This is a genomic window from Streptomyces sp. MCA2, from assembly GCF_023544705.1.
Taxonomy (GTDB): domain Bacteria; phylum Actinomycetota; class Actinomycetes; order Streptomycetales; family Streptomycetaceae; genus Streptomyces; species Streptomyces decoyicus.
This window is the reverse complement of record NZ_JAMJFM010000059.1, coordinates 1-56,069: the sequence shown is the minus strand read 5'-3', so window position 1 is coordinate 56,069 and position 56,069 is coordinate 1. Positions and strand designations below refer to the sequence as shown.

The following is a 56,069-nucleotide window of genomic DNA, read 5'->3' as shown; positions in this document are numbered from 1 at the left end:
CTAGGGCCTGTCCGATGGGTCAGTCGTCAGGCCGTCCCGGTTGTCCGTGGCGCAGGGTCGTGTGCCGGAAGGCGTTCAGGTCGGCGGTGTCGGTCGGAGTGTCGGGGGCGGGGTGTCCGGCAGCGAGGACGTAGAGGGTGCTGTGGGTGGCACTGTCGAGCCCGAGGCGGCTCTCGACGGCGCTGTCGTCGAAGGCGGCGGTCTGGAAGGGGCCCAGGCCCAGCGTGGTGGCTGCCAGGGCGAAGGTCTGCCCGAGGTGTCCGGCGTTGAGGTGGCTGACCCGGTAGGCGCGGGGGTGTCGGTACTTCGCGCGCATGCGTTCCCAGGCGGCGGTCACGAAGATGATGAAGGCCGCTTGGTCGGTGCCCTCCTGGTGCGCGCACAGCGCTCCGGCTTCGGTGTGGGTGAAGCCTTCGCGCAGGAGCTCCAGGCTGTGTTCGCGGGCGTTGTAGTGGAACAGACCGGCGGGGATGCCGGTGACGTTGGGGGTGGCGAGGTAGGCGTCGAGTTCTTGCCGGGCTCCGCCGGAGGGACTGGTGCGCCGGATGAGGGCGCCGTACTCGAAGCCGTCGATGAACTCGGCAGGGCCGAAGACGGTACCGAGCAGGACCGCGAGATCGTGCAGGCTCACCGGCTGGGCGCTGAAGGAGCGGTGCGTGCGCCTGCGGTAGAGGCTCTGCTCCAGCGGGGCGGACAGGCGAGGGTCCGGTGTACGGGGCAGCAGGATGCGGTCGGCCTCGGGGTACTCGGTGAACAGTGCCGGACGCCCGTCGCGGGTGAGGTGCTGACGCAGCTCGGGGGTGGCTGTCTCGAAGGGGACATCGCGGGTGGCGTAGTGGAAGAAGGATGCTTCCGGTGACCAGGGTCCCCAGGTGTCCGCCAGGCGCTCGTCCTCTTCGGCCTCGGGGCTGCCTTCCTCGGCCAGCAGGCCGCATTCGAGCAGTGTTCGGGCTGCCTTCACCACCGTCTCGGGATGCAGGTGGTCCAGAGCTTCGGCTGCTTGGGCGGGGGTGGTCCAGGTGTCGAAGGCGCTGAGGATCTCAGCGGTCGAGGGGGGGCAGGGCGACCGGCGCGTGACCCCGGTAGGCATGGGCGACGAAGTCCCCCCGGTGCCAGTAGCACGTCAAGCCTCTCAGCCGCCGCAGCCGCACATCTGCTCCTCTCACTCACAGTACGCACCCCATCAGCACAGGGGCGGGGTCGGCACCGGCAGACGCCGCGCCGGCCCCGCCCCTCGGGTCACTTCTTGTTGAAGGCGCTGGTGCGGCGCTCTTCCCGCTTGACGGGCACAGGCTTGATCTCGATCTCGCGAATGATGGACGCCTCCCTCGGCTTCCTGTTCGTACGCAGCCCAAACGCACCCATCACTTCCCAGGAAACGAGGGGATAGCCCAACAGCCCGTCGGCGGACCGCAATTGCCCGAAACCCGCCGCCCGCAGGACAATCCAGCGATCTTGACTGAGAGGCACTGGGGGAGACACGCTCACGTCGCCATGTCACCTCCGTGCCCGTCAGGCCGCCCCGCCCGCCGGACGGAACGTTGAGCCGCCGGGGCTTTCACATGACCCATCGGACAGGCCCTAGCCGAGCCCACTGACAGGATTCATCTGCCGCGCAACGGATACAAGCACGGGTACGACGGTCCGGGGGACCTGGTCAGCAGAGAAAGCCTCCCGCCTGCTGCGCCCCGGACCGCCCCCCTGAACATCCTGTCGTTTCCCAGGGTTTCACCGGGGCACGAGAGCGGTCAGACCACCTACGAAAGGACCTCATGATGAGTGCCGACGAAAAGGCCAAGGCCAAGACCGAGCAGGTTGCCGGAAAGGCAGAGAAGGCTGCGGGCCGCGCCGTGGGAAATGAGCGCATGGAAGCCGAAGGCTCGGCCAAGGAGTCCAAGGGCGATCTGCGGGGCGCCAAGGAGAAGGCCAAGGACGCCTTCAAGGACTGACATCTGGGACTTACCTCTGTGGCTGATATCTGTGACTGATATCTGTCACTCGTGATGTGCGCGGATCCGCTATCCCCCGGTTGCGGTTCCGCGCACGTCACGTCTGACAGGAATCACCAGGAATGCCCAGCGCTTCTCTTGCCTCTCTTGCCTCGCTGGCTCCCTGGCTCCCTGACGCAGGGGCCCTGCATTCAGCACATTCGCCGACTCCGCTTCGCCCGCGACACCACCTTCGCCGAGGCCCCCCAACGCCCGCACCGGTCACGGCCCGGACGACATGGCCACACTCCCCAGCATCGCGATCAACCTGTTGCGACCGGCGGGGGCCATACGAACCTTGCGGCCGCCCTCCGCGAGATGCCCTACGAGCCCTCCAGCCGGCCGCTGGACCTCCCCGACCTCGCCTGACCCGGCCAGGCCTGCACCAGCCAATGGATCAAATGAATTCGCAACAGCCCGCCCCCCCCCAAGGTCGGATGACGTGCGAGGTTAATCAACGAGCTCAGCAATTGACAGGGGCGTGACGATATGCCCCTGGAGACCGCCATAGCCAGCAGTCAGTTCACGGGAGCTCAGAATTGACAGGGGTGTGAGGATATGCCCTCGGCGACGCATCAAAAGCACCAGTCAGTTCACGCGTAATCGGAATTGACAGAGGCGTGACGATTGCCTACGGTCCCATCGCATCAGGTTTTCACCGATCGCACCCAAGGGTATTCATGACCACGTCCCCGACGTTGCCGAAGTCCAGGCAGCAGTTAATCCTTGCCGTTCTCATGTTGTGCTCGCTGCTGATCTGGCTGGACAACACCGTCCTGAGCACCACTTTGGAGACCCTCGCAGACCCGGTCCGTGGACTGCATGCCGGCCCGGCCGAGCTTCAATGGGCCACAGGCTCGTACACCCTGGCCTTCGCCACCTTGATGTTCACCGCAGGCGCACTGGGTGATCGCTTCGGTCACCGGACTGTGCTCGCCACTGGATTGGTGGTCTTCGCCGGGTCCTCGGTGTGGGCGGCGTACGCAAGCGACGCAGGCCAACTGATTGCCGCTCGAGCCGCGATGGGAGTGGGCAGCGCGCTGATCATGCCCGCCAACTTGGCCATCCTGATGTGGACCTTCACCGGCCCCGCGCGGGCAACCGCGATCGCCGTTTCCTCGACATCCGCGGGTGCCGGAATGGCTGTAGGCCCGGTGTTGGCAGGGTTGCTTCTCGACCATTTCTGGTGGGGCTCGGTCTTTCTGGTCAATGTCCCGGTCGTGGCGCTGGCGTTGGTCGGGATCGCCCTGCTGGTCCCGAATTTCCGCAGCCCCATCCCGCGGCCGCTGGACCCGGCTGGGATGTTGCTGTCGATCAGCGGGCTCGCGGCGTTGGCCTACGGACTGATCCGTGCGGGGCAGGTGGCCGCCTGGAGTCGTACCGATGTCTGGGCGCCGATCGCGGTCGGACTGGTCCTCCTGGCCGCTTTCGTACTCGTCGAGCTGCGCATCAAGGTGCCCAGCTTTGATCCCCGTCTACTTGTGCAACGTACATTCGGTGGCGGCAACGCGGCGCTCGGATTGCTCCTCTTCGCGATAGCCGCCGTCACCTTCTATAACGCGTTCTACATGCAGGGAGCACGCGGCTTTTCGCCGATCGAGGCGGGCCTGGCCGGTCTCCCGACCGCGCTCGGTGCGATCCTGGGGGCGCCCCTCGGCGCGCGTCTGGTTCGCCGCTGGTCGCTACGCCCCATCGCCGCACCAGCGCTCACCGTGGCGGCGCTGACCATGGGCGCGTACGGGTTCCTCGGACTGCACACCCCACTCCTCTGGATCGAAATCCTGTTGTTGGTCCAGGGCCTCTCCATCGGCATGGTGTTGGGCCCGGTGACGGCAGCGTTGATCAACTCCCTGCCGTTGGAGCGGGCCGGCGCCGGGGCGGCCGTCACCAACACCGTGCGACAGACCGGCAGCGTGATCGGGATCGCAGTTGGCGGCACGATCATGTCGATCGTTTATCGGGGCACGATCGAATCCTCGCTGAGCGATATACCCGGGCCTGCGCAGGACCGGGCGCGGGTTTCCGCCGAACAGGCCCGGCATGTCGCCACCGCGCTCCACCGGCCCGCTCTTGCGCACGCTGCCGATGATGCATTCATTCACGCTCTGCACGTCGGCGCCGCCTTGATCATGCTCATCGCACTCTTCGGAGCAGCTGTGCTGGTGATTGCCTTGCGTCCTGCCGGAAAGCCTACGGGGCTGGTCCGGGGGTCGGACAACATTCGAGGAGGCGGCCGCTCCGTGACTGGGGCGACCCCCCATTCTGGGGCCGACAGTCAACCCGCTTATGAGGGCGATGACGTGGGCGGCCACTGACACCATGGAAATCGGGCAAAAAATTCCTGGCACCCTGCTTGATAGCCAAGCCACGTACCTACCCGACCGTCATATGTTTGCCTTGCGGACCTGCTCCGGCCGCACCGTGGGGGCTGCCCCGCCGATCGGTGATGTCGAGACCATTCCCTTGGTTGTCCCGACGTCAGACCTTGGCGGTTTTGAGGTATCTGACGTCGACTGCGCGCTGATCGAGCCGGACAGGCTCGCCGACGCGCCCCTCGACTCGCCGGGCCGGTCGGTGGATGTCTGGCGGGCGTGGATTGCGGGCGGCGATTCGGTCCTGCCGATCGCAGCACATGCCGTTCCCGATGCCACCGGTGTCGCCGTGACGTCGGCGCAGCACGCCGGGGCTGTCTTCCGTCACACCAATGCTGTGGCGACCGAACTCCGCACAGCGCTGACCGCCAAGCTGCGGCCCTATCAGGTTCGCGGTGTGAGCTGGCTGCGCGAGACCGTCGACGCACATGGCGGCGCGGTGCTGGCCGACGAAATGGGGCTCGGGAAGACGCTGCAAGCCATCGGTTATATCGCCGGGCGCGCCGAGGAGGGGCCACAGCTGGTGGTGTGCCCCACGTCGCTGGTCGGGAACTGGGCACACGAAATCGCGCGGTTCGCACCTGACCTGCGGACGATGATCTGGCACGGCGGGCCGCTGAAAGCGGTGGACAGCGGGACGGTGGTGCTCACCGGCTACCCGACGCTACGCCTGCACAGCCCGCTCATGATGGAGCAACATTGGGTGACTGCGGTTTTCGATGAGGCGCAGGTGCTGAAGAATCCCCGCACGCAGGTATCGAAGGCCGCGCGAACCATTGCGGCCGACGCGCGCATCGCCTTGACCGGAACTCCCATCGAGAATCATCTTGAGGAACTTTGGGCGCTGCTCAATCTGGTCGCACCGCAACTGTTCGGGCACAAGACGCAGTTCCGTCGTCGCTTTGTCCGGCCGATCGCGGAAGGCTCCCTCGCCGCCGCTGCCCGGCTGCGCGGGGCAATCGAGCCGATCGTGTTGATGCGGAAGAAGTCCCAGGTCGCAGGCTCGCTCCCACCCAAGATCCACGCCGACCTGGTCTGCGACCTCACCGAGGAACAGCAGCAGTTGTACGACCAGCTGCTGGAGCAGGTGATCGACGACGGCTTCGGCAGCGGCGCACAGCGCCAGACCAAGGTGTTGGCAGCCCTCACCGCGCTCAAACAGGTCTGCAACCACCCGGGCCTGATCACCGGTGACCTCGATGAGCTGTCAGGAAGGTCCGGAAAACTCGATCTCTGCACCGACATTGTGGCCAACAACCTCGAAATCGGCTCCCCAACCCTCATTTTCACCCAGTACCGGCAGACGGGTGAGCTGCTGGTGCGACACTGCGGCGAACAGTTCGGTGAGTATGTGCCGTTCTTCCATGGTGGCTTGAATCAGGAACAACGGGCCGACATCGTCCGCCGCTTCCAGGGCAGCAACGGCCCGAAAGTGCTGGTGCTCAGCCTCAAAGCTGGGGGTACCGGGCTCACTCTCACCCGGGCGGCCGACGTCATTCACTTCGACCGATGGTGGAATCCGGCCGTGGAGGCGCAGGCCTCCGATCGAGTCCATCGGATCGGTCAGACCCGCACCGTCACCGTCACCACTCTGACCACGGGGACCACCGTCGAGGAGCACATCGCGGCCATGCACTCGCGCAAATCCGCGCTCTCCGATATCGCTGACCTGTCCGGTGTCGCCGAATTGGCCCGCTTGGATGATGACCGCCTCATTGCGATCCTGCGCCGGAAACGAGACAGCTGACAAATGCCCGACAATGATTTCGGCTACACCATGTGGGGGAAGGACTGGGTTCGGCTCGCCGAGCCGTTGCGTCAGACCCGCCCCGATCCGCAGCTGCCGCGCGCCCGCAGAATCGCACGCGACGGGAGAGTGCAGATCACGATCGACGGCCGGATCGTGCGCGCCGTCGTACACCGCGGTCGCAACACTTCAGTGGCCAACATCGAGGTTGCGCCTATGTCGCGGGAGGCGATAGTCGGGATCTCCCGCCAGTTGTGCGGTGTTCGGCCCGTCCTCACCGACGAGCTGTATCGCGCGCTCACCGAAGCGGGCCACCGGCCCGCACCAACACTCGTCGGCGTCGACTGCTCCTGCTCCTGCTCAGCTGACACTCCACGATGTATCCACGTGCTGGCCGCCTACTACGAAGTGGCACGACTCGTCGATGACGATCCTCGAATTGCTCTCGATATCCAGGACTTCTTCCGCGCCTCATCGGACAGTACTGAAGTACCCACCGCAGTAACACCACAGCGGTGGATCGCACTCAATGCCCTTAATCCGGCCGACTACTTCATGGCGCCCAAGTAGTCGTGCTTTGCGGCGTATATCAACGACTCACGACTGTTGCGCGGGCAACCATCCGCATGTCGCTGCGGTGCCGGGGGATCAGAGCGCTGACCGTCTTGCCGCCGGCCTCGTCGGTGACGGCCACTGCATCGGCCATCTGGCAGACCATCGACCATCCGAAGCCGCCTCCCTCACCGAGGACATCGGGAGTACGCGGCTGGGGCAGCAGGTGGCTGGCGTCGCTCACGGCGACGGCGATCGCCTCGGGGCAGGCCGACAGATGCAGGGAGCAGGACGGTCCGCCCGCGTGACGCACCGCATTGGTGACGAGTTCCGAGACGACCAGGAGCACGGCATCGATGGCCTCTTGCTGTACGACCGGCTCCAGGCCCCGCAGAAACTCGTCGGCAAGATGCCGCGCGCGCCCGGCCGTCTCGGGGCAGCTCCCCAGGTCGACATGGAGGGCCGGTGGCACGGTGAGTGTCCGCGCGGCCTCGATGGTGGTCATGAAGCTCACCTCGTCATGCCTCGTCGGTTGTGTACGTGGCTCAAGAGCGTGCCCCAAGAACCAGCCGCGAATCCCACAGCCTTCGCCCCGTCGGCCCCGCTCCCCCTTCGGGTCAGGAAGCCGGCAGGTCACCGTGGGGGGACTGCGTGGATGGTCTTCCGCCACCGGGGCCCGCCATCGACCTCCTGGAGTCGCATCACGGCTGATTCCACTGATGGACCGGTGGGGCGACGGCCCCGGCATCGGTGCGTGACTCCCGGCATCCGACGCACCGTACGCCGGGCGAGGCATGGTCGGCGGTAGCCGGGACAGACGCAGGGCAACGGCACCAGAGACTGCGGTGCGCGCCCGGAGCACCCGTCCGGCGTCCACCGCTCCGCAGGAGGGAGCCCCCCCCCATGAAGGACAGCGCATCCCGCCAGGCCGACGATGGCGAGACCGGCCCTACGCCCTTCGTCGTCGACCCCGTGGACGAGAAGCTGGACGAAGGCGAGAGGGAGGGCATGGGGCTGCCTCACCCCGGTTACACCTCCCCGGACTTCAGCTCGCCCGGTTCCCTTCCCTCTTCCTCGTCCGCCGAGCAGGGAGGCGGACACGACGCGGCCGACTCGGCAGACACGGCCGACACCGCGGGCGGTGCGGGCGATACGGTTGGTGCCGCCGGTACGGGCAGCGCGAGCGGAACAGCCGGTTCGGGCGATACGGCTGGTGCGGCCGGTACGGGCGGCGCGAGCGGAACAGCCGGTGCGGCCGATACGGGCGATACGCGCGGGGAATCATCGTCCGCCGCCCCGGACCAGCAGGTACCCGCCAGTGACACTGCGGACGAGGACGCCGTCCCGGGCTTCTCCGCACCGGAGTTCACCAGCCCGAGCTTCGACAGCCCGGACATCCCCACGGGTCCGCAGCTCGGGGAGACGGAGACCGGTCGGAGGATGCGGGCGGAGCAGCAGGGCGAGGACGCCGTCACGCCCGTGCCGCTTCCGGAGGCGCACCGTCCGCCGCAGCCGCCCCCGCACCAGAGCTGAGGAGCGGGACGCAGGCGCCGCCGGTCAGGCGTCGAGGCCTCCGCGCTTGACGAGCTGGCTCGCGATGATGTTGCGCTGGATTTCGTTGGTACCTTCGCCGACGATCATCAGGGGAGCGTCGCGGAAGTAGCGCTCGACGTCGAATTCGGTGGAGTAGCCGTAACCACCGTGGATGCGGACGGCGTTGAGGGCAATGTTCATGGCGGTCTCGGAGGCGAAGAGCTTGGCCATACCGGCCTCCATGTCCACACGACGCCCGGCTTCGGCCTCCCGGGCCGCGTAGAGGGTGAGCTGACGGGCGGCCGTCAGCGACGTGGCCATGTCGGCGAGGTAGTTGCCGATCGACTGGTGCTTCCAGATCGGCTCGCCGAAGGACTCGCGTTCCTGGGCGTAGGCGAGGGCGTCCTCGAACGCGGCCCGGCCGACGCCCAGTGCGCGGGCGGCAACTTGGAGCCGTCCGGTCTCCAGGCCCTTCATCATTTGTGCGAAGCCCTTGCCCTCGACCCCACCGAGTACGGCGTCGGCCGGCGCCCGGTAGCCGTCGAACGACAACTCGCAGCTCTCCACGCCCTTGTAGCCGAGCTTGGGCAGGTCGCGGGAGACCGTCAAACCGGGTCCGTGCTCAACGAGCAGGATCGAGATGCCCTTGTGGGCGGGCTCGGCCTCCGGGTCGGTCTTGCACAGCAGGGCGATCAGCCCGGACCGCCGGGAGTTGGTGATCCAGGTCTTCGACCCGTTGACCACATATCCCCCGCCACGCTCGGCTTCGCTCGCGCCGGAAGTACCCCGGATGCCCTGAATATCCCGGATGCCCCCGGTATCCCCGACGCCTCCACCGTCCTTACGGGCAACGGTGCGGATGGCCTGTAGGTCCGAGCCGCCGCCCGGTTCGGTCAGGGCCATGGTCGCCCGGGTCTCGCCAGTGGCCATCCGGGGCAGGTAGCGCCGTTTCTGCTGCTCGGTGCCGAAGTGCAGCAGCAGCTTGGCGACCACGGTATGGCCGCCCATCGCGCCGGCCAGGCTCATCCAGCCGCGGGCGAGTTCCTCGGTGATCAGGACATAACAGGGGACGGAGACCGGAGTGCCGCCGTACTCCTCGGGGATGGCGAGGCCGAAGATGCCGAGCTGTTTCATCTGCTCGATCAGGGCCTCGGGGTAGGTGTTGGCGTGCTCCAGCTCCCGGACGACGGGCTTCACCTCCTGGTTGACGAAGTCGTGCACCGTCCTGACGACGAGCTGCTCGTCCTCGGACAGGATGTCGAGGGTGCTCATGTGGTGACGCTCCTAGAGGAAGGGGCGGGAAGTCTGGTGGGTGTGGCTGCTGCCGCTCTGGCGCGGGACGGCAGGTCAGATGACGTGGTCGGCCCTCATGCGGTCGATGTCGGCCGTGCTGTAGCCGAGCTCGGCCAGGATGTCCCCGGTGTGCTCCCCCGCTGCGGGGACGGCGTCCATGCGCGGGGCGGTGCCGGCCAGGTCGGCCGGCGGCAGCAGGGCGGACACGACCGCTCCCCCGGGAATCCGTACGTCGCGCCAGCGGTCCCGGGCGCTGAGCACGGGGTGGGCCAGGAACTCATCGATGTCATTGACCCCGGCATTGGCGATGCCTGCATCGTCCAGCAGCTTCATTGCTTCGCCGCTGTCGCACTCGCCGAACCGCCCGGCCACGATCGCGTTGAGTTCCTCGCGGTGGGCGACACGGGCGGAGCCGGTGGCGAAGCGCGGGTCCTCGACGAGCCCGGGCAGGCCCAGGAACTGCTCGCACAGGGCCACCCACTCGCGCTCGTTCTGGATGGAGAACAGCACCTCCTTGCCGTCGGCCGCGGTGTAGGCGCCGTACGGCGCGATGGTCGCGTGCTGAGTGCCGATGCGCGGGGGCTGGGTGCCGCCGTAACGGGTGTAGTAGGCGGGCTGATTCATCCACTCGGCCAGCGCCTCGAACAACGAGACCTCCACAGCACGGGCCACGCCGGTGGTCGCCCGCGTGAACAGCGCGGTGAGGATGCCCGAGTAGGCGTACATGCCGGCCGCGATGTCGGCGACCGACACACCCGCGCGGGCCGAGCCGTGTTCGTTCCCCGTCAGCGAGACCAGTCCGGTCTGGCACTGCACCAGCAGGTCGTACGCCTTGCGGCCGGCCCACGGCCCGCTGGACCCATAACCCGAGATGGAGCACGGGATCAGCGACGGGAAGCGTTCGGCGAGCGCCTCGGCGTCCAGGCCCATCCTGGCGGCCGCGCCCGGGGCCAGGTTCTGTACGAATACATCGGCCCCGCTCAGAAGTTGCTCCAGGACCTTCCGTCCGCGGTCCGACTTCAGGTCGAGCGTCACGGACTCCTTCGACCGGTTGAGCCACACGAAGTAGCTGGACTCGCCGTGCACCGTGGTGTCGTAGCAGCGGGCGAAGTCGCCCCCGCCCGGACGTTCCACCTTGATGACACGCGCGCCGAGATCGGCCAGCTGGCGGGTGGCGAAGGGGGCCGCCACCGCCTGCTCGACGCTGACGACGGTGATGCCGGAGAGCGGCAGTTCTTCGGGGAGCTCGGTCATGGGGTGACCTCCAGGAGCGTGCGGGTCCCACAGCGGGACTGCCATCATGAATGCTCATGACAGCGGTGACGACATAGCACTGTGCAATGTGCCCCTGCGCGCGTCGGAGGGCAGGGGAAGGAAGGCCCTGGGACGTCACACAGGTCAGGGCAATCGTCACCGGGGCCGAGGTGGGCGGTGCCACGCGTGCCGGGGGCTGTTCCTCTCCATGGCGCGGATCGGCCGGGTCACCGCGGACTGCGCGCATGCCCTCCGCGCCGAACAGCTCAACGCTCCGAGCACCCCACGGCACGCCAGGACCATACGTACCCGTACCGCGCACGAAGCCTCTCCCTGATTCAGCTGCCGGGTCGCTGCTCCCCCCTCCCCCCCGGAAGGGCATGCTCAGTCACTAACTCGTTGCATAACGTGACACCGGACGCGGCGTTCAGGCGGCTCGCCCACCCTCCTCCACGGAAACTCAAAAAAATACGGGCGGCGATGTCGAGAACCCGCATCTGGCTCCGTCCCCGTAGTGAACGCGACCACAATGGGTCGCACCAGCACAGAGGAGAACCACCATGGCCAAGTACCTGCTGCTCAAGCACTACCGTGGCGCCCCGGCGGCGGTCAACGACGTGCCCATGGACCAGTGGACGCCGGAGGAGATCTCGGCCCACATGCAGTACATGCAGGACTTCGCGACCCGGCTGGAGGGGACCGGCGAGTTCGTCGACGGTCAGGCGCTCGCCCCTGAGGGGAAGTGGGTCCGGTATGACGGCGAGGGTCGCCCGCCGGTCACCGACGGCCCGTTCGCCGAGACCAAGGACCTCATCGCCGGCTGGATGGTGATCGACGTCGACAGCTACGAGCGCGCCGTCGAGCTGGCCGGGGAGCTGTCGGCGGCCCCCGGGGCGGGCGGGAAGCCGATCCACGAGTGGCTCGAGGTGCGCCCGTTCCTGGCCGCGCCGCCCACCATCACGGAGTGAGCTCTCCGATGGACGAGGCCCTGCTCCGGAGCCTCATTCCGAGCGTGCTCGCCATCCTCGTCCGCCGCGGAGCCGACTTCGCGGCGGCCGAGGACGCCGTGCAGGACGCACTGGTCGAGGCGGTCCGTGTCTGGCCGGACGACCAGCCGCGGGACCCGAAGGGCTGGCTGGTCACCGTGGCCTGGCGCCGGTTCCTCGACGCGACGCGGGCGGACGCCGCCCGCCGCCGGCGTGAGGATCTGGTCGACGAGGAGCCGACGCCCGGACCCGCACCCGCGGTGGACGACACGCTCCAGCTCTACTTCCTGTGCGCCCACCCGTCGCTGACGCCGTCGTCCGCGGTCGCGCTCACGCTGCGCGCCGTCGGCGGGCTGACCACGCGGCAGATCGCGCAGGCCTACCTGGTGCCCGAGGCGACCATGGCGCAGCGCATCAGCCGGGCCAAGCGCACCGTCTCCGGCGTTGGGGTATCCCGGGGAAAGTTCGACCAGCCCGGCGACGTCGCCACCGTGCTGCGCGTCCTCTACTTGGTCTTCAACGAGGGCTACTCCGGCGACGTCGACCTCGCCGCCGAGGCCATCCGGCTCACCCGTCAGCTCGCGGCCGCGATCGACCACCCCGAGGTGGCGGGGCTGCTCGCCCTCATGCTGCTCCACCACGCCCGGCGCGCCGCCCGGACCGCGCCCGACGGCAGCCTGGTGCCGCTCGCCGAGCAGGACCGCGGCCGGTGGGACACGAAGTCGATCGCCGAGGGCGTCGGGATCCTCCAGGCGGCCCTCGCCCGCGACCGGCTGGGCGAGTTCCAGGCCCAGGCCGCCATCGCGGCACTCCACGCCGACGCGCCCACCGCCGAGGAGACCGACTGGGTGCAGATCGTCGAGTGGTACGACGAGCTCGCCCGCCTGACCGACAGCCCGGTCGTCCGGCTCAACCGCGCGGTGGCCGTCGGCGAGGCCGACGGACCGCGCGCCGGCCTGGCGGCGCTCGCGGCGCTGGACGACTTGCTGCCCCGCCACACCGCGGTGGCCGCGTACCTCCACGAGCGCGACGGCGACCTGGCGACGGCGGCACGGCTGTACGCCGAGGCGGCCCGAAAGGCACCCAACCTCGCCGAGCGGGACCACCTGACGCGCCAGGCCGCCCGGCTCAACGACCGCCGGGGGCGCTGACGGGTCGGGCTCGGACTTTCCCGCCGCGTGGCACTTGGCGCGCCTCCGTGGCCAGACCGGTCTCCTCACAGTGCGGAGGCCGGCCGAGACCGGCTGCGCGACGCGTTGCCGGCGGGGCCGCTCAGCGGCGACAGGCCTGGTGCCTCAGTAGACCGGCCTGCTGAAGTGCCCGGTGAAGGTGGCCCATTTGCGACGGTTCGGCAGCCCGAAACGCAACTCACCCAAACCTGTCCACGAAGAGCCGGATACGAGGCCCCGCTCTTGCTCTCCGTCGCATAATTGACGTCTATGCGAGACATAAGGCGGTCGGAGCAGCCAGAGCCGACCGAGCACTACATCTTCCAAGACAGTCAGCCGGTGGTGCTGGAGTGCGGATTCCCATGGAATTCCGTGCCCGACCGGGATCCGCTCGCGCTGGAGCGAATCACCGCGCATCGTGCTGTCCGAGCGCTGGCCGAGCTGTGCGAGGGACTCATCAGACCCACGACGTTCGGCGTGACCGGAAACTGGGTGGACGAGTACGGCTGGCCGACGGTCGGCAATCCACCGCGGTGGAACTGGTTTCTGAAGACACCGCAGTCGCCGCCTGACGCCCGCTCACCTTACGTGGATCCGCAGGTCATGGAGACCGCGACGCTGGACGAGCGGTCGATGCTCGCCGCCATCGGCTGCACGCCAACTACTGCGCACACAGATTGATGTCCGTCAGCTGTCACATTCCCGCGTCGCGGCGCGTCAGGGCAGTGAGGAACTCACGAGACCCGGTCGGAGCAGGTCCGCCCCGGTGTCCGCCCGATGGGAGCATTTCTGATGTCTACCGCCTACGTCGTCGTCACCGTCCTGGCCGCTGTCATGGCGGGCTTCTCGGCCGCTTCCGTCTTCTTCCGCGCCGAGTGGGTCGTGCAGCCGATGGCTGACTACGGCGTCCCCCGCTCCTGGTTGCCCTGGCTCGGTACGGCCAAGGCAGCGGGGGCCGTGGGCCTGCTGGCCGGTCTGTTCCTTCCGGTGGCCGGTGTCGTGGCCGGGATCGGGCTGGTGCTGTATTTCGCCGGTGCGGTCGTCGCCGTCGTCCGGGCGCGCTGGTACGCACACATCCCGTTCCCGCTGCTGTACGCGGCGCCGGTGGTCGGCGCCTTGGTGCTGGGATTCACCGCCTGAGCCCTGCCGTCCGAGGGCCGCTTGAACGCTGGGTCAGTCGGCCGCTGCGGCCCCGACGAGGGACCACAGCGGCCACTTGCTGAGCAGACCGGATCAGAGCCGGTCGAGGATCTTGTTCAGCTTCCCGACTTCGGCGGACTGATGCGTGACGACATCGCCGGCGAGCTTCTTCGCCGTGGCGTTCTTGCCCTTCTTCTGCTCGTCGTTCGCCATCTCGATCGCGCCGTTGTGGTGGCCGATCATCATCTGCGCGAACTTCCTGTCGAAGTCCCTGCCCTTGGCGGCCATCAGGTTCTTCATGTCCTTGCCGGACATCATTCCGGACATGCCCGAGCCGTCCTTGGAGCCGGATCCGTGATCCATGCCGGGCATGCTGTGGTCCATGCCGGGCGCAGAGCCGCCCGACACCGGCTTGCCCCAGCCCTTGAGCCAGGACGTCATCTTCTGGATCTCGGGGTCCTGGGCCTTCTCGATCGCCGCGGCGAGGGACTTGATCTCCGCGTCCTCGGCCCGGCCGTCGGCGAGCTCGGACATCTCCACGGCCTGCTGGTGGTGAGGGATCATCATCTGCGCGAACATGACGTCCGCGTCGTTGAAGGCACCCGGAGCGGGGTTGGCGCCGGCGTCCTTGGTGGCCGTCGTCGACGGCTTGGCCCCGTGTTCCGTGCCGCTCACACGGTCGTCGTCGCTGTGGCCGCAGGCGGTGAGCAGCAGACCGGCGGCGGCAGCGATGCCGGCAACGGCGATACGGCGAATCCGGCGGCGGCGCACGCCGTGCTTGATGGCTGTCATGTCAAAACCTCGTGCTGTCTGTTCTACGGAAAGGGTGGGCGAACGGGGTGGCGCGGGCAGCGCAAGGCGCCCGCGGCGGCGTTCGGCCTAAATCCGCAGGACTGACAGCTGAGCGAGGTCCGGTGGTCTGCGCGGCGGGGGGTTGGGGCGCAGGGTGGCCACGACGCCGGCGCGAAGTCGCACCAGCCAGTCCGTCCTCCGGCTGAGCGCTGCCCGGAGGAGGCTGATGAGGACCAGGGCCCCGAGCACGGCCACGCACAGGGTGGTCATGTCCATTCCGGTGCCCGGAGTATGGGAGGACGGCTTGGCGTCGTCGGAAGCACCAGGTGACGAGACCGAGGCGGCCGCTGGCTTCGAAGCGGTCATGCCGCGGTGCTCAAGAGCGCCGGCGGCGGGACCATGAACCGCGGGCCCCATCGTGGCGCCGGAGGAATCGTCGGGATGCCCCACCGAGTGCATCACGAACACGCCCAGCGCGAGCACGACGATGAGCAGTAGGTGCCCCCAGGCGCCTGCCGCTCGGCTCGTCCGGCTCGTACTCACAGCGATCCCCTCCGGCGTTGACCCTACCGAAGGGCGCTGAGCACTGCGACGTCCAGTCCCCGCCGAAGCCCGCGACCTCCTCGGCGGTTCTGCCGTGGGAGCCGCTGACCGCAGCCCGCTCGGAAGGCGGTGCCTCCGAGAGCAAAAGGAATGGTGCGCGGCACGAAGAGTGTGGAGCATGGACGTCATGAGCGATGAGATCCGACGGCAACTGACAGCGGCCGCCGAGAAGCACCAGTTCACGCGCATCGTGCGCGCGCTTCCGGACAGTGACGAGATCGAGGGGTTCGTGATCTCGGTGACGCCCTCCTGGACGCTGGTCACGGAGTGCAACTCCCTTACGCTGAACGGCTTTGTGGCACTCAGAACCCGCGACATCGTCAAGGTCAGACGCCGGGGATCCGGCGATCTGATGGTGCGCTGGCTCCGGCGGCACGGACCCTGGCCTCCCCCAGGGCCGTCCGGCGCGATCTCACAGGCGGACATCCGGTCGCTGATGGAGTCGGCCGGCAGGCAGTACCACCTGATTTCCGTCCTCCAAGAGGATCTGGACCCCGACGTGGTGTACATCGGGGCGCCGGTGCGCTTGGGAAAGAACCGGCTCAGGCTCCTCGAGGTCAATCCGAGAGCCTGTTGGGCCAATGCCCCGTCGTCGTTCCGCTACGACGACATCACCCGAGTCGACTTCGGTGACCGGTACAGCACCATCCTTGGCTCCTTGGCGGGTCCCCCGCCACAGTGAGCCGTGCTCGTCATCCCTCGTGCAAGTGCCGGTCGGCCTGGCCGACGAGCCGGCCAGCCATACATCAGCCCCAGGCCCTGGGCGGCCTGGGGCTGATGTATGGCGTTGGCGTCACAAAGCAGTTCCATTGGTGAAATTATTGTTTCTTCTGTGTTGAACATCTGTCAAAAGGCGTCAACTACTGGCACGCTCCCCCTCGATTCACTCCTAATGCTCCACCGGGCATCCCACCCCTCGGCTGCCCGGCCGCTTCTTGGGCTGCGACGCCGCGGCCCTCACAAGGGAGACCGAGTTGAGACGGATCTCGTCCACCCCCCGCAAGAACACCCTGCGCGCTGCCGCGCTGGTCGCCTCCGCCGCCATGGTCGCCGTCGGCGTCCAGGCCGGCTCGGCCAGCGCGCAGCCGGACCGCGCGACCGGCGCCTCGGCGGTCCAACTCTCCACCGCACAGCGGGCATCCGCGATCAAGGATGCCCGGAGCAGCGCTTCCGCCACCGCCGCGAAGATCGGCCTCGGCGCGCAGGAGAAGCTCGTCGTCCGGGACGTCATCAAGGACGCGGACGGCACGGTGCACACCCGGTACGAGCGCACCTACGCCGGACTGCCCGTCCTCGGCGGCGACCTGGTCGTACACCAGGCCAGGAGCGGCAAGCACAGCGTCACCAAGGCGACCAACGCCCCGATATCCGTGGCCAGTACGTCCGCCGCGCTCTCCCCCTCCGCCGCGAAGAAGAGCGCACTCAGCGCTGCCGCCGCGAAGAAGGACACCGGCACCAGCGCCTCCGCCCCGCCGCGCAAGGTGATCTGGGCCGCTACGGGCAAGCCGGTTCTCGCGTACGAGACGGTCGTCACCGGCGTCCAGAAGGACGGCACGCCCAGCAAGCTGCACGTCATCACCGACGCGGCCACCGGCAAGAAGCTGTTCCAGAACGAGGCCATCGAGACCGGCTCCGGTACCAGCACCTACAGCGGCAAGGTCGCGCTCACCACCACCAAGAGCGGCTCGACCTACCAGCTCAAGGACGGTGCCCGCGGCGGCCACAAGACGTACGACCTCAAGCAGGGGACCTCGGGCACCGGCACGCTCTTCACCGACGCGGACGACGTATGGGGCGGTGGTCGCCAGACCGCCGGCGTCGACGCGCACTACGGGGCGGCCGTCACCTGGGACTTCTACAAGAACACCCTCGGCCGCAACGGCATCCGCAACGACGGCAAGGGCGCCTACTCCCGCGTCCACTATGGCAACAGCTACGTCAACGCCTTCTGGGACGACAGCTGCTTCTGCATGACCTACGGCGATGGCAGCGGCAACTCCGCCCCGCTGACCTCCCTCGACGTGGCCGCCCACGAGATGAGCCACGGCGTCACCGCCGCCACCGCGGGACTCAACTACAGCGGTGAGTCCGGCGGCCTCAACGAGGCCACGTCCGACATCTTCGGCACGTCCGCCGAGTTCTACGCCAAGAACACCTCGGACGTGGGCGACTACCTCATCGGCGAGAAGATCGACATCAACGGCGACGGCACTCCGCTGCGCTACATGGACAAGCCCAGCAAGGACGGAGCCTCGGCCGACTACTGGTCCAGTGGCGTCGGCAACAAGGACGTCCACTACTCCTCCGGTGTCGCCAACCACTTCTTCTACCTGCTGTCCGAGGGCAGCGGCGCCAAGGTCATCAACGGCGTCAGCTACAACAGCCCCACCTCAGACGGCTCCAAGGTCACCGGCATCGGCCGGGCCAAGGCCGAGAAGATCTGGTACAAGGCCCTCAGCACGTACATGACCTCCACCACCAACTACAAGGCCGCACGCACCGCGACCCTGAAGGCGGCAGGCGACCTGTACGGCACAACGAGCGCCGCGTACAAGGCGGTTGGCGCCGCATGGACGGGCGTCAACGTGAAGTAGGCGGGTTCGCGTAGTGCGTCCCGGCACCGGTGCCGGAACCGGTGCCGGTGCCGGGACGTAGCGCCGTCTTGCTTCAGCCGACGCGTGCCGGCGGTCCGCTCCGGCGACCGCCGGGCCGCTCCCGAGCGCGCCGTGCGCCGCCCGTGCCGCGCACACCCCTGACCTGCGACAGCCTCCCCCTGCCCGGCGGGCTCGCGGAGCGAGGTTCCACCGCTGGAGAGGGCAGTCACCCCGTGTTAGCGTGAACATATCCGCACCAAACGGATGCTCACCTACCTTCCTCGACCCTCCGGAGGAGATGGTGACCATGGCGCGGGACTCCCTGTTCCACGCCCGCCGGGCCGGCAACCGGCCTCGGACAAGCGAACAGACCTCCTCCCGTACCGCCGCGCGAGCCGCCGGCGTCGAGGCCAACGTGGACTGGACCGGCCTTCGCCAGCGCATGCGCGGCGCGTTGCTGCGGCCGGGAGACCCCGGGTTCGAGGACGCCAGGAAGCTTTTCAACCCCCTCAATGACGACCATGTGCCCGCGGCGGTCGCGCAGTGCGAGTCGGTGGCAGATGTCCGCGAGGGGGTGCTGGCCGCCGCGAACCGTGTTCCGCTGGCTGCCCGCAGTGGCGGCCATTCCTATGTCGGTTACTCGGCGCCGCACGGGGGCCTCACCCTTGACCTGCGACGCATGTCGGCCGTGGAGGTCCAGCCGGACGGCACCGCGATCGTCGGCGCCGGTGCGAACCTGCGCGATGTCTACAGCGGACTCGGCCGGGCGAACCGCTGTATGCCCGGCGGATCCTGTTTCACCGTCGGCATCGCCGGGGTGGCCCTGGGCGGCGGGATCGGCGTACTGCAACGCAAGTTCGGGCTCACCTGCGACCACCTCCTGGCCGCTGAGCTCGTCACCGCTGACGGAAGAACACTGACGGTCTCCGCCGCGCGTACCCCGGACCTGTTCTGGGCCCTGCGCGGTGGCGGTGGCGGCAACTTCGGGGTCGTCACACAGTTCACGTTCTCGACCGACCCGGCTCCGGCACTGACGGTGTTCCTGATCGTCTTCCCCGCGGGGAAGGTGACCGAGGTCCTGAGCGCGTGGCAACCATGGATCGCCTCCGCGCCCCGGGAGCTGTGGGCCAACCTCAACGTGTCGGGCGGGGATGTGCCGGGCTGCCGGGTGGCGGGATGCTTCGTCGGACCGAGCAACACATGCACTCCCTTGCTGGATGATCTGGTCGCGCGCTCCGGTGTGCTGCCCAGCCGGCGAACGGTCCAGGACCGGGACTACTTCAATGCCATGCGCTTCTTCTCCGGCCGACCCGACCGGGAGTCGTTCGTGGCATCGTCACGGGTCCTCAACTCCCCCGCTGCCGACCCTGCTGCCGTGAACACACTGCTCACCGGCCGCACAGGCATGGCCCTCATCCTTGACCCTCTCGGTGGTGCGGTGGCCGACGTGGGCGCGCAGCAGACCGCCTTCCCGCACCGCAGCGCATTCGCCACGGCACAGATCTATGCGAGCGCTACGGCAGCATCCGAAGCCGAAGTGACGCGCAGCGTCGCGGAAGTCGTGGCAGGGCTTGCCCACCTGGGCATCGGGGGCGGCTACGTGAACTACATCGATCCGGACCTCCCCGACTGGCCGACGGCCTACTACGGCCCGAACCTGGAGCGCCTGCGTTCCATCGCTCACGACTACGACCCGGACCAGGTGTTCGGCTTCCCGCAAGCACTGACGCAGCAGGCCTGAGCGCCGGTCGAGAGCAGGCCTGAGTGCGGGTCGATCGCGGACGGTTGCCACAACCCCCGGTCGGCCGCGGCCAGTTGCTACGCTCTCCAGATGCTCGTGAGCACAAGGATTCCCACTGATTCCGCGATCCACGACCTCTCCGTCGTCCACCACGCGGGGAGTTCCCTGATCGCCTGCGCGGATGAGCGGGGCGGGGTGTGGACGTGGTCTCCCTCGACCGGGGAATGGATGGCCCGGCCCCTCCCCTACGCCCACGCCGGGGACCCGGTCGTGGCAGAGTTCCCCGATGCCGAGAACAGCATCGACATGGTCGCCGCGCTGTCCGTGAACGGCAAGCTCCTTCTCGCAGCCGGCGGGGACGAACAGGAACCCGCTCTATGGGACCTCGGGAGCAGCGAACTCCTGTGGCGGACACCGCTCAACGGCGCCTACCTCGCCGAGGTGATCGCGCTCGACGGCGCGTTCGTCACCGCGCAGCAGTACTCCGAGGAGGTACGGCTCTGGTCGCCGGACGGCACGGACACCGTACTGGGCGAAGCGGGCGAGGTGTCCTGCCTCGGCGGGGCACGGATCGGTGACCGCTCCCTGATCCTGGCGGGCGGTTCGGGAGTCGAAGTCTGGGACGCCGCGACCCTCACCACCATCGCCACCTTCGATCCGGACGAGGAGCGGGTGTGGGCCGTGACGGCCTGCGCACTCCCCGACCGCACGGCGATCGTCGCGGGCACCGAGAAGGGCGACCTGTACGCCTGGGACCTTGATGCCGGACCGGACGAGCTGCTGTACGAACCGGTCGCCACCTCGCAGGGGCCCCTGGAGACGGTGGCGGTCGTGACGGTCGACGGGCGGCCTCGGGTGGTGACTGCGGGCCAGGATTCGCTGCGACTGTGGGACGCTGCCGAGGGGTTCAAAGCCGGCCACGTCCTCACGAGCGGGCACGACATCACGGCGATGGAGTCGGCGGTCGTCGACGGCCGTCGGGCACTCGTCACCTCCGGGCGCGACGGCGTACTGCGAATCTGGGACGCGTCCGACCTGGCCGCCACCCGGTAGTCCGGCCACAGCTCGGGTAGATCGTGGTCCTCATGGCCGGGTGCCGCTTACCGCCGTTGACGGCTGCCTTGTTCGTCCGCACGGTTGCTGTCGGCTGGTTCCCAGACCGAGCAGTCGTGCGCGAACATCACACGTCGTGGGTCGAAGTCGGCGAGCCGCTCCAGGCAGTGCGGATAGGCAGGAAGCGGCGGCTCCACGCCTTGGAGCGCGGCCTGTCGGGCCAGGTGGTCCGACGCGAACTGGGACGCGAAGTCGTGTGCCTGGCCGGCGAGGACCACGGTGCCGTCGCCTCGCCGGAGGACCAGCGACTGATGCCCTTGAGTGTGGCCGGGCGTCGGAATGATCCGGACTCCCGGCCAGAGCTCGGTCTCACCGGCGAGCTCCTCGTAAACCGCTCCGGGGAAATCGACAAGCTCATCGATGGTGTAGTCGCCGCGGCGGGCGGTGGCCAGCTCCACATCCTGGACCAGGATGGGCTTGCCGGCCAGGAGAGGGTTTCCTCCGCAGTGATCGAAGTGAAGATGACAGTTCACGACGACGGAGATGTCGGCCGGAGTGACTCCGGCTGCTGACAACGCGCCTTGCAACGGGCGCCGTTGGGGGCGGTAGTGCGCTTCGGTTCCGGAGTCCGCGTTGCCGATGCCGGTGTCGAAGAGAAGCAGTCCCCGGTCGTGCCGCACCAGGTAGGCGAGCACGGGCTCGACCCTGGGTTGCGGGCCGCCCGTCTCCGAAGCCGGCCGGATGAAGTACCCCAGATCGAGCCGACGCACCGTCATCTCCATCCCCATACGACCATCCTCGCAGCCCGTGACGTGCCGTCCAGATGCTCTGCCGATACTCCGCCGAGAGCGGAATCACCCTTGCAGTGACTATGAGTTGGGCGTCGGGCAGGTCGCTGCTGGACGCCAGATGGCCGTGCAGGATCCCCGCCGGTCACGTCCATGCGCTGCGTGCCGAGGACCGACAGCAGCCGTAGCGCCACGTCATGTGCGCTCCGCCCGGGCGGACTCCGCCCAGGCGGAGGTGAACCACCGTGGGTAGGTAAAGTCCACCCCCGACATCAGAGATCATCATGCTCCACTACCAGGGGGACGGATTGAGCACCACGGTATGGCTCCATAACCCGAGCCGGAAAGCCGCGGGCCGGGAAGCGCCGGAGGACGGGCGTGTCCGGCGGGAGATACGCCTCACCTCCCCCGCGTCCCAGGAGGACGGCCCCACAGACGGGCCGACCCGTGCCTACCTCGAACGTGACCTCCCGGCCGGCGGTCACGACGCCTACCGTGCCGCCCGTAAGGAAGGCGCCCGCGCTTTTCTGCTGTGGAGCGACGCATATCGTCGGCAGTTGCTGGCTCGTGTCGTGACCAAGTCCGCCGCGAAGGGCGAGGCGCGCGTTTTCGAGGTGCTCGGCGCCGCTGGTGAATCGCTGGCACTCATCTCGCGCACCCCTGCCATGCACGGCGGTCGGGGCCGGTCGCACTGGACCGTCGAACAAGCCGGACGACCGGCGGTTGTCGGTGCCAAGGGCCACCTCTTCTGGTGGTGCGTATGGTGGCTGCTGCTCCCGCTGTGGCTGGCCATCGCGGTGGGCAGCATCGTGGGGGGCGGTGACATCGCTCGAATGCCCCGCACCATCCGCTGGAAGTCATCCGGCGAGGAGGTTCTGGTCTGGGGCTCCGATGGCAACGACTTCGCCCTGACCGTCCTGGCCGACTGGTGGGACCCGCGCGTGACCGCCTCACTCGCCGCCTTGGTCAACAGCCACGACGGGTGGCTCGGCAAGCCCTGGGATGAGGGCAAGTAGGCGCGTCAGCCTCGTTGGGCGCGTTGGACGCGAATCCGGTTCGCTTCCCTATCCCTTCGCTTCCCAGGCAGGGTTCGACACGGCGATGGTGCGGCTCAGGTCCCGGACGTGGAGCCGACGCCACGGATCGTGGCGTCGGCCCCTGACCGCCTGCGGGGGCGGGGCGGCCCGGCCGGTGAAGCTCCTCGCGATCGCCGGTGTCACGGGTGATCGCGAGGCCCGGTCACGCGACCAGGCGCAGCCAGGCCGCCGCGAGTGCGGCGTGACCCGCCGGCGTCGGGTGTACGCCGTCCGCGGCCCAGTACTCCGGCCCGGCCGTCGCGGCGAGCCCGGCGAACATGCCGTCGGCGGCGAGCAGATGCGCGCCGTACTTGCGGGCGAGCTTGCGCACGGCCTGGATCTTCGGGTCCAGGTCGATGCGCCATTCCTCTCGCTCCTTCTCTCCGATGAGCGCGACACCGGCACCGGCCTCGACGACGCCGTCGATCGGCAGGAGGAACGGCTCGATGAGGATCAGCTGTGTGCCCGCCTCGGCGAGGGGCGCGAGCAGGCGGTCATAACCCGCTTCGAACTCCTCCACGGGGATCACGTACCCCTTCGGGTCCAGCGTGTGCCAGCCCATGTCGTTGACCCCGACGAGGATCGACACCACGTCCGGGCGCGCGTCGAGTACGTCTGTCTGCCAGCGGGCTTCGAGGTCCCTCACCTTGTGGCCCGCGATCCCGGAGTTCAGCCAGGTCACGGGCCGGTCCGGGTGCCGGAGTCCCCACTCCCCCGCGACGCGCAGCGGGTAGCCGAACCCGAGACCGTCTTCGCTCTCCAGCCGTTGGCAGTCGGTGATCGAATCGCCGGTGAACATCACGGTGCTTCCCGGTCGGACAGTGATCGTCATGTGCGCTCCTTGAACTCGGGTGAGGAGAGGCAAATGGCTGAGAGCGTTGATACTCCGGCGATTGAATCCGCATCGGAATGATTCCCTGCGCGCCCTTTTGGCGCCGGAAGGAAAGAAAAGGGAACGCCGTGGCCGCTAGGCAGTGTTTCTCGGATCTCCGGACGTGGGTGGGGTGTTGGGGTCAGGCTGGTTCCATGGGTCGTGGGGATTTAACGAATGCAGAGTGGCATCGACTGGAGTCGTTCTTGCCTCGTGGTGGTGCGCGTGGGGGTCGGTGGAGTGATCATCGGCGGGTGATTACGGGGTGCTGTACCGAGTGCGGACGGGTGTGCAGTGGCGGGATCTTCCCGAGCGGTTCGGGCCGTGGGAGACGGTCTACAAACGTCATCGCCGCTGGTCAGCGGACAGAACGTGGCAGAGGCTGCTGTCCCGTGTCCAGGCCGCCGAGGATGCTGAGGGCCGAATCGACTGGGACGTGTCAGTGGACTCCACCGCGGTGCGGGCTCACCAGCACGCCGCCGGCGCGAGGAAGGTGCCCCCCGCCGCGGTTCCTCAAAAGGGGGCCGGGCAGGGGACAAACCGGGTCGGTCCGGTGCTGCGGAAACTGGCTGTCCGATTGGAGAAGGTGGTCAGATCGGCGAATGCCTGGGACGCTCCCGCGGCGGCTTCACCACCAAAATCCACCTCGCCGCCGAGGGACGATGCCGACCCCTCGCGCTCGTTCTGACACCCGGGCACTACGGTGACGGCCCCCAGCTCGACCGGGTGCTGGAGCAGGTTTCCGTGCCCCGCACCGGAGTCGGACGGCCACGCACCCGGCCCGACCACGTCCTGGCGGACAAGGCCTACACCTCCCGCAAGAACCGCTGTTACCTGCGACGACGCGGAATCCGGCACACCATCCCCGAACGCCTCGACCAGCAACGACACCGGCACAACCGCGGCTCCGACGGCGGCCGGCCCACCGGATTCGACAGCGAACGCTACAAGAAACGCAACACTGTCGAACGCGCCATCAACCGCCTCAAGGGCTTCCGGGCCGTCGCCACCCGCTACGAGAAACGCGCCTACGTCTTCCTCGGGACCGTCACGGTCGCGACCCTCATGATCTGGCTCCGAACATGATCCGAGAAACAGCGCCTAAGGAGAACGCGGTGGCTGCTTCAGATTTCCGGGCCACCGAACCAATGGCCGGCGGCACGCTCGAACGCTTCACGATCAGGGGTGCGATCGCCTGCCCAGGCGACTACGCCGTCGGGGCGGACAAGCACGGCACCCAATCCGAGGTCGTTTCTCGCCGGACCGGCCGCATACCGCATCCGACTCTCCCAGCCCATCGCTGAATCGCGCAGGCATTGGTCAGTGCTGAAATCGAGCGCGACGCCCCGTCCGTCCCGCATCAGGTCGCCGAGGCGAGTGCCGTCTTCGAGACGAAGGTCCGGGGCGCTGCGGCCGACCAGTGGATGCTCGCTGCCGAGGTCGTATCGGATCGAGGCTCCCGACAGCCTCTCGAACATGTAGGTCGTTCCGTCACGGGTCCCGATCAGGTCGCGAACCACCGCTTGGATCGCCTGACCATGCGGGTCCGGCCGCATGGCCGCCACCTGGGCGCGCGTCCAGTCGAGCACCGCTGCGCCGATCGGATGGCGCTCGCTGGTGTAGGTGTCGAGCAGCCCGTCCGGCGCGTACCCGTGCACGGTCGCCGCGAGCTTCCACCCCAGGTTCATGGCGTCGCCGATGCCGGTGTTGAGTCCCTGTCCGCCGAGGGGCGAGTGGATGTGAGCGGCGTCGCCCGCGAGCAGGACGCGTCCCCGCCGGTAGGTCGTCGTCTGCATCGCCCGATCGGTGAAGCTCGAGGCGAGATGCACCTCGCTCAGCGTCACGTCGGTGCCGGACACACGGCGCAGCACCGCCTGGAGATGGTCGCGAGTCGGCTGCTGCGAGCGATCGAACGCGCCGCCGTCGAAGTCCATCATGCCGATGTGCCCTTCCGAGGGCTGGAGGTACATGCCCGTCGGCGTCAGGTTGATCCCGGAGCGCAGCTCCTCTGCATCGGCCACGGTGACGTGCATGGAGTAGCCGGTCAACTGCGGCTCGGTGCCGACGAATTCGAAGCCCGCGAGCCCACGCACCGCGCTGCGTCCGCCGTCGCAGCCGACGACCCAGCGCGCCGCGTACTCGTGCTCGCCGGCTCGCGCGACCACGCTCTCCTCGTTCTGGACGATGGCTGAGACCGTGACGCCGTGCCTGATGTCCACGCCGAGCTGGGATGCCTGCTCGGACAGCAGCGTCTCGACCGATTCGAGGTGGGTCAGCAAGACCTCCATCGCCGGGCTGGGAAGCCGGTACGGCAGGGCGGCGACATCGACCAGGGCCGGATCGAGCACCATGCCGGCGAAATGGCCGCCACGAAGGGCCGACGGCTCGTGCGCGTCGGGATCCGCGCCGGGATCGTCGTGGACACCCGATGCCTTCAGCAACTGATGCAGCATCCCGCGGCGGTAGAACGCCTCGACCGACGCGACGGACAGGCCCCGCATCCCGAGCGGTTTCGCCTTGAACGGGGAGTGAGGCTCCGGGGCCCGCTCAAGCACCAGGACAGAGCAGCCCGCGAGGCCAAGCTCGCAGGCAAGGAACAAACCAACCGGGCCGGCGCCCACGATCACTACGTCATGCACGAGAATTCCCCTTCCCCAAACCACAGCCGGATGGACACCCGGCAGGACTTCTCCAAAGGTGCCGGACCTCACCGACATCGGACCGACAGTCCCCGATATGCCACCGACACCACAGCTCCGCCGCTCGATCACCCCTGATCAAAGCGCCCATCCGATCAGCCAGGAGGATGCTTCTCAGGTCTCCACCCCAGGGAGTGGGAGATGGGGTGACAGCTGGATGCACCGACGGCCTGACGCGGGGTGGTGACACCGCAGGCATCAGACCCCCCGAACGCCGGAGTACCACGCCGTCGCACACCCCCGGAGTACCACGCCGTCGCACACCCCGGAATGCAACGCCGTCGCGCACGCCCATGACACACGCCCATGACACACCGCCCGTGGGAAGATCCCTTCGCACCACGTGCACTGGTGCCGACCGTGGAAGGTGACGATGTACGCGATATCCCTGGGCGACGACGGCGCTGAGCTCCGCCCGCTCGAACCGTGGCAGGCCGAGGAGTTCCTGGCCCATGTGGACCGGGGGCGGGAGTTCATCGGGCAGCACAACGCGCTGCCCGACGTCGTCACGGACCTGGTGTCGAGCCGTGCGTTCCTCCAGGCGTACGCGGAGAAGGCGGCAGCCGACGCCGGGCGGCTCCACGGCATCTGGACGGACGGCGAGCTGGTCGGCGCGGTGCTCTTCCGGAGGATGGACGTCGAGCAGGGCATCGCCGAGGCGGGCTGCTGGCTGGAGCCGTCCGCGGTGGGCAAGGGGCTGGTGACCCGGGCGGCGCGCCTGATCATCGATTGGGCCGTCGAGGAGCGGGGCATCCACCGCGTGGAGTGGGTGGTCTCGGCAGCGAACGGACCCAGCATCGCCGTGGCCCGGCGGCTCGGGATGACGAAGGACGGCGTGCTGCGGGAGAGCTACCCGTACCGGGGGAAGCGGCACGACGAGGAGATCTGGTCGGTACTCGCACCGGAGTGGCGGGCGGGCAAGCAGGCTTCCTGAGGGCCTGCGTGGCCCAGCCCCGCTCGGTTCGTCACGTGGCTGCTATCCGGCCGCCCAGTGCGGATTGCGCACCCCCATGAACCATTGACCGACGTCGGCCCTTCTCGGCTCCGTCGTTCATGGCTCTTTCCTCACTTGCCGGCTGCCGACTGCCCCGTGACGACTCCCGTACTCCCGGGCGGCAGCCGTGAGTTGATCCACCTCCGGCGCTCCTTGAATCCGCCCTGCCCGAGCGCCGCAATACCCCGAAAGAGCGACCCGCACTGTTCGAGTGCCCGCAGGTGCGCGCAGACCAACTGCCCTGCGCGCTCCGCCGGCAACCGGAACATGCGTTCACCATCTGCCCCCGAAGTACCCGTTACGGGGCGCGATCCGGGCCAGTTCTTAGAGCACCTGTACTCATCGCTCCTCCTGGAGGAAACGTGATTCCCTTAGGCGCTCCTGAGCATGGCCCCGCCGCGTTCGAACATCACCCGGTCTCCCCCTGCCTGCCCCAGTGCTCCTCGGGGCTTGTGGTTGACGCTTCCGTGCCGGGCACTCGCGGCTCCTCACGACCGGTTACGGGGTGGTGGGTATGAGCAGGAAGACCGCGTCGGCCGATACCCCCGATCCGCGAAAACGGGTGCCCGCACCCCGCCGTGGATCCCTCGCTCTGCCGCCGGCGGCGGTGCCCGCAGGCCCGGCGAGTGACGACATCACCGAGGAGCTCGAAGAGGCGTACTGGTCGATCTACGACGGCGCCGCGGCCACGGCGACGGTGGGACAGCTCCTCGCCCGGCTCCCCCGTATCGTGCGCCAGATCGGCCAGTTGGCGTGGCAGGCCGACCGGCCGGCCACCGTGGCCGTCGTGGTGCTCCAGTTGGTGTCCGCGGCGATGTCCGCCTTCGGCCTGGCAGCGTCCGTGGCCGTCCTCCACCAGCTGTTCGCCCAGGGGCCGACCCCGGACAAGGTCCGCTCCGCCGTACCGCAGATCCTGCTCGTGGTGGCCTTCCTCTCCGCCCGGGCCCTGCTCGAAGCCGGGGTCGCCGTCGCGCAGGCCCGTGTCACTCCCAAGATCCGCACCGCGCTGGAGAGCGACTTCCTCCAACTGACCGCGCACGTCCGCCTGGAGGTGGTCGACGACTCCGACTGGCACGACGACGCCTACCGGGCCAATGACCGCGGGCTGTTCTACGCGCGGCAGATCGTCGGCCAAGTCGTCGCCATGGCCTCCGCCTTCCTGGGGCTGATCGGCACGGCAGGCGTCCTGACCGTCCTGCACCCCCTGTTGCTCCCCCTGCTCCCGCTGTCCGTCCTTCCCGTGGGAGCCGCGGCCGTGCGCACCGCGCGGGCCCGCTTCCACAGCTTCAAACGGTGGAATGCCCTACAGCGCCGGGTGCGGGTCTTCTCCTGGCTCCTGCTGGACCGCGACTCGGCCGCCGAACTGCGCGCGGACACCGCTCAACGGGCCCTGCTCGACGAGCATCACCGCCTCACGACCCGCATCGCCGAGGAGGACACCCGCCTGGGGGTGAGTGCCGCTCTGCTGACCCTGGCCGGGCGTGGCCTGGGAGGGGTCGGGGCCGGAATCACCTACACCGCACTGGGGGCCATGATGATCGCCGGGTGGCTGCCGCTGGCGGCCGGCGCGGGCGCGGTGATCGCCATCCAGGTCAGCCAGACCTCGCTGACCCGGTTCGTCGATGTCGCCCACCTGGTCTACGAGCACGCGATGTGGGTGACCGACCTCCTGGACTTTCAGGAGCGATGCCGCACCCTTCAGCCCCGCCGGCGCAAGCGGACGGCACCCGAATCCGTAAAAACGGTCAGCCTCCAGAACGTCAGCTACACCTACCCCGAAAAGGAGACCCCGGCGCTCAAGGACATCTCCATGACCCTGCGTGCCGGGGAGACCGTCGCCTTCGTCGGCCTCAACGGGTCCGGCAAGAGCACGTGTTCGCGGCTGATCGCCGGTCTCTACGACCCGCAGGAGGGGGTCGTCCTCTGGGACGGGGTGGATGCCGCGGACCTGGATACCGAGTCCCTCCAGAGGCGGGTGGCCACTGTGCTCCAGGACCCGGTGCATTTCCCCTTCAGCGCACTGGCGAACCTCACGGTCTCCCGTGGCACGCTCACCGAGGCGGACCCCCAGCGGGCGCTGGACGCCGCGCGGGCCTCCGGCGCCGAAGAGGTCATCGCAGGGCTGCCCGGCACCTGGCAGGCGCTGCTGTCCAAGCGGTTCCGCGGCGGCCAGGAGCTGTCGGCCGGCCAGTGGGCGAAAGTCGCCGTGGCCCGAGGCCTGTACAAGAACGCCCCCGTCCTGCTGCTGGACGAACCGACCGCGAGCATGGACCCGCGCGCCGAACACGACGTCTACCGGGCCGTGCTGCGCGACAAGCTCCGCGACGACCAGATCACCGTGCTGATCTCCCACCGCCTGGCCAGCGTCGTCGAATGCGACCGCATCTACGTATTCGACGACGGGCAGATCACCGAATCGGGCTCCCACCAGGAACTCATGGCTCTCGGGGGCGACTACGCCCAGATGTTCACCCTCCAGGCAGCCGGCTACCAAGCCGCGTCCGCGGCGCCCGGATCCGAAGCCGGGGCGGTGCACGAGTGAACGAGGAGGCCTCACAGCCCGACTCCGCCCTGCCGTAAGAACACCCGCAGGCGAACGCGGCGTAGGCGTCGTCGGCGATCAGCACGTCGGGTGGTGATCAGGACCTCGGGCAGTGATGCTGACACCGGCCATGTCTCCGGTATGGCCGGTGTCAGAGCCGTGACAGTCGTATGTCAGGTCCGTCGGCGATGGTGGCGCAACAGCCGCCACGAAAGGTACTCCGATGAGTCGAACGGTTCCCATTCCGCAGGGCCTCCCCATGGAGCGGGACGCAGGCCCCTTCGCCCCGCCGCGCGACATCTCCCGGCTGCGCGAGGCTCGCCCGGTCAGTCCCATGGTCTTCCCCGACGGTCACGAGGGCTGGCTCGTCACCGGCTACGACGCGGTCCGCCGGCTGATGGCCGACACCCGGTTCAGCTCCCGCCAGGACATCGGCATTCTCCACGTGCCGTACGAGACCCCGGGCATGCCCGCCCCCACCGAACCGTCCCCGCAGATTCCGGGCGTGTTCATCGCCATGGACCCGCCGGACCACACCCGGCTGCGGCGCAGGCTCACCGGCGCCTTCACCGTCAAACGCATGAAGCAGCTCGAAGAGCACATCAGCGACATCGCCGAGCGGCAACTGGACGAGCTGGCGCGCCTTGCCCCACCGGTCGACCTGGTCAAGGAGTTCGCGCTGCCGGTGCCCTCGCTGGTGATCTGCGCACTGCTCGGTGTCCCCTACGCGGACCGGGAGACCTTCCAGGTCAACTCCGCCAAGTTCTTGGAAAAGGACGTGTCGCTGGAGGAGAAGATGGCCGCGTACACCGGGCTGACCACGTACCTCTCCGAACTGGTCACACGCAAGCGCGCCGCCCCCGGCGAAGACATACTGTCCGACCTGGCCCGCCAGGACGACCTCACCATCGAGGAACTGACCGGCGCCGCCTTCCTCCTGCTGCTCGCGGGCCATGAGACCACCGCCAACATGCTGGCGCTGGGCACCTTCGCGCTCTTGGAGCACCCCGAGCAGCTGGCCGAACTGCGCGCCAATCCTGACCTGATGCCCGGCGCCGTCGAGGAACTCCTGCGCTTTCTGTCCATTGCCGACATCTTCTATCGCTACGCCACGGAGGACATCGAACTCGGCGGCGAAATCATCACCAAGGGATCGACCGTCGTTGTCTCGCTGCTGGCCGCCAACCACGACCCCCAGCGCTTCGACAACCCCGACACCCTGGACATCCACCGTACGGCCCGCGGTCACCTGTCCTTCGGCCACGGCATCCACCAATGCCTCGGACAGCAACTGGCCCGCATCGAGATGCGCGCCGGTTTCGAGGGACTGCTGCGTCGCTTCCCGACCCTCGAGCTCGCCATCCCCGCCGCCGAGGTGAAGCTCAAGACCGACATGAACATCTACGGCGTCCACGCACTGCCGGTCACCTGGACGGAAACGGCCCGGTAAGACCGCCCGCCGAGCGCGTCAGCACGACAACTGCCCGCAGTACGTCAACAATGGGGTGCCCGCCACCCGCCCATGACAAAATCAGCGGGTGCAGATCGGGATGCTGGGTCCGTTCGAGATACGCACGGACGACGGCGGCTCGGTCGACGTGCCGGGCGCGCGGCTGCGCGGACTGCTGATCGCCCTCGCGCTCAAACCGGGTCACGTGGTCCCGAAGGCGTCGCTCGTCGACTGGATCTGGGGGGAGCAGCTGCCCGCCGATGCGACGAATGCCCTCCAGCGCTTGGTTTCCCGGCTGCGGAAGGCACTGCCGGACGGGGTGGTCGAGAGCCGGACGGACGGCTACCGGTTGACGGTGCAGCCCGACGCCGTCGACGCCGTACGGTTCGAACGCCTCGTCCTCGCGGGCCAGGCCTGCACCGAGGACGCTTCCCGGCGGGCGCGGCTGCTGCGCGAGGCCCTCGATCTGTGGCGCGGTGCGGCCATGCAGGACATCGGTCTGACGGACAGCGCCGCGTTCGACGCCGCGGTCGACCGGCTCGAAGGGTTGCGCCTGACCGCCACGGAGGAGCGGTTCGACGCGGAGGTCACCCTCGGGCGCGGTGCGGACCTGGTCCCGGAGCTGACCGAGCTGGTGGCCGCGCACCCGCTGCGGGAACGGCTCGCCGCCGCGCTGATCCGCGCCCTCGCCGCGTCCGGTCGCGACAGCGAGGCGCTGTTGGCGTACGAGCGCGTGAGGGAGGCCCTGGCCGATGCGCTGGGCGTCGACCCCTCGCCGGAGCTGGCCGCGTTGCACGTCGCGCTGCTGCGGGGCGAGCTGGGGCACGGCCTGCGGCGAAGGGAAGCGAGCCGCAGGACCAACCTGCGCGCCGAGCTGGCCACCTTCGTCGGCAGGGGAGCCGATGTCGCCGCGGTCCGCGAGCTCCTCGCCGAGCACCGGCTCACCACCGTGATCGGGCCGGGCGGCGCGGGGAAGACCAGGCTGGCCACGGAGACGGCGCGCACGCTGCTCGGCGACCTGCCGGACGGGGCCTGGCTGGTGGAGCTCGCCGCGATCGGTGCGGACGGCGACATGGCGCAGTCGACGCTCACCGCGCTCGGCCTCCGGGACGCCCTGCTCGGTGAGGCCCCGAACGCGGAGCTGACGGACCGGCTCATCGCCGCGATCCGCGAGCGGGAGGCGCTGCTGATCCTGGACAACTGCGAGCACGTGATCGAGTCCGCGGCGGTGTTCGCCCACCGGGTGCTCGGGGAGTGCCGACGGCTGCGGATCCTGGCGACGAGCCGGGAACCGCTCGGCATCACCGGGGAGGCGCTGTGGCCGCTCGAGCCGCTGGCCCTGCCGGAGGGGGACGCGGGCCCGGGCGAGATGGAGTCCTCACCCGCCGTCCAGCTGTTGCGGGACCGGGCCGGGGCGGTGCGCCGGGATCTCGTGGCCGATGCCCCCACGCTGGCGACGATGGTGCGCGTCTGCCGGGCGCTGGACGGGATGCCGCTGGCGATCGAACTGGCCGCGGCCCGGTTGCGCACCATGTCCATCGACCAGCTCGCAGGCCGGCTCGATGACCGGTTCCGCCTGCTGACCAGCGGCAGCCGGACCGCGCTGCCACGGCACAAGACGCTGCGCGCGGCGGTCGACTGGAGTTGGGAGCTGCTCACCGACGCCGAGCGGAGGGTCCTGCGCAGGCTCTCGGTGTTCTCCGGCGGGGCAAGCCTGGAAGCGGCCGAACGGGTCTGCGCGGGCGACACGGTCGAGCAGGAGCAGGTGCTGGAGCTGCTCACCGCGCTGACCGAGAAGTCGCTGCTGCTGGCCGAGGAGGGCAGTGCCCCGCGCTACCGCATGATCGGCACGATCAAGGAGTACGCCGGGCACCGGCTAACGGAGGCGGGGGAATCGGAGCAGGCGCGCCACGCACATCTGGCCCACTTCACCGAGCTCACCGAGACCGCGGAGCCACACCTGCGCCGCGCCGAGCAACTGGTCTGGCTGGCCAGGCTCGACGCCGAGCACGACAACATCGGTGCGGCGATGCGCGGCGCGCTCGCGGCGGGCGAGGCGCAGGCGGCGATGCGGCTCGCGGCGGGCGCGGGCTGGTACTGGTGGCTCGGGGGACACAAGACCGAGGGCATGGAGCTGATCACCGCGGCCACCAGGACGCCCGGCGAGGTGACCGACGAGGACCGGGCCACGGTGTACGCCGTGGGCTCGATGTTCGTGACCTCGGGGCTGGGTGACGAACACCTGGCCGCGGAGTGGATCCACCAGGCGTACCGGTTCGGCCGGCGCAGTCGGCACAGCCGGCGCCGCCACCCGGCGATGGGGCTCGTCGCCCCGCTGGAACGCATGCTTCAGGCGCCCGACGCGTTCCTGCCCGCATGGGACCCGCTGCTCGACGACGAGGATCCCTGGGTACGCGCGCTGGCCCGGCTGCACCTGGGCAAGATGCGGATCGTGCTCGGCCATGACGGGCGGGACGCGGACGCCTACCTGGAGAAGGCGCTCGCCGAATTCCGGTCGCTCGGCGAGCGGTTCGGGATCTCGTTCGCCCTGACCGAGCTGGCGGACCGGATCGCCGTGCGCGGAGACTTCGCCGGTGCGTGCGAGCACTATGAGGAGGCGATCGCGGTCGTCACCGAGATCGGTGCCACCGAGGACGTCCTGCGCATGCGGTCGCGACAGGCGCAGCTGTACTGGCTGCTGGGCGACAAGGACGCCGGTGCGGCCGCCATCGCCGAGGCACAACGATGCGCGGAGCGGGTCACCTGGCCGGGCGCGCTCGCCTTCCTGGCCCTCTCGAAGGCCGAACTCGCCCGGTGGGACGGCAACGCCGCGGAGGCGCACAGGCAACTCGGCGTCGTGACGGCCGTGCTGGGCGACGAAGCGGAGCAGGCGAGCCTCCGCGCGGTGACGCACGACCTGCTCGGCTACCTCACCGACGACCCCGGCGAGGCGCGGGCGCACCGCGCGGCGGCCTGCGAGGCGGCGTCCGAGGCAGGACACGCGCCGCTGATCGCGCGGGTGCTCGTCGGGGTCGCGGACCTGGCACTGCGCCGCGACGCGCACGAGCAGGCCGCGCGGCTGCTCGGGGCGAGTACGGGCGTGCGCGGGCTGCCGGACCGCTCCCACCCGGATGCGGCTCGGATCGAGCAGACCGCGCGGCGCCACCTCGGCGACGAGCGGTTCGCCGAGGCAACTCGGGAGGGAATGCGGACCAGTTGGTCTCAGCTGGTCGAGGTCACGCTCACTTCTTGAACGTGAAGGCGGCCGCCCACGCATCACCCATGACTTGAGGCGTGCCTCCCGCCACACCACCACTGCAACGATCCCGTGATCGACAAGACCCATTCAAGCCCCCTCAGGGCGTCGGCGCGTTGAGCCGGGTGACGTCCACTGAATGTGCGCCGAGCTGTGGCCGCGGTATGAGTACCCACAGTGCGGCCGCGGCGAGCGTGCCGGCCGTAAGGACGACGAGCCCGGTCCGGCCGGTGGCCCATCGGGCACGGAAGCGGATGGGGTCCTCGACCGCCGTCTTGGACAACACGGCGGCCGCGAGGGAGAGGGTGATCAGTACCGCGGTACGTGGCCACCCGCCGAATCCGAGGACTTCCCGGGGCAGCAGCACGTAGAGGGGCCAGTGCCACAAGTAGATGCTGTAGGAGAGGTCGCCCAGCCGGCGGGGAACGGCGCTGCCCAGTACGCGGCCGATCCGTCCCCCCGGGGAGCCGGCCAGCAAGGCGATCAGCACAGCCGCCGCAAGGGAGTGCAGGAACAAGCCTCCGCTGAACAGGGACGGTGAACTCTCCCCCTCGATGAGGAACCAAGACGCCCCCAGTCCGCAAGCCAGCAGGCCGCACAGGACGTCCGCCGGCCGGCCGCTCAGCGGGGCGAGGGCCTTGCGGGCCGGTGCGGTGGCGGCGAGGGAGCCGAGCAGCAGGGAGAAGGCACGGGTGTCGGTGCCCTCGTACACGCGCGTGGAGTCGATGGCATGGGGCAGGACGACCATGCATGCCAGCGCGGCCAGCGCGCCGGCCGCGGCGACGGCTGTGAGGCGTCGGCTCCCGGACCGCCCCCGTGCCAGGACGGCGACCACGAGCGGCCACACCAGATAGAACTGCCATTCCACCGCGATGCTCCACAGGTGGCTGTAGACGCGGCTTCCTGCGGCGTTCCAGTAACCGATGTGCTCGCTGATGAAGTGCCAGTTCGTCGCCTGGGCAGCGACCCACGGTGCGTCGTCGAGTGCGAAGCCGAGCTGGGCCGGCGAGCCGAAGGCCCACGTCAGAAGCAGGGTGCCGACGCCCATGACGGTCAGTGCGGGCAGGAGGCGGCGGGCCCGCCGGCCCCAGAAGCCGATGAGGTTGATCTTGCCTGTGTGCGTGGCTTCCGTGAGCAGCAGGCCCGTGATGAGGAATCCGGAGAGGACGAAGAACAGGTCGACGCCGAGGAAGCCGCCGCCGAGGTGCCCGGCGTGAAAGAGCAGGACGGCCAGGACGGCGACGCCGCGCAGGCCGTCCAACGGTGCGATGTGTGCCCGGTCCTGCCCCGGGGTGCGGCGCGAGCGCCGGTGGCTGCGCGGCGCGAGCGTGGAAGTCGGCATGGTGGCGGGTCCTGTTCGGGTGATCGGTGCGTGTGGCGAGGCCCGGCGGTGCAGAGGGAGGTGCCGGCGGGCGCCGGGAGGGATGCGTTCTGCCGTGGGCACGGTCGTGGCGGACCAGGAGCGGCCTCTCCGGCCCAGGCGGGTGAAGTCGCCGGGGCCGGAGAGTGCGTGGGGTCACGGACGGGCCGGCGCCCTGCTTCGGCGACCTGCTTCGGGGCCCGCTTCGGGGCCCTGCTTCGGGGCCCTGCTTCGGGCCCGGCCCGCACCGGCGCGAGGCGGGTCAGCCGCAGTTGAGCTTTGCGAACCCCTCGTCCTTGGTCCACGAGCCGTTGGCCCACTGGCTCGGTGCGGACGGTGTGAAGCCGTGCAGCTTGCCGAGTTCGTCGGTGAACCACTTGGCGAAGGCGGCGGATCCCTGCTGGCAGGAGTGGATGCCGTCCGACGATCGCTGGGCCTTCGGGGCGGCGTTGTCGTTGCCCCACAGGGCGGATGCGTTGAGGAAGCGCACCTTGCCGCCGCTGTTGTCAGCGATCGCTTGTGCCACCTTCGGCGCGCTTTCGATGGCGCTCTTGTGCGGCTCGTAGAAGTTGTCGATCTTGAACGGCGGGGCGGAGACGATGATGAGTTGGGCGCCGGCCTCCTGCGCGGCCTTGGCCAGGCGCTCGTAGGAGCTGCGCTGCTGGTCCTGGTCGCCCCAGTCGTAGGTGGTGATCTGGTAGGCGATGACGTTCGGGTGGAAGGAGGCGACGTTTTCGGGGAAGTCCTTCCAGGTGCTCTTGGAGAGTTCAGCAGAGGGCCCGTCACCCTTGACGACGGTTCCGCCGCCGTCGGAGGCCGCGGACTTGAACTCCACACCGCTCGCCTTCAGCGCTGCCTGGAGGGGCGGAGCCTCGGCGTCGGCGATCGAGTCCCCCATCCACAACACCCGCTTGCCGGTGCTCTCCCGCGCCGGGGGCGAGCCGGCTCCGGCCGTGTCCTGGCCGCTGGATTCGGTCCTACCGCAGGCGGTCGTTGCGGCCAGCGCGGACCCGATGACCAGGAGGAGTCCGGCGGTCGCCGCCCTGCGCAGGGGCGAGTGGACGGAGGTGTCGGTGCGCCGGCCGCTGCGATGCGCAGTGTTCTTGAGGTGCATGCCGACGACGTAACCACCGCCAGGAGCGCCCCGGGCGGGGTGTCATCCCTTCATCACACACCGGGAGAATCGCTGTCACGCGGCGGTAGCAGCCGGGTCATGTGCCGTGCCGGCCGGCAGGCGTCTGAGAGCCGTCGGGCGCCTGTGGCCGACGGGCTCCTACGGCCACCGGAGCTTGCAACCGCCGAGCACTCGGTCTGCCGGAGCGTGGGTACTGCTCGCGTCACGGGTGCTTCGCCGCGGCCGGGTACGCGTTCCCGACGGAGTCGCAGCGCACATCCCAGGTGTCGTCGATCTGACTGCCACTCTGCCTGTCGGTCCGACCCTCGTGGACGCGCACCAGAACTTTGGTCTGATCCCGGTCGCGGGCTTTCGCCGCGGTGCAGACCAGCTGGCTGACGGCCGCATGATCCAGGCGTTCCACGGTGGTGGGCAACCGCAGGTCCACGACGCCGTTCCGGCCGGCTTCGGCGGTGACCCGCCCCTTCATGGCCGGCACCAAGGTGGTCAGACCGCGCTTGCGCTCCGCCTGCGAGGGGCCCTTCAGGAGCAGATCGATGGCTTCCTGGGGGCTGATCGACGAAGTGGAAGTGCGTGCCGCGTAGCGCAGACCGGTCGGGCCGACGAAGAGCAGCCGCGCGTCGTGTGCGCGTGCCCCCGGCTGGAGTGCGCCGCTTGCGGGCGCACCGGCAGTCGTGGGGGCGGTCGGTGAGATACCGCAGCCGGCCAGCAGCAGTGCGGGCAAAAACATCAGGAGCCGGCCGGGACGCGGGCCGGGCGCAGGGCGTTTCACGTGTGCTCCGCTGAGGGTGACGGGGGTTCTCGGAATGAGCCGCGGCAGGGGCCCATCGGCAATGTCACCGTGAACACCGCTCCGCCGTCAGATGAGTTGGCCGCCGTCAAAGTGCCCTGGTGCAACCGTACGTTTTCCAAGGTGATGGCCAGTCCCAGCCCGCTGCCCTCGGAGCGGGCGCGCGCCGCGTCGGCTTTGTAGAAGCGGTCGAAGACATGCGGCAGTACGTCCTCGGCAATGCCGGGTCCCTGGTCGGAGACCTCGATGACCAGTTGTTCGCCGCCGCCCGCCGTACGTGTGCGTACCCGAACCGGGGCGTCACCGTGCCGGAGGGCGTTGGCCACCAGGTTGGCGACGACCACGTCGATGCGCCGCGGGTCGAGGCGGGCTCGCAGCCCGTCCGGTACGTCGGCCACCACTTCGTCGGTCGTCCAGGCGCGCAGCTGGAGTGTTTTGCCGATGGCTTCGCCGAGATCGACCTCGTCGAGGTGGAGGGCGGCCGCGCCCGCGTCGAAGCGGGAGATTTCCATCAAGTCCGCTACCACGCGGGTGAGTTTGCGGGTTTCGTCGCTGATCAGCTGCACGGCTTCGGCGGTTTCCGCGTCGAGCCGGCCGGAGACGGCGTCCTCGTCGAGGACTTCGGTGACGGCGCTCATCGCGGCGAGCGGGGTGCGCAGTTCGTGAGAGACGTCGGCGGCGAAGCGGCGCGCACCTGCTTCCAGGCGCCGCAGTTCGCCGTGGTCCCGTTCCAGGGCGGCGGCCATGGTGTTGAACGTCCGGCTGAGGTCGCCGAGTTCGTCGTGCCCGGTGGCGTCCAGGCGGGTGTCCAGTGCCCCGTGGGTGATGCGTTCGGCGGCGGTGCGCAGTTGCCGTACCGGTTTGAGTCCCCGGCGGGCGGCCAGCAAGGCCGGGACGAGGGCCAGGGCGAGGGCCAGGGCGGCACCGGCCTGCGCGGCGGTGACCAGGGCGGCGATGTCCTTTTGCTCGGCGTTCAGGGAGAACGCCGCGTAGACGGTAAGGCCGGAAGGCTTGCCGCCGGGGCTGAAGAGGACCGGCACACCGATGGCCAGCCATGGCTCGCCCTGGTGGTCATAGCGCTGGTAGACGGCCTTCCCCCGCGCGGCGACGGCGCTGCGCAGCGCAGCGGGAACGTCGGACGCCTTCGGGCTTCCCGCCACCGGCTTGCCGTCCAGGTAGGCGGCCTGGGAATGCCAGTTGCGGGCCGCTCCCGCGCGGTCGAGCTGGAGGGTGAGGTTGCGCAGGTCCTGCGCGGTGGGTGGGAAGGGCACGTCCGGGGCAAGGGACTCGGCCTGGGCTCGGAGATCGCGGGTGGCGGAGTCCTGGGTCCGCTCCAGAGTGCCGCTCTGCGCCTGGTGGAAGGTGAGCGCGGCGGTGATCAGGGCGCTGAGGGCGGAGACGAAGAGAAAGGCGACGACCAGGCGGGCCCGCAGCCCCCCGAGAAGGCCCGGCCGGCGGCGCCCAGGAGGTCTCACAGCGGGCCGAACCGGTAGCCGAAGCCACGGACCGTCTGGACGTACACGGGGCTGCGCGGAGTGTCCTCGATCTTGGCGCGCAGCCGCATCACACAGGCGTCCACGAGGCGGGCGTCGCCGTAGAAGCTGTGCTCCCAGACCTGCTCGAGCAGCTGCTGGCGGCTGAAGACCCGGCCGGGGGCCGAGCTGAGGAACAGCAGGAGCTTGAGCTCGGACGGGGCGAAGACGAGCTCGGTGCCGTTCTTGAAGACCAGCAGTCCGCCGCGGTCCATGGTGAGAGCGCCGTGCGTCTCATACTGCGCCGCGGGGCCCGCACCGTCTGCCGGGGTGTCCGCCTGCGCCTGCTGGGAGGGCGCCACACGGCGCAGCACAGCCCGCATCCGGGCCTCCAGCACCTCGCCGCTGGCCGGTTTGACGACGTAGTCATCCGCTCCGGCCTCCAGGCCGACCACCATGTCGATGTCGTCACCGCGCGCGGAGAGGATGATGATCGGGATCTGCCGGGCCTCCCGGATACGGCGGCACACTTCGAGTCCGCTCATGCCCGGCAGCATCAGATCGAGCAGGACCAGCTCGGGCCGGTACCGTTCGAGCGCGAGCAGCCCGGTCTCCCCGCTCGCAGCAACCTCGATGTCGTGGCCGCGCCGACGAAGCGCGAGGGTGACCCCCTTCTGCACCGCGGGATCGTCCTCGATCAGCAGAATTCTTGTCATGGCGTGCTTGTCATCTCCGGCCGGCGAGCTGAGCGAAAGAATCGGGCATGAACCACCTCAAAGGGCATGTTCGAGTCGCTCATGGCCATATTGACCGGACCGTGTGACGTGAGGTTCCCCGTTCAGTGACGATTCGATGACGGTGCAGCTTGCCCGGCCCGGACAGGATCCGGCCGGTGGGCGGGTGGGACCGTGGAGCGTCGCCCCCGGACGGACGGGGGCCACCGGCGGCAGGATTCGCAGGTGGATGCGGGAGGTGGATGCGCAGGTGGATGGATTCGGCAGGTGATCGACAAGCCCGGCCCGCGACCGGAGCAACGATCCGGTGATCGGAAGACGATGCCCGGTGGCTACGCTGAGCTCATGCCGAACTTCGAGGTCGTGACACCCGTGGCAGCGCCCCCGGACCAGGTGTTCGCGGTGTGCCTGGATGTGCAGGCGCACACCCGCTCGATGGCCTCTTCCTCGGAGCGAGCAGTCGACGGCAGGACCCGGGGCGAGCTGTCGCTCGGTGACACCGTGACGTTCCAGGCTCGCCATTTCGGCCTGACCTGGCGACTCAAGGCCCGCATCACCTCGTACGACCGGCCCCGCCGCTTCGTGGACGAGCAGGAGTCCGGGCCCTTCAAGCGATGGCATCACGCCCACCACTTCGAGCCGGACGGCGCCGGCGGCACCGTGATGAGAGACGTCATCGACTTCGCTTCACCGCTGGGGCCCCTCGGGCGCGCCGTCGACCGCATCCTCCTCAGCCGGTACATGCCCCACCTCATCAGAAGCCGCAACGCCTACCTGGCCGGCACGTTCGGAGGTCGACGAGCGGGAACGGGAGCGGGAGCGGGAGCGGCTGACGACGAAGCCGGATCGTGAGCCGGACCTGGTCGCAGACCGAGCACACCACAAGGGCACGTAGGTACTGAAGTCCGTGCGACAGCCAACCGGCACCTCGCCCGGGGCTCGCCGACCGCACTCGATCACTGAACACCTCTGAACCACTCGACCGCGTGCGAGCGGCGCCCCCGGTGTCAGTGCCGTGGGCTATAAGTGGTGAACATGACCTCAACGCCTCTGCACTGGAAACTCGTCGTCGACTCCCACGACCCGCACGCCCAAGCCGACTTCTGGGGGGCCGCACTCCGCTACGAGATCGAGGACCACAGTGCCCTCATCGGCAAGCTCCTCGACCTCGGCACCATCCCGCCCGAGATCCTCATCGATCACCACGACCGCCGCGCCTGGCGGGACGCAGCAGCGGTACGCCACCCCGACGACCCGTACGACGCGGAGAGCGGCACGGGGCTGGGACGCCGGCTGCTCTTCAATCGCGTCCCGTCGGCGGAGAAGAAGGCGACCAAGAATCGCCTGCACATCGACCTGCACGGCCCCGCCGGCGGGCGGGACACAGAGGTTGAGCGCCTCCGCGCCCTCGGCGCCCGGGTCCAGAGCCACGTCAAGGAACCGGGCGGCGAGTGGGTGGTCATGACGGACCCGGAGGGCAACGAGTTCTGCGTGCACTAGGGCAGGGGCCGTACTCGCCCATCGGCGAGTACGGCTCGATGAGGTTCCACTGGTCATCGCTGAGCCGTCGGCGCGTCACACCGGCGCTCTACGGCGATCCACCCTGGTGCGGCAGTGCAAATCGAATATTGATCACGCCTTCCCACGGGGCGTCCTAACTGGCCTGACCGGTCGGCATGATGGTGACCTGCTGTAGGTTGGCGCGCGGCGGCAGGCTCGCGAGGAAGCCGACGGTCCGCGCGATGTCCTGCGGCGTGAGCCACTCCATCGTCTCCTTGGAGCCTTCGAGCCACTGAAGCGCGCCCTCATCAGTGACGTGGCTCTGTAGTTCGGTGCCGACGATGCCGGGCTCGATCGCCGCCACGCGTACCTTCTTGGCACCCAGTTCGACCCGCAGGTGCCGGGACAGGTGGGTGACGTACGCCTTGGTCGCGGAGTAGACGGCGAAGTTCGGGAAGATGTTCTGCGCCGCGATCGACGAGGTGTTGATCAGGTCGGCCACACCGCGCTCGGCAGCTGCCTTCACCAGCTGCGGGGTGAACGCGGCGATGGTGTTCATCAGGCCGGTGACGTTGAGGCCGATCTGGCGCTGCCACTGGTCGGTGGCCAGCTCCTCCACCGGGGCGGGAAGCATGACGCCCGCGTTGTTGAAGAGCAGGTCGGCGCCGCCCAGTTCGGCCGCCACTCGGTCCGCGGCCGTCTGGAGCGCTGCCGTGTCGGTCACGTCGACGGCCAGAGCCAGCGCCCGGCCGCCGTGCTTCTTGACCCGGGCGACCAGCTCGTCGAGTCGCTCCGCGCGCCGGGCCAGGACGACGACGTGGGCGCCGAGCGCGGCCAGGTGCTCGGCGGACGCCTCACCGATGCCGCTGGAGGCGCCGGTGACGACCGCGACGCGGCCGGTGAGGGGAGGGACGGAAGACTGCGTGGCCATGGTGCACACCTTTCAAGGTGGTGGGTGAGGGGTTCGAAGCGATGACGGCCGTTTGCCGCCGCGCCCCTGATCCAGAACACCACCCACATCGCTCTCGCAGGCCGCCGAAGCGGGCCCTGCCCAGGCAGGTATCCGTGAGGCAGGTATCCGCAGGGCCACCCAGGCGCGGGCACGCCCTGCCCCGCACGACCACAATGGAGACATGGACCGCAGCCACGAGATCGCCGACTTCCTACGCATCCGGCGTGCCGGGCTCACCCCGGACAAGGCCGGCCTGCCCGACGACGGACGCACCCGCCGCGTCCCCGGGCTGCGCCGCGACGAGGTGGCCCGCCTCGCCGGGGTCAGTACCGAGTACTACACCCGCCTCGAGCAGGGCCGCGTCGGCAATCCCTCCCCCGAGGTCCTCGAAGCCCTCGCCCGCGCCCTGCACCTCGACGACTCAGAGCGCGAGCACCTCACCGACCTGCTGGCCCGCTCCACCGCACCGCGCCGTGGCCCGACCAGCCCCCAGCGCGTACGCGCCGGCCTGCACCTGATGTTGCAGACCCTCGGCCACGTGCCCGCCTTCATCCTCGGCCGCCGCACCGACGTCCTGGCCTCCAACCACCTCGCCCGCGAGGTCCTCACCGACTTCGACGCCCTGCCCGCGCCCCGCCGCAACTTGGCCCGCTACTACCTCCTGGACCCCGCCGCCCGCGAACGTGTCCTCGACTGGGACCGGATCGCCGCGGAAACCGTCGCCGTCCTCCGCCTGGAAGCCGGCCGCCACCCCCGCGACAAGCAGCTCGCCGACCTCGTCGGCGAACTCACCCTGAAGTCACCGGAGTTCTCCACCTGGTGGAACGACCACCGCGTGCTGCGCCGTACCCACGGCGCCAAGGGCTACCACCACCCCCTCGTCGGCGACCTGCACTTCTCCTACGAGTCCTTCCAGGTGCCCGGCGACAACGAGCAGACCCTGTGCGTCTACAACGTCGAACCGGGCTCCGAATCCGCTCGCTCCCTCCAGCTCCTCGTCAGCTGGACGACACCGCAACCGCCCGCATTCTCCCCGCCCGAGCCCACTGCTCCCCCCGCATCAACGTCGTAGTCGGGCAACGCGCAGACATGTCGCTCCAACTGCCCAGAGAAAGTTGCCCGCGACGTGCAGTCCGGCCAGGGAGATGGCCGCTACAGCATCCGGACGATCTCGTCGGCGAGAGCCGTCGGGGCGGTCACCGGCGTCATGTGGTCCGCCTGGGGGATGACGACGTGGCGGCCCCGTGGTGACTCCTGAGCCCGGTGCAGGTGCGAGGCGGTGGCCTGTTCGCGGACCTGGCGGGGCATACCGACGGAGGTGCGCCCGGCCGAGATCAGAGTGAGCGGAATGTCCCCGAGTTCCGGATCCGAAGCGTGCCAGCAGACCGAGCCGCGGTGGTGGGGTGTCAGTGCCCGAGGGGGAACCGGTGCAGGAGGTCCTGGCCCTCGGGGCCGGAACCCGACTTGACGGCCACGAACGCCGCGCCGTGAGCCACGTGGACGTGGTTGGTGTTGGCGCCGGTGGCCAGGCTGTCGACGACGGTGCCCTTGCGGGGGTCGACGACCGTGACGGTGGCCGTGGTGCGATTGGCGACCAGGACCCGGCCCGAACGCGGATCGGTGGCCACGGACTTCGCGCCCGCACCGGTCGGCACGGTCCTGGTGACGGCACCCTTACGAAGGTTGATCACTGAGACAGTGCCGGCCGCCTGGTCGGCGGAGTAGGCGGTGCGGCCGTCCTTGGACAGGGCGATCGAGAGAGGGCTGTCCCCGGTCGGGATCAGGCGCGGGCTCTTGGCGCGCGGGGCGATCTCGATGATCCGGTCGTTGGCGAAGTCGGTGGCGTAGGCGGTTCCGGTCCGTTCGTCGACCGCCATGCCGGCGGGGCTCGATCCCGCGAGCGTGACCCGCTTCTTCTCCGTGTAGGTGCGGGTGTCGAAGGCGATGACGCTGCCGTCGGCGAAGCTGCTGGCCCAGGCAAGGTTGTGCTTCTCGTCGACGACGACCTCGCGGGCATGGTTCACGCCGGGCAGGGTGGCCAGGCGCTTCCCGGTGCGCTGGCTGTAGACGCCCACGGAATTGTCGCGGGTGTTCGTCGTCCAGACGGTGTTGTGCTCGTCGTCGACGGCTATGCCGTACACGGCCTCGACGGCGCCGGTCTCCGGGTCGGTGACCGGCGGTCTGTACATCGCCTCGACCTTGAGGGTGTGCGGATCGAGCTTGACCAGGCTGGAGTTGGTGACCGGCGGTTCGCCCACGGAGGAGGTGGCCCAGAGCACGTGGTTCCGCTCGGAGTACACGGTCTGGTACAGGCCCTTGGCAACCGGCGCGGAACTGGCCACCGAGCCGCACGGGTTCCCTGAGTGCGCGGTCGCGGTTCCGGCCAGGGCGAGAGTACTGCCGGCGGCGAGGCTCACGGCGATCGCGGTAGTACGGCGCATGCGGTGGGCGAGTGCGGTCATATGGCGTCAATCTCCTTCACAGAGGCGCCCCACTGCGAGGCCATGAGCCATTAACTTAGCTTAGGCTTGCCTAAGATTTTACTGTCCGGCATGTGGTGGCCGCCATAACCGGGCCGCCCGTCGTACGGGACGCCACCGGGGCGGCGCGGGCGCAACGTCCGGCGCGCCCTGCGGTGGTGGCGGGGCGAGGGCCTTTGCGGGCGGGAGCGTGGAGAGGCTGGTGCAGGGGTGGGGCGTGGGCACGCCACAGACACCACGAGGCGCGGACGCGTTCGGTTAAGCCCCTGTAGTTCCCTGACGGCTGACGGCTTGACGGCTGACGGCTGACCGACGATCCGCACACCACGCCGTGTCAGGTGTCCCGGCGGGTGTGCGACGTGCCGGACACCTGGTCCGCGCGACCGCCGGCACCGAGGAGGCCCGTCTGTTCGAAGCCGGCCTCTTCGGCCAGCCGGGGCAACTCGCGCCGGGAGATCCAGGTGACCAGCGGTGGCAGCACGGGGCGGACCGGCTGTGCGAGGCGCAGCCATGAAGGCATGTAGACAGCGGAGGCACGGCGCTCGATCGCCGCGACCATACGTGCGGCGACCGTCTCGACGGGGTAGACACGTCTGGCCGGTGACGGCATGTGGGCGCGTAGCTCCCGGAGTACGCCGTACTGATCCGCGTCGCGGATCATGTCGGTATCGGTCCAGTTCAGGTAGGCGATGCCGACTCCGATCCCTTGGTGGGCGAGTTCGGCACGAAGGCACTGGGCGAAGGACTCCGCGCCGGCTTTGGAGGCGCAGTACGCGCTCATCATGGGCGCCGGCCCGAACGCGGCCGTAGAGGCGATTTGCAGGAAGTATCCGCGCGTGGCCAGCAGGCCGGGCAGGAAAGTCCGGGCGGTGATGGCGCTGCCGATGAGGTTCACCTCGATGACCCGCCGCCAGGTGGCCGGATCCGAGCTGCCGAAGGGGCCGCCCTCGGCCACACCGGCGTTGGCGACGACCACCGACGGCCGGCCGATGCGTTCGTGGATCTGCGCGGACACACGCTCCATCGCCTCGTCATGGGTGACGTCGACCTCGAAGCAGTGCGTTTCGACGGGCAGCGAGTCCGCCACCCGCGCGAGCGCTTCCTCCTCCCGCCCCAGGAGGATGACCCGCGCACCGCGGCGCGCAAGTTCCCGCACCATGCCCGCGCCGAGACCACGCGCGGCGCCCGTCACGACCGCGAGACGGCCCGTCAGAGGAGTCTTGTTCCGCACGTCATGCTCCGAGGCAGGAGGGATGGCGGGAAGGCCGGAGATTGCCTGCCGTGGGAAGGCCGGAGGTTGCCTGCCGTCGGCCCGCTCCAGAGCAGGGGAGACATGTGATCACCATAGGCACGGCCCGGCGTGGGCGGGCGGCATGGCAGGCAGATGGCTTACGTCCTCCCGTCCGGCATCCGGATGACGGGACGCTCGGGCAGTCAGGTACCGGCACCGGCATGCGCGGCGTGCGCGGCGTGCGCCGTTGGAGTGGTGCGGGGGTGTCGGTCCGCCAGTAGTGGCGCCGACGCCGACCGGACTGCCTCCCCCGTACCGCGACGCATTCCGGAAACCGACGCGGTCCCCTCCGGGTGATGCCCGGAGGGGACCGCTCGGAGAGGACCGCTCGCAGGGAACCGGCTTCAGCGGGATTCGTTGAGCACCATGGCCGAACCGCCGCCACGGCGCCTGGGTTCGGCCACCGCCGTGACCTTGCCGTGTGTCAGGAACTCCAGGGCGGCCACCGCCCCGATCTCCGGGGACGGAGTGAAGGCCTTCGGGGCCAGGACGAACCGGTGGCCCATGCCTTCCAGCGTCTTGCGTTCGGAAGAGCTGAGGAACGCCGGTTCGGCTTCGGTCGCCGTCTGGTTCCGCTGCGAGAGGCGCGGTGCGGCGACTGCCGCCGGCAGCGACATGCCGAGGTCCAGACGGTTGACCAGAGTCTGCAACACCGTCGTGATGATCGTGGCACCGCCCGGCGAACCGACAGCGATCATCGGCTTGCCGTCCCGCAGGACGATCGTCGGCGACATGCTGCTGCGCGGACGCTTGCCGGGCCCCGGGAGGTTCGGATCCGGCGTCCCCTTGGTGAGCGGAGCGAAGTCGAAGTCGGTGAGTTCGTTGTTGAGGAGGAATCCGCGGCCGGGGACGGTGATGGCCGAGCCACCGGTCTGCTCGATCGTCAGGGTGTAGGAGACGACGTTGCCCCAGCGGTCCGAGGCCACCAGATGTGTGGTCGAGGGCCCTTCGTGCGGTTGCTTGTTGCCGGTCTTCCGGTCACAGCCCGAGCCCGGGTGGCGCGGGTCGGCGGGGGCCAGCGGGCTGGTCAGCGCCTTGTCGGAACGGATCAGGCAGGCCCGGTCCTTGGCGAACTCCTTGGAGAGCAGCTGCTTGGTGGGCACATCCGAGAATGCCGGGTCGCCCACCCAGCGGTTGCGGTCGGCGAAGGAGATCCGGCTGGCCTCCAGGTAGTGGTGAAGGGCCTGGCTCTTGTCGGCCTTCGAGAGACGGAAGTTGTCCAGGATGTTCAGCGCCTCGCCCACCGTGGTGCCGCCGGCCGAGGACGGACCCATGGAGTAGACATCCAGTCCGTGGTACTTGGTACGGGTCGGTTCCCTGCGTTCGACCTGGTAGTCGGCGAGGTCGGCCGTCTTCATGAGACCGGGGCGGGCCTTGTGCCGTGAGTCGGGAGCCATCGGCGGCTTCTGGACGGTCCGCACCACATCGCGTCCGACGGCACCGCGGTAGAGGGCGTCGACGCCCTCACGGGCGAGCTGCCGATAGGTCCGGGCGAGATCGGGGTTGCGGAAGCGCGAGCCGACCACCGGGAGCTTGCCCTGGGGCAGGAACAGGTCGGTGGTGGACTTGAAGTCGCGGAACCGCTTCTCGTTCATGGCCGTCTGGGCCCGGAACTCGTCGTTGACCACGAAGCCGTCGTCGGCGATCCGGGTGGCCGGGCGCAGGGCCTTCGCCAGGGAGATCGTGCCCCAGTCCTTGAGGGCCTTGTTCCACGTCGCCGGGGTGCCGGGCACACCGACCGACAGGCCCGAGTTGATCACGTCCTCGGTGGGGAGGGGCTTGCCGGTCGAACGGTCGAGGAAGGAGTCCGAGCGCATGCTGCGCGGCGCGGTCTCCCGGCCGTCGAGGGTGCGCACCTTCTTGGCCTTGGCGTCGTAGAAGACCATGTAGCCGCCACCCCCCACGCCTGCGGAGTAGGGCTCGACCACGCCGAGCGCGGAGGCGGTTGCCACGGCCGCGTCCACCGCGTTGCCTCCCTTGCGCAGCACCTCGAGCCCCGCCCGGGAGGCGTACGGGTTGACGCTGGAGACCGCGCCGCCGCTGCCGGTGGCCACGGCCTTCTTGGCGGGCGGCTGCTCCTTGGCGTCGGTGGCCGACGCGGCGCCGTTGACCTGGCAGGAGGTGGTGAGCAGGGAAAGACTGAGCGCAGCCGCTGACACGGCGACGACAGCGGCACGACGGACAGCCATAGGGCCTCCACGATTTCACTGTGATGCGGGCGAGAGGAATTCCCGAAACCCTGGCATCGCTCGTACAGAGGATCAACGCTGAGCTGCAAGGTTTGCGCGAGATCTGAGGTTTCCCGCCAGTAACCCGTCCGCATGCCGGAGCCGAAGGCGGTTCCCCGGGCACAGCGGTGCCCTTGCCCGCCATGGCACCGCCCTCGGCGAACGGCCACGCTTCGCGGGGGGACATCAACTCCATCGGGCGCCCCGAAGACAACAGTCCCCGGCTGGACGGGGGAGACCAGCCGGGGACTACAAGGCGTGTGCCCCGCGCACCTCAGCCGAAACACAGAAGTTCCGTCGAGTTCGCGCCCCACGGCCAACTGGGTGCACGACGAGCCTGCACGCCACCTGGGTGGGCTTCAGGTGGCGTGCCAACCTGACCACCGAGCCACCGCGATTTCCACCACGGGCCCTTCCGGTGGGCGGTCCGCGTACTGCCGCGGGTACTTCCGCGCCAGCAGGCCCGCATACCGCGCCGACACGGCCGACCCCTCGGCCGGCGGCAGCACAGCGGCCGTGCCATCCGCCCGCGCCCACCACAAACGGTCCCAGTCCTCGTCGTAGTCGTCCACGAGCAGGCAGACCGCAGGATGGACGCGGATATTGGCCAGCCGTTTCAGATGGACCGACCGCTTCGGCTTGTGGTCCACGGCGAAGACCACGGTGTCACCGGTGAGGGCGAAGACCGCGGGGACCAGGTGGGGGCGGCCGGAGGCGTCCACGGTCGCGAGCCGGGCGATCCGGGCCCGCGCGAAGTGCTCCCGGGCCTGGCCGCTCATCATCCTCGGCACTGCGGCACCCGACGGCTCACCGGAAGCGCCGCGCGACGTCGGCGAGCTCGTCCAGGTACGGCAGCGTCTCAGCCGCCGGCATCGTCGGCAGGTAGAACAGCAGCCGCTCGACATCGAGCTGTGTGTACTGCTCGATGATCCCGGGGTCCTTGTCCACCGCGTAGACCGTCACCGGCACGTCCCGGCCCGCGATGCTCCTCATCCGGTCGATCTTCGGTCCCAGTTCCCGGGGCGGCAGGCTATTGGCCAGCCAGGCGTCGCCGAAGGCAGCCACCCGCTCGAAGGCGGCCTCTCCGCCACCGACGTAGAGGGGAGGGTGCGGGCGCTGAACCGGCTTCGGCCAGGAGTAGACGGGATCGAAGTCGACGAACTCCCCGTGGAATTCGGCCTTCTCCTTGGCCCACAGCTCGCGCATGGCCTGGAGCCGCTCGTCGACGAGACGGCCTCTGGTGCGCGGATCGGTCCCGTGGTTCTCCATCTCCTCCCTGTTCCAGCCGACGCCGATCCCGAAGACGGCTCGGCCACCGGAGACCAGGTCCAGGGAGGCCACCTCCTTGGCCGTGATGATCGGGTCCCGCTGGGCCACCAGCGCGATGCCGGTGCCCAGCAGGATCCGCTCGGTCACCGCGGCGGCCGCGCTGAGCGCGACGAACGGGTCGAGGGTGCGGTAGTAGATCTCCGGCAGCTCACCGCCGGCCGGGTACGGCGAGCGGCGGTCCACCGGGATGTGGGTGTGCTCGGCGATGAACAAGGAGTCGAGCCCTCGCTCCTCGACAGCGCGCCCGAGGGCGGCGGGCGCGATGCCCTGGTCGGTGATGAAGGTGGACACACCAAACTTCACAGCGGCTCCCTCGGATTCCAGATGCTCGGACATGCACGGTTCACGAATACGCGAGCCCGAAAGCCCGCGGTTCCTAGGGGGTACCCCGATCGTCTCCGGCACAACAAACCGTGCAGCCGACCGAGCGACCACCGGGCGGACCGGTGAGCGTTCCGAGCGAGCGCCGTACGCAGATGACGCCGGGCCGGGCGCGCATCGTCCGATGCGCGTGAGCGATGCCAGGGGGCGGCACGCGACCGGCTCCGCTCGGCTCGCAGGTGTCGGTCGGCTGTCGGTGGCGGACATCGATCTGTCGGCGGGGTGTCGGTGGCCGCCGGGACCGTGAGACCTGGGCGGCATCGGTAACGAAGGAGAACCCAAGGGGACCAAGGGGAACTCAAGGGGGACTCAAGGGGGACCGAGGGGTCCCCCTGACCGCCGCCAGATCACTCCGATGCATCCCCCCACAGAACGCGCCCACAGATCACTCCGAGCACAAGGAACTGCAATGACCTCCGTACTCAAGACCCAGCCGTGGGACGTGCACCGGCTGCCGCGCGCCGAAGGCAAGAGCTTCCTGGTCACCGGAGGCAACGCGGGCGTGGGGTATTTCGTCGCCGAGCAGCTCGCCGGCACCGGAGCCACGGTCGTTCTCAGCAGCCGCAACGCGGCGAAGGCCGAAGCCGCGATCGCTTCCATCAGTGCCCGCGCCCCTGGTGCCGAGCTGCGGCATCTGCATCTCGACCTGGCCGATCTGGCCTCGCTCAAGACGTCCGTGGACGCGCTCGGGCTGGACCGCCTCGACGCGGTCGTCCACAACGCCGGCGTGGCGCTCGACCATCCACCGCGCCGGAAAACCAACGACGGCCACGAGCTGATGTTCGCCACCAACCACCTCGGTCACTTCGCACTGACCAGCTGGCTCGCCCCGCTGCTCATGGCCGCACCGGGAAGCCGGATCATCACGACGGGCAGCTTCGCGGCCAAGTCCGAACGCATGGACCTCGACGACCTCCAGAGCACACACGACTACCGGCCCAAGCGCACCTACGGGCGGTCGAAGCTGGCCCAGATGCTCTTCGGCTTCGAACTCGACCGCCGCCTGCGCGCCGCGGGCAGTACGACGCTGAGTGTGGTCGTCCATCCCGGCGGCGCGCTCGACTCCCTCACCCCCTCGCGCCCGCCGGTTCATGTCCGGACCACCGGCGAGCGACTGCGCGGCCTACCACTGGGCGCTCTCGTCCAGGGCAAGGAAGCAGGCGCGTGGCCCGCCGTCCGGGCCGTGCTCGACCCGGACGTACGCGGTGGCCAGATGTGGGGACCCCGGGTGTTCGGGCTACGCGGGAGGCCCAGGCCCGAACCCGCCTGGGACCACCTGACCGACGCCACGACCGCGGCACACCTATGGGCCGCCAGCTGCGACCTGACCGGCACCGATCCGACGTTCGGTCCCACGTAGCAGAGTTCGCCCGCGGCCCGCCTCCACGAGGCCGGTTCCCGTCGATCGGCCGCCTTGAGCACGGCAGTTGACCGCACTGACCGCAACTGACCACATTGACCAACGGATGTGCTCACAGGCCGGCACGGCGTCGACTCGGCCACACCACTGCCACACCACTCTCCCAGAATTGGCCATGCAGTCGGATCCGATCACCGTTGCAGACTCGGCGCCAGTGCCATGGAGGCACGAACACACCGGAGGCGACTGACATGGCGCAGGAGATTGTGGATCGCTACGACCACGCACATAAGCACCGTCACGAGGAGCGCACCGCAGTTGCTCCGGCACCGGTCCATGGTGGCCGGGTGAAGATCGCGCTCATGGACGCCGGAGTGGGACTCCTCGCGGCGGCCGCCGCGGTACGCCGCCTGCGCCCCGACGCCGATCTCGTTCTCTCCTCGGACCCCGACGGCATGCCGTGGGGACCGCGCACCCCCGACGACATCACGGCGCATGCGCTCGCCACCGCCGAAGCGGCCGCCGCGCACCGCCCGGACGCGCTGATCGTGGCCTGCAACACCGCCTCCGTGCACGCCCTGCCCGCCCTGCGCGCCCGGCTGGAGCCGGACCTGCCGGTCATCGGCACGGTCCCGGCGATCAAGCCGGCCGCTTCGGGCGGCGGGCCCGTCGCCATCTGGGCCACCCCCGCCACCACCGGAAGCCCCTACCAGCGCGGCCTCATCGAGGAGTTCGCCCATGGCGTCGCGGTCACCGAGGTGCCGTGCCCCGGACTCTCCGACGCCGTCGAGAACGCGGACGAGGCAGCCATCGCCCACGCGGTCGTCGCCGCAGCGGAGCGCACCCCGAACGACGTAAGGGCCATCGTCCTGGGCTGCACGCACTACGAACTCGTCGCCGAGCGCATCCGCGCCGCCGTCCAACGTCCCCGCATGCCGCCGCTCGTCCTGCACGGCTCGGCCGGTGCGGTCGCCGCCCAAACGCTGCGCCGGATCGGCGAGCCGCCCGCACCCGGCGCACCCTCAGAGGGCACGGTGACCGTGCTCCTCAGCGGGCGTGCGGCGCCGCTTCCCGCGCCGGCCCTGGCATACGCCGAGGGCCGACTGCTACAAGCCGTCAGCCCCACACGCTGAAGTCGACTCAGGGCCGTACCAGGAATCAGCAGCGGGGACCGACAATGGCCCAGCCGCAGCGGTCGCCTTCCACTACGGCCTCGCCCCCTCCCTTCTCCAGGACGGAGCCGGGTCGGCGGCCGAGGGCATGGTGGCAGTGGGTGAGAAGATCAAGAGCTGGCAGCGACGGCCCGCGGAGAGCGCGGCGACGCGACCGGATCGACGAGCCCGCCATACCGCCTCCCTACCGGGCTTCAGGCGTCCGGCAGTTCACTGACGAAGGGAAGCAACATGCCTGTCGGCGACTTCGAGGAATGGCGCACCGAGCTGCTGGCGATGGGCCGGATCGTCCTGGCCGGCGAGGGCGGAGTCACGGAGGAGGAAGCCGTGCGCCGATTCCATCGCTATCTGGAACTCGCGGACATGGTCGACGGCTCGGAAGGACCGGCAGCCGTCCGGGCGCTGATCGCCTCGCTTCAGGTCGACCAGGACTACGGGGCCTACCAAGCCGGCTTCGGCGCCCTGGAGCGCTTCCCATCGATGGACCTGGCGCGGGGCGTGGCCTTGGCGGCGGCGGAAGTCGTCAGCATCCCGTCGGGGAACAGCGGCCAGGTCCTGCTGCTGCTCGCCGACAGCGATGCTGAGGCGGTGCGCGAGTTCAACGCAGCCACCAATCAGATGGAACCGTCCGTCAAGGACCAGCTGTCGGCGCTCATCGCGGAGCACGAGCGGGACGAATGGCTTGACGGCGAGCCTTGCGGCCGGCTGCGCGTCGGCTGAGCCCGCTGGCAGGGGACACGCTCTGTACGGTGGCGGGCTTGCCGAAGCCCGGCAGTTAGTCGACGCCCTCACCACGACCTTCGACGACTCACCGCCTGACGTGACGTCACAACGGGCCGGTCGGGCGGAGGCCGGGCGAACGGGCAGATCAGCAAAGACCAACGGACGGGCCGCCGGACGGGCCGACGGGCGACCGGGCGGACCGTCCGGAAACATGGCAGTGCGCCGCAGGCGCAGGAACCTGCGGCGCACCGTGTGGCCGGTGAGGCGGCCCTCAGATCTCCGTTCTCACCGGCCAGTTGTGGGTGTGATCAGCCTGGCCTCAGTGACCGTGGTGACCGTGGCGACCCCAGCTTTCGGAGTCGACGATCCGGCGGTGGTCGTTCCGCAGGTCCGCAGTGCCCCTGTGGTTGTCCCAGACGTAGTCGCGGCGGTCCTGGAAGACATCCCAGCGGTTGTCACGGCCGATGCCCGTGTGGACACGGACCTGGGAGTGGCCACCGAGGCGGACATTGCCGAAACGGTAGGTGTGGCCGGCGCGGTCCGACAGGCTCCAGCCGCGCAGGTTGACCGGCATCCGGCCGGTGTTCTTCACCGTCACATATTCGGCGTTCAGGCTGCGGTTGGAGCGGTCGTCCCGCCCGGGGCTGTCGTACTGGATCGCACCGAGTACCACCGCCGACCGGTGGTGCGGGGCCGGAGCACGCCCATGGCCGGCCGCGGCCGCCGGAAGGACTGCGGTGGCCGCCAGAGCCACCGAACCGAGGACGGCGGCGGCGATACGCGAAGTGTTTTGGAGCACGAAAACCCCCTGGATACGGCACCCATTACCAGGTGCCGGAAACCGGATACCCGGCCGGTTTGACCGGGCTCCCACACAGTGACGCCCGGTCACACCTTGGCGGAAGAAATCCGGTTTGGTGTTACAAAACACAGACATATGCACAACCACACCACGCCAGGCGCACACTCCCCCGCGCCCACCAGCACAAACGCGACACCCCATACACGCACCCAGATCCCCCAAGGGGTTACCGCCGGTGCACAGCTCGCGGCCGTCGGGCGGCGTCACCGGCTCCGGTGCCCGCGACGAGCTCGCGGCGCCTACGACATGACTGCGCCGGCGCCCCACAAAGCCGGTGGCATGGCGGACTCATCGCCCGTACGGTGCCTGCCATGACCACCAATCCGCCCATCGGACTCACGCGCCCCGTACGGGGAGTGAAGGTGCACTCCCGACAGACGCTCGGCGCCTGCGCCCCGACGTACGGGAGGGTGGAGCTGGACTTCGAGCCGCTGCCCGCGGGAGTCGACTCGTCCATCACGTTCGCCTGCACTGCCTCGCCCGAACGGGCGCCGGAGTACGAAGAGTCGCTCGCCGTTGGCGTGATGCGGGAACTGGCTGCCACGGACGCCGCCGAGGACCCCGAAGCCCGCCGAGGCGCCCCGGTGAAGGCGCGGGCGCGGGTCATCGTGCGCGCCATGTCCTGGCACTGGGTCGACACCTGCGAGATGGTGTTCGTCCGCCTGGGCGCCCTCGCCGTACGCGAGGCACTGTGCTGCGTGGCAGAGGACCGCGAACCGCACCTCGTCGAAACCCGGGTCAGCCTGTCCTCCTGACCCCGCTCTCGGCCCAACGCCCGCGCTGCGCTTGCCCCGCAGCCCCAGCGCAAAGCCGCCGGTCGTGCAACGCAGGCGCCCCTTACGGCCATCAGGGCAGTGGTGGGCATCTAGCGGCGGGCGAAGCTCTTGGCCGCTCCCGCGGTGGACTGGCCAAGAAGCTGAACTTGGCGGCGGAGGGGAAGTGCCGCCCGCTGTCGCTGATCATCACGCCAGGACAGCGGGCGGACTGCACCCGGGTCGAGGCGGTGATGATCAAGATTCGTGTCCCTCGGCTGGGCCTGGGGCGACCCCGCCGCACTCCCGTCGGCGTGGGCGCGGACAAGCCGTATCGCAACCGAAGAACCCGCGCCTTTCTGCGTCAGCGCGGAATCCGGCATGTGATCCCGGAGAGGCGGGACCGGGAGGCGCGGGCCGGTCGGCGCCGAGCGGCCGCCTGCGCCGACGTGCACGCGGCGGACGGCCCCCGGGTTTCGATAAAGAGCGGTAGAAGAAGCCCAACGCTGTCGAGCGGGCGATCAACAAACTCAAACAGTTCAGAGCCGTCGCCACCCGCTATGACTATGACAAGCGCGGATACGTCTTCCTGGGCACCGTCACCGCCGCCGCACCCCTTATCTGGCTGCGATCACGGCCGGAGCAACAGGCGCTGTCTGATCAGGTACGTCGACTGACTAGGACGCCCTGCAACCTCTCCAGGCACCGGCCAGGCAGCGCGAGTTCGCTGCGCCTGCCTGCCCGGATGCGCGATCGTCGTCATTGGTTTGCGGCTCGTGCTCAGACCAGGGTGGAGATGCAGAACGGGTGGCCTGCGGGATCCAGCAGGACCCGCCACCGGTCGGGGTCCGGCTGGAATTCGGGCTTGACGGCCCCCAGGGCGAGCAGCCGCGCTTGGGCGGCATCCAAGTCATCGACGCCCAGTTCGATATGGGCCTGCTTTTCCTGGGAAGGGTCCGGCCAGGTGGGACGCCGGTAGTCGGACAGCCGGTTGAATCCCAGTCCCGCCGCGCCCTCCTGGCCGAGCAGGACAAAGTGGTCAGTGGAGAAGACGA

Annotated in this window: 49 protein-coding genes and 1 pseudogene; 26 read left to right on the top strand and 24 right to left on the bottom strand. The window is 69.3% G+C overall.

All coding sequences use genetic code 11. The features are described from left to right. Positions 1-19 precede the first annotated feature (19 nt). A complete protein-coding gene (locus M8I34_RS34755; RefSeq protein ID WP_250056586.1) occupies positions 20-1,090 on the bottom strand; it encodes a SagB/ThcOx family dehydrogenase in 1,071 nt (356 codons plus the stop codon). A 149-nt stretch (positions 1,091-1,239) separates the two neighbouring features. Beyond that, on the bottom strand, positions 1,240-1,488 hold the full coding sequence (locus M8I34_RS34750; RefSeq protein WP_250056584.1) for a hypothetical protein: 249 nt from the start codon (positions 1,486-1,488) through the stop codon (positions 1,240-1,242). 287 nt (positions 1,489-1,775) lie between these two features. Between M8I34_RS34750 and M8I34_RS34745 the strand changes: the two genes are divergently transcribed. The 4 genes from M8I34_RS34745 (at position 1,776) to M8I34_RS34730 (ending at position 6,677) form a co-directional block, all read left to right on the top strand. Next, positions 1,776-1,949: a CsbD family protein gene (locus M8I34_RS34745; protein WP_078889519.1), complete on the top strand. Its 174-nt coding sequence runs from the start codon at positions 1,776-1,778 to the stop codon at positions 1,947-1,949. 719 nt (positions 1,950-2,668) lie between these two features. Further along, complete coding sequence (locus tag M8I34_RS34740; protein ID WP_250056582.1) at positions 2,669-4,303, top strand: MFS transporter; 1,635 nt, start codon at positions 2,669-2,671, stop codon at positions 4,301-4,303. A gap of 4 nt (positions 4,304-4,307) precedes the next feature. Then, positions 4,308-6,107: a DEAD/DEAH box helicase gene (locus M8I34_RS34735; protein WP_250056581.1), complete on the top strand. Its 1,800-nt coding sequence runs from the start codon at positions 4,308-4,310 to the stop codon at positions 6,105-6,107. Positions 6,108-6,110: 3 nt separating this feature from the next. Then, positions 6,111-6,677 carry an SWIM zinc finger family protein gene (locus tag M8I34_RS34730; protein WP_250056579.1) on the top strand — a complete coding sequence of 189 codons (567 nt, stop codon included), beginning with the start codon at positions 6,111-6,113 and terminating at the stop codon, positions 6,675-6,677. Positions 6,678-6,696: 19 nt separating this feature from the next. Here the strand turns inward: M8I34_RS34730 and M8I34_RS34725 are convergent, their stop codons facing one another. Further along, the gene (locus M8I34_RS34725; RefSeq protein WP_250056576.1) at positions 6,697-7,164 is read right to left on the bottom strand and encodes an ATP-binding protein; all 468 of its coding nucleotides are present in this window, start codon (positions 7,162-7,164) and stop codon (positions 6,697-6,699) included. A gap of 398 nt (positions 7,165-7,562) precedes the next feature. Between M8I34_RS34725 and M8I34_RS34720 the strand changes: the two genes are divergently transcribed. Continuing rightward, positions 7,563-8,192 carry a hypothetical protein gene (locus M8I34_RS34720; RefSeq protein ID WP_250056575.1) on the top strand — a complete coding sequence of 210 codons (630 nt, stop codon included), beginning with the start codon at positions 7,563-7,565 and terminating at the stop codon, positions 8,190-8,192. Positions 8,193-8,216: 24 nt separating this feature from the next. On the opposite strand, the gene M8I34_RS34715 is transcribed toward M8I34_RS34720, so the two are convergent. Together M8I34_RS34715 and M8I34_RS34710 are read right to left on the bottom strand one after the other, a co-directional pair. Then, positions 8,217-9,464, bottom strand: coding sequence for an acyl-CoA dehydrogenase family protein (locus tag M8I34_RS34715; protein ID WP_250056573.1), 1,248 nt, complete (start codon positions 9,462-9,464; stop codon positions 8,217-8,219). A gap of 75 nt (positions 9,465-9,539) precedes the next feature. Then, positions 9,540-10,739: a CaiB/BaiF CoA-transferase family protein gene (locus M8I34_RS34710; RefSeq protein ID WP_250056571.1), complete on the bottom strand. Its 1,200-nt coding sequence runs from the start codon at positions 10,737-10,739 to the stop codon at positions 9,540-9,542. A gap of 560 nt (positions 10,740-11,299) precedes the next feature. Here M8I34_RS34710 and M8I34_RS34705 point away from each other — a divergent pair. From M8I34_RS34705 to M8I34_RS34690, 4 genes are all read left to right on the top strand, one after another. After that, positions 11,300-11,707 carry a YciI family protein gene (locus M8I34_RS34705; RefSeq protein ID WP_250056569.1) on the top strand — a complete coding sequence of 136 codons (408 nt, stop codon included), beginning with the start codon at positions 11,300-11,302 and terminating at the stop codon, positions 11,705-11,707. Positions 11,708-11,715: 8 nt separating this feature from the next. After that, positions 11,716-12,876, top strand: a complete 1,161-nt coding sequence (locus M8I34_RS34700) for an RNA polymerase sigma factor (RefSeq protein WP_250056592.1) — start codon at positions 11,716-11,718, stop codon at positions 12,874-12,876. A gap of 288 nt (positions 12,877-13,164) precedes the next feature. After that, entirely contained in the window at positions 13,165-13,575 is a 411-nt protein-coding gene (locus M8I34_RS34695; protein ID WP_250056566.1) for a hypothetical protein, read from the top strand. Between the two features lie 111 nt (positions 13,576-13,686). Then, positions 13,687-14,034: a DoxX family protein gene (locus M8I34_RS34690; protein ID WP_250056564.1), complete on the top strand. Its 348-nt coding sequence runs from the start codon at positions 13,687-13,689 to the stop codon at positions 14,032-14,034. Positions 14,035-14,127: 93 nt separating this feature from the next. Here M8I34_RS34690 and M8I34_RS34685 read toward each other — a convergent pair whose 3' ends face one another. Beyond that, complete coding sequence (locus tag M8I34_RS34685) at positions 14,128-14,826, bottom strand: DUF305 domain-containing protein (protein ID WP_250056562.1); 699 nt, start codon at positions 14,824-14,826, stop codon at positions 14,128-14,130. Positions 14,827-14,913: 87 nt separating this feature from the next. Next, complete coding sequence (locus tag M8I34_RS34680) at positions 14,914-15,369, bottom strand: DUF6153 family protein (RefSeq protein ID WP_250056560.1); 456 nt, start codon at positions 15,367-15,369, stop codon at positions 14,914-14,916. A 187-nt stretch (positions 15,370-15,556) separates the two neighbouring features. Between M8I34_RS34680 and M8I34_RS34675 the strand changes: the two genes are divergently transcribed. The 4 genes from M8I34_RS34675 to M8I34_RS34660 all read left to right on the top strand — a co-directional run bounded on the left by M8I34_RS34675 (position 15,557) and on the right by M8I34_RS34660 (position 20,817). Then, a complete protein-coding gene (locus M8I34_RS34675) occupies positions 15,557-16,111 on the top strand; it encodes a hypothetical protein (protein WP_250056558.1) in 555 nt (184 codons plus the stop codon). A gap of 361 nt (positions 16,112-16,472) precedes the next feature. Next, the gene (locus tag M8I34_RS34670; RefSeq protein ID WP_374211027.1) at positions 16,473-18,023 is read left to right on the top strand and encodes a M4 family metallopeptidase; all 1,551 of its coding nucleotides are present in this window, start codon (positions 16,473-16,475) and stop codon (positions 18,021-18,023) included. Between the two features lie 307 nt (positions 18,024-18,330). Then, positions 18,331-19,764: an FAD-binding oxidoreductase gene (locus tag M8I34_RS34665; protein ID WP_250056554.1), complete on the top strand. Its 1,434-nt coding sequence runs from the start codon at positions 18,331-18,333 to the stop codon at positions 19,762-19,764. A 90-nt stretch (positions 19,765-19,854) separates the two neighbouring features. Then, the gene (locus M8I34_RS34660) at positions 19,855-20,817 is read left to right on the top strand and encodes a WD40 repeat domain-containing protein (protein WP_250056553.1); all 963 of its coding nucleotides are present in this window, start codon (positions 19,855-19,857) and stop codon (positions 20,815-20,817) included. 47 nt (positions 20,818-20,864) lie between these two features. Here the strand turns inward: M8I34_RS34660 and M8I34_RS34655 are convergent, their stop codons facing one another. Beyond that, on the bottom strand, positions 20,865-21,605 hold the full coding sequence (locus M8I34_RS34655) for an N-acyl homoserine lactonase family protein (RefSeq protein ID WP_250056551.1): 741 nt from the start codon (positions 21,603-21,605) through the stop codon (positions 20,865-20,867). A gap of 308 nt (positions 21,606-21,913) precedes the next feature. On the opposite strand from M8I34_RS34655, the gene M8I34_RS34650 reads away from it, so the two are divergent. Then, positions 21,914-22,621 (top strand): hypothetical protein, encoded by a 708-nt coding sequence (locus M8I34_RS34650; protein WP_250056549.1) that lies wholly within the window; start codon positions 21,914-21,916, stop codon positions 22,619-22,621. Positions 22,622-22,844: 223 nt separating this feature from the next. Here M8I34_RS34650 and M8I34_RS34645 read toward each other — a convergent pair whose 3' ends face one another. Continuing rightward, positions 22,845-23,513, bottom strand: a complete 669-nt coding sequence (locus M8I34_RS34645) for an SGNH/GDSL hydrolase family protein (protein ID WP_250056547.1) — start codon at positions 23,511-23,513, stop codon at positions 22,845-22,847. Positions 23,514-23,707: 194 nt separating this feature from the next. Here M8I34_RS34645 and M8I34_RS34640 point away from each other — a divergent pair. Continuing rightward, a pseudogene (locus M8I34_RS34640) lies at positions 23,708-24,638 on the top strand (IS5 family transposase). Between the two features lie 38 nt (positions 24,639-24,676). On the opposite strand, the gene M8I34_RS34635 reads toward M8I34_RS34640, so the two are convergent. Next, a complete protein-coding gene (locus tag M8I34_RS34635) occupies positions 24,677-26,191 on the bottom strand; it encodes an FAD-dependent monooxygenase (protein ID WP_250056546.1) in 1,515 nt (504 codons plus the stop codon). Between the two features lie 433 nt (positions 26,192-26,624). Here M8I34_RS34635 and M8I34_RS34630 point away from each other — a divergent pair, with 433 nt between their 5' ends. The 4 genes from M8I34_RS34630 to M8I34_RS34615 all read left to right on the top strand — a co-directional run bounded on the left by M8I34_RS34630 (position 26,625) and on the right by M8I34_RS34615 (position 34,490). Next, entirely contained in the window at positions 26,625-27,185 is a 561-nt protein-coding gene (locus M8I34_RS34630; protein ID WP_250056544.1) for a GNAT family N-acetyltransferase, read from the top strand. Between the two features lie 574 nt (positions 27,186-27,759). Continuing rightward, on the top strand, positions 27,760-29,787 hold the full coding sequence (locus tag M8I34_RS34625) for an ABC transporter ATP-binding protein (RefSeq protein WP_250056542.1): 2,028 nt from the start codon (positions 27,760-27,762) through the stop codon (positions 29,785-29,787). A gap of 223 nt (positions 29,788-30,010) precedes the next feature. After that, on the top strand, positions 30,011-31,237 hold the full coding sequence (locus tag M8I34_RS34620) for a cytochrome P450 (RefSeq protein ID WP_250056540.1): 1,227 nt from the start codon (positions 30,011-30,013) through the stop codon (positions 31,235-31,237). 88 nt (positions 31,238-31,325) lie between these two features. Beyond that, positions 31,326-34,490 carry a BTAD domain-containing putative transcriptional regulator gene (locus M8I34_RS34615; RefSeq protein ID WP_250056538.1) on the top strand — a complete coding sequence of 1,055 codons (3,165 nt, stop codon included), beginning with the start codon at positions 31,326-31,328 and terminating at the stop codon, positions 34,488-34,490. Positions 34,491-34,593: 103 nt separating this feature from the next. Here M8I34_RS34615 and M8I34_RS34610 read toward each other — a convergent pair whose 3' ends face one another. The 5 genes from M8I34_RS34610 to M8I34_RS34590 form a co-directional block, all read right to left on the bottom strand. Next, positions 34,594-35,835 carry an acyltransferase gene (locus tag M8I34_RS34610; RefSeq protein WP_250056530.1) on the bottom strand — a complete coding sequence of 414 codons (1,242 nt, stop codon included), beginning with the start codon at positions 35,833-35,835 and terminating at the stop codon, positions 34,594-34,596. Between the two features lie 280 nt (positions 35,836-36,115). Beyond that, a complete protein-coding gene (locus tag M8I34_RS34605; protein ID WP_250056528.1) occupies positions 36,116-36,967 on the bottom strand; it encodes an SGNH/GDSL hydrolase family protein in 852 nt (283 codons plus the stop codon). Between the two features lie 223 nt (positions 36,968-37,190). Beyond that, on the bottom strand, positions 37,191-37,760 hold the full coding sequence (locus tag M8I34_RS34600) for a hypothetical protein (RefSeq protein ID WP_250056526.1): 570 nt from the start codon (positions 37,758-37,760) through the stop codon (positions 37,191-37,193). Beyond that, entirely contained in the window at positions 37,757-39,253 is a 1,497-nt protein-coding gene (locus M8I34_RS34595) for a HAMP domain-containing sensor histidine kinase (RefSeq protein WP_250056524.1), read from the bottom strand. Before M8I34_RS34595 ends, M8I34_RS34600 begins: the two co-directional genes overlap by 4 nt. Next, positions 39,250-39,966 carry a response regulator transcription factor gene (locus M8I34_RS34590; protein WP_250056522.1) on the bottom strand — a complete coding sequence of 239 codons (717 nt, stop codon included), beginning with the start codon at positions 39,964-39,966 and terminating at the stop codon, positions 39,250-39,252. The genes M8I34_RS34595 and M8I34_RS34590 overlap by 4 nt, the downstream gene beginning before the upstream one ends. Before the next feature lie 363 nt (positions 39,967-40,329). On the opposite strand from M8I34_RS34590, the gene M8I34_RS34585 reads away from it, so the two are divergent. Further along, positions 40,330-40,836 carry an SRPBCC family protein gene (locus tag M8I34_RS34585; RefSeq protein WP_250056519.1) on the top strand — a complete coding sequence of 169 codons (507 nt, stop codon included), beginning with the start codon at positions 40,330-40,332 and terminating at the stop codon, positions 40,834-40,836. A gap of 183 nt (positions 40,837-41,019) precedes the next feature. Next, entirely contained in the window at positions 41,020-41,484 is a 465-nt protein-coding gene (locus tag M8I34_RS34580; protein WP_250056517.1) for a VOC family protein, read from the top strand. Positions 41,485-41,638: 154 nt separating this feature from the next. Here the strand turns inward: M8I34_RS34580 and M8I34_RS34575 are convergent, their stop codons facing one another. After that, on the bottom strand, positions 41,639-42,415 hold the full coding sequence (locus tag M8I34_RS34575; protein WP_250056515.1) for an SDR family oxidoreductase: 777 nt from the start codon (positions 42,413-42,415) through the stop codon (positions 41,639-41,641). Between the two features lie 202 nt (positions 42,416-42,617). Between M8I34_RS34575 and M8I34_RS34570 the strand changes: the two genes are divergently transcribed. Then, on the top strand, positions 42,618-43,508 hold the full coding sequence (locus M8I34_RS34570) for a helix-turn-helix transcriptional regulator (RefSeq protein WP_250056513.1): 891 nt from the start codon (positions 42,618-42,620) through the stop codon (positions 43,506-43,508). Between the two features lie 80 nt (positions 43,509-43,588). Here M8I34_RS34570 and M8I34_RS34565 read toward each other — a convergent pair whose 3' ends face one another. The 6 genes from M8I34_RS34565 to M8I34_RS34540 form a co-directional block, all read right to left on the bottom strand. Beyond that, positions 43,589-43,744 carry a hypothetical protein gene (locus tag M8I34_RS34565; protein WP_250056511.1) on the bottom strand — a complete coding sequence of 52 codons (156 nt, stop codon included), beginning with the start codon at positions 43,742-43,744 and terminating at the stop codon, positions 43,589-43,591. Between the two features lie 98 nt (positions 43,745-43,842). Then, on the bottom strand, positions 43,843-44,898 hold the full coding sequence (locus tag M8I34_RS34560; RefSeq protein ID WP_250056509.1) for a YncE family protein: 1,056 nt from the start codon (positions 44,896-44,898) through the stop codon (positions 43,843-43,845). 352 nt (positions 44,899-45,250) lie between these two features. Beyond that, a complete protein-coding gene (locus M8I34_RS34555; protein WP_250056508.1) occupies positions 45,251-46,147 on the bottom strand; it encodes an SDR family oxidoreductase in 897 nt (298 codons plus the stop codon). Between the two features lie 404 nt (positions 46,148-46,551). Next, entirely contained in the window at positions 46,552-48,396 is a 1,845-nt protein-coding gene (gene ggt / locus M8I34_RS34550) for a gamma-glutamyltransferase (RefSeq protein ID WP_250056506.1), read from the bottom strand. Between the two features lie 398 nt (positions 48,397-48,794). Further along, complete coding sequence (locus tag M8I34_RS34545; RefSeq protein ID WP_250056590.1) at positions 48,795-49,217, bottom strand: TIGR03668 family PPOX class F420-dependent oxidoreductase; 423 nt, start codon at positions 49,215-49,217, stop codon at positions 48,795-48,797. A gap of 25 nt (positions 49,218-49,242) precedes the next feature. After that, the gene (locus M8I34_RS34540) at positions 49,243-50,067 is read right to left on the bottom strand and encodes an LLM class F420-dependent oxidoreductase (RefSeq protein ID WP_250056504.1); all 825 of its coding nucleotides are present in this window, start codon (positions 50,065-50,067) and stop codon (positions 49,243-49,245) included. Between the two features lie 487 nt (positions 50,068-50,554). Between M8I34_RS34540 and M8I34_RS34535 the strand changes: the two genes are divergently transcribed. The 3 genes from M8I34_RS34535 to M8I34_RS34525 all read left to right on the top strand — a co-directional run bounded on the left by M8I34_RS34535 (position 50,555) and on the right by M8I34_RS34525 (position 53,397). Further along, a complete protein-coding gene (locus M8I34_RS34535) occupies positions 50,555-51,505 on the top strand; it encodes an SDR family NAD(P)-dependent oxidoreductase (protein ID WP_250056501.1) in 951 nt (316 codons plus the stop codon). Between the two features lie 347 nt (positions 51,506-51,852). Further along, the gene (locus tag M8I34_RS34530) at positions 51,853-52,638 is read left to right on the top strand and encodes a glutamate racemase (protein WP_250056588.1); all 786 of its coding nucleotides are present in this window, start codon (positions 51,853-51,855) and stop codon (positions 52,636-52,638) included. Positions 52,639-52,908: 270 nt separating this feature from the next. Continuing rightward, positions 52,909-53,397, top strand: coding sequence for a hypothetical protein (locus M8I34_RS34525; RefSeq protein WP_250056499.1), 489 nt, complete (start codon positions 52,909-52,911; stop codon positions 53,395-53,397). A gap of 322 nt (positions 53,398-53,719) precedes the next feature. Here the strand turns inward: M8I34_RS34525 and M8I34_RS34520 are convergent, their stop codons facing one another. Next, complete coding sequence (locus M8I34_RS34520) at positions 53,720-54,199, bottom strand: lamin tail domain-containing protein (RefSeq protein WP_250056497.1); 480 nt, start codon at positions 54,197-54,199, stop codon at positions 53,720-53,722. 374 nt (positions 54,200-54,573) lie between these two features. Here M8I34_RS34520 and M8I34_RS34515 point away from each other — a divergent pair, with 374 nt between their 5' ends. Beyond that, positions 54,574-55,017 (top strand): hypothetical protein, encoded by a 444-nt coding sequence (locus tag M8I34_RS34515; RefSeq protein WP_250056495.1) that lies wholly within the window; start codon positions 54,574-54,576, stop codon positions 55,015-55,017. A gap of 777 nt (positions 55,018-55,794) precedes the next feature. Here the strand turns inward: M8I34_RS34515 and M8I34_RS34505 are convergent. Then, on the bottom strand, positions 55,795-56,069 hold a 275-nt coding region (locus M8I34_RS34505; protein ID WP_250056493.1), incomplete at its 5' end, for a VOC family protein.

Bases quoted from the DNA above. Each gene is read 5' to 3' on its own strand.
- M8I34_RS34570 (WP_250056513.1), top strand. From the start codon at position 42,618: ATGGACCGCAGCCACGAGATCGCCGACTTCCTACGCATCCGGCGTGCC.
- M8I34_RS34585 (WP_250056519.1), top strand. From the start codon at position 40,330: ATGCCGAACTTCGAGGTCGTGACACCCGTGGCAGCGCCCCCGGACCAG.
- M8I34_RS34590 (WP_250056522.1), bottom strand. From the start codon at position 39,966: ATGACAAGAATTCTGCTGATCGAGGACGATCCCGCGGTGCAGAAGGGG.
- M8I34_RS34745 (WP_078889519.1), top strand. From the start codon at position 1,776: ATGAGTGCCGACGAAAAGGCCAAGGCCAAGACCGAGCAGGTTGCCGGA.
- M8I34_RS34690 (WP_250056564.1), top strand. From the start codon at position 13,687: ATGTCTACCGCCTACGTCGTCGTCACCGTCCTGGCCGCTGTCATGGCG.
- M8I34_RS34715 (WP_250056573.1), bottom strand. From the start codon at position 9,464: ATGAGCACCCTCGACATCCTGTCCGAGGACGAGCAGCTCGTCGTCAGG.
- M8I34_RS34670 (WP_374211027.1), top strand. From the start codon at position 16,473: ATGGTCGCCGTCGGCGTCCAGGCCGGCTCGGCCAGCGCGCAGCCGGAC.
- M8I34_RS34565 (WP_250056511.1), bottom strand. From the start codon at position 43,744: ATGCCCCGCCAGGTCCGCGAACAGGCCACCGCCTCGCACCTGCACCGG.
- M8I34_RS34605 (WP_250056528.1), bottom strand. From the start codon at position 36,967: ATGCACCTCAAGAACACTGCGCATCGCAGCGGCCGGCGCACCGACACC.
- M8I34_RS34535 (WP_250056501.1), top strand. From the start codon at position 50,555: ATGACCTCCGTACTCAAGACCCAGCCGTGGGACGTGCACCGGCTGCCG.
- M8I34_RS34625 (WP_250056542.1), top strand. From the start codon at position 27,760: ATGAGCAGGAAGACCGCGTCGGCCGATACCCCCGATCCGCGAAAACGG.
- ggt (WP_250056506.1), bottom strand. From the start codon at position 48,396: ATGGCTGTCCGTCGTGCCGCTGTCGTCGCCGTGTCAGCGGCTGCGCTC.
- M8I34_RS34630 (WP_250056544.1), top strand. From the start codon at position 26,625: ATGTACGCGATATCCCTGGGCGACGACGGCGCTGAGCTCCGCCCGCTC.
- M8I34_RS34645 (WP_250056547.1), bottom strand. From the start codon at position 23,513: ATGACGATCACTGTCCGACCGGGAAGCACCGTGATGTTCACCGGCGAT.
- M8I34_RS34525 (WP_250056499.1), top strand. From the start codon at position 52,909: ATGCCTGTCGGCGACTTCGAGGAATGGCGCACCGAGCTGCTGGCGATG.
- M8I34_RS34705 (WP_250056569.1), top strand. From the start codon at position 11,300: ATGGCCAAGTACCTGCTGCTCAAGCACTACCGTGGCGCCCCGGCGGCG.
- M8I34_RS34675 (WP_250056558.1), top strand. From the start codon at position 15,557: ATGAGCGATGAGATCCGACGGCAACTGACAGCGGCCGCCGAGAAGCAC.
- M8I34_RS34575 (WP_250056515.1), bottom strand. From the start codon at position 42,415: ATGGCCACGCAGTCTTCCGTCCCTCCCCTCACCGGCCGCGTCGCGGTC.
- M8I34_RS34580 (WP_250056517.1), top strand. From the start codon at position 41,020: ATGACCTCAACGCCTCTGCACTGGAAACTCGTCGTCGACTCCCACGAC.
- M8I34_RS34735 (WP_250056581.1), top strand. From the start codon at position 4,308: ATGGAAATCGGGCAAAAAATTCCTGGCACCCTGCTTGATAGCCAAGCC.
- M8I34_RS34545 (WP_250056590.1), bottom strand. From the start codon at position 49,217: ATGATGAGCGGCCAGGCCCGGGAGCACTTCGCGCGGGCCCGGATCGCC.
- M8I34_RS34725 (WP_250056576.1), bottom strand. From the start codon at position 7,164: ATGACCACCATCGAGGCCGCGCGGACACTCACCGTGCCACCGGCCCTC.
- M8I34_RS34655 (WP_250056551.1), bottom strand. From the start codon at position 21,605: ATGGGGATGGAGATGACGGTGCGTCGGCTCGATCTGGGGTACTTCATC.
- M8I34_RS34720 (WP_250056575.1), top strand. From the start codon at position 7,563: ATGAAGGACAGCGCATCCCGCCAGGCCGACGATGGCGAGACCGGCCCT.
- M8I34_RS34620 (WP_250056540.1), top strand. From the start codon at position 30,011: ATGAGTCGAACGGTTCCCATTCCGCAGGGCCTCCCCATGGAGCGGGAC.
- M8I34_RS34740 (WP_250056582.1), top strand. From the start codon at position 2,669: ATGACCACGTCCCCGACGTTGCCGAAGTCCAGGCAGCAGTTAATCCTT.
- M8I34_RS34515 (WP_250056495.1), top strand. From the start codon at position 54,574: ATGACCACCAATCCGCCCATCGGACTCACGCGCCCCGTACGGGGAGTG.
- M8I34_RS34685 (WP_250056562.1), bottom strand. From the start codon at position 14,826: ATGACAGCCATCAAGCACGGCGTGCGCCGCCGCCGGATTCGCCGTATC.
- M8I34_RS34660 (WP_250056553.1), top strand. From the start codon at position 19,855: ATGCTCGTGAGCACAAGGATTCCCACTGATTCCGCGATCCACGACCTC.
- M8I34_RS34695 (WP_250056566.1), top strand. From the start codon at position 13,165: ATGCGAGACATAAGGCGGTCGGAGCAGCCAGAGCCGACCGAGCACTAC.
- M8I34_RS34755 (WP_250056586.1), bottom strand. From the start codon at position 1,090: ATGCCTACCGGGGTCACGCGCCGGTCGCCCTGCCCCCCCTCGACCGCT.
- M8I34_RS34710 (WP_250056571.1), bottom strand. From the start codon at position 10,739: ATGACCGAGCTCCCCGAAGAACTGCCGCTCTCCGGCATCACCGTCGTC.
- M8I34_RS34610 (WP_250056530.1), bottom strand. From the start codon at position 35,835: ATGCCGACTTCCACGCTCGCGCCGCGCAGCCACCGGCGCTCGCGCCGC.
- M8I34_RS34665 (WP_250056554.1), top strand. From the start codon at position 18,331: ATGGCGCGGGACTCCCTGTTCCACGCCCGCCGGGCCGGCAACCGGCCT.
- M8I34_RS34560 (WP_250056509.1), bottom strand. From the start codon at position 44,898: ATGACCGCACTCGCCCACCGCATGCGCCGTACTACCGCGATCGCCGTG.
- M8I34_RS34700 (WP_250056592.1), top strand. From the start codon at position 11,716: ATGGACGAGGCCCTGCTCCGGAGCCTCATTCCGAGCGTGCTCGCCATC.
- M8I34_RS34730 (WP_250056579.1), top strand. From the start codon at position 6,111: ATGCCCGACAATGATTTCGGCTACACCATGTGGGGGAAGGACTGGGTT.